At 64.8% G+C, this 55,560-nt stretch carries 55 protein-coding genes and 2 pseudogenes (2 of these 57 running past the window's edge); 33 read left to right on the top strand and 24 right to left on the bottom strand.

Annotation, left to right across the window (positions count from 1 at the left end; all coding sequences use genetic code 11):
• Positions 1-795 (bottom strand): annotated as a pseudogene (locus HQN78_RS08490) (L-serine ammonia-lyase) (it extends 605 nt beyond the left edge of the window).
• Positions 796-1,259: 464 nt separating this feature from the next.
• A complete protein-coding gene (locus HQN78_RS08485) occupies positions 1,260-1,904 on the bottom strand; it encodes an NAD(P)-dependent oxidoreductase (RefSeq protein WP_235088974.1) in 645 nt (214 codons plus the stop codon).
• Positions 1,905-2,018: 114 nt separating this feature from the next.
• Here HQN78_RS08485 and HQN78_RS08480 point away from each other — a divergent pair, with 114 nt between their 5' ends.
• A complete protein-coding gene (locus HQN78_RS08480; RefSeq protein ID WP_048412147.1) occupies positions 2,019-2,903 on the top strand; it encodes a LysR family transcriptional regulator in 885 nt (294 codons plus the stop codon).
• A 52-nt stretch (positions 2,904-2,955) separates the two neighbouring features.
• Here the strand turns inward: HQN78_RS08480 and HQN78_RS08475 are convergent, their stop codons facing one another.
• The 3 genes and pseudogenes from HQN78_RS08475 to dinG all read right to left on the bottom strand — a co-directional run bounded on the left by HQN78_RS08475 (position 2,956) and on the right by dinG (position 6,882).
• Positions 2,956-4,134 carry a porin gene (locus tag HQN78_RS08475; protein WP_235088973.1) on the bottom strand — a complete coding sequence of 393 codons (1,179 nt, stop codon included), beginning with the start codon at positions 4,132-4,134 and terminating at the stop codon, positions 2,956-2,958.
• Positions 4,135-4,344: 210 nt separating this feature from the next.
• Positions 4,345-4,629: pseudogene (locus HQN78_RS08470) on the bottom strand (DUF3579 domain-containing protein); the annotation flags it as partial.
• A gap of 126 nt (positions 4,630-4,755) precedes the next feature.
• On the bottom strand, positions 4,756-6,882 hold the full coding sequence (gene dinG, locus HQN78_RS08465) for an ATP-dependent DNA helicase DinG (protein WP_235088972.1): 2,127 nt from the start codon (positions 6,880-6,882) through the stop codon (positions 4,756-4,758).
• Positions 6,883-7,097: 215 nt separating this feature from the next.
• On the opposite strand from dinG, the gene HQN78_RS08460 reads away from it, so the two are divergent.
• From HQN78_RS08460 to HQN78_RS08440, 5 genes are all read left to right on the top strand, one after another.
• Complete coding sequence (locus tag HQN78_RS08460; protein WP_235088971.1) at positions 7,098-9,056, top strand: aminotransferase class I/II-fold pyridoxal phosphate-dependent enzyme; 1,959 nt, start codon at positions 7,098-7,100, stop codon at positions 9,054-9,056.
• A gap of 192 nt (positions 9,057-9,248) precedes the next feature.
• On the top strand, positions 9,249-10,172 hold the full coding sequence (gene argF / locus HQN78_RS08455) for an ornithine carbamoyltransferase (protein WP_107799423.1): 924 nt from the start codon (positions 9,249-9,251) through the stop codon (positions 10,170-10,172).
• 97 nt (positions 10,173-10,269) lie between these two features.
• The gene (locus tag HQN78_RS08450; RefSeq protein WP_107801798.1) at positions 10,270-11,496 is read left to right on the top strand and encodes an argininosuccinate synthase; all 1,227 of its coding nucleotides are present in this window, start codon (positions 10,270-10,272) and stop codon (positions 11,494-11,496) included.
• A 57-nt stretch (positions 11,497-11,553) separates the two neighbouring features.
• On the top strand, positions 11,554-12,438 hold the full coding sequence (locus HQN78_RS08445; protein WP_235088970.1) for a DMT family transporter: 885 nt from the start codon (positions 11,554-11,556) through the stop codon (positions 12,436-12,438).
• A 114-nt stretch (positions 12,439-12,552) separates the two neighbouring features.
• On the top strand, positions 12,553-12,756 hold the full coding sequence (locus tag HQN78_RS08440; RefSeq protein WP_019099892.1) for a DUF2788 domain-containing protein: 204 nt from the start codon (positions 12,553-12,555) through the stop codon (positions 12,754-12,756).
• A gap of 75 nt (positions 12,757-12,831) precedes the next feature.
• On the opposite strand, the gene HQN78_RS08435 is transcribed toward HQN78_RS08440, so the two are convergent.
• From HQN78_RS08435 to HQN78_RS08410, 6 genes are all read right to left on the bottom strand, one after another.
• Positions 12,832-13,470, bottom strand: coding sequence for a LysE family translocator (locus HQN78_RS08435; RefSeq protein ID WP_227107952.1), 639 nt, complete (start codon positions 13,468-13,470; stop codon positions 12,832-12,834).
• Between the two features lie 100 nt (positions 13,471-13,570).
• Complete coding sequence (locus HQN78_RS08430) at positions 13,571-15,109, bottom strand: amino acid permease (RefSeq protein WP_235088968.1); 1,539 nt, start codon at positions 15,107-15,109, stop codon at positions 13,571-13,573.
• A gap of 145 nt (positions 15,110-15,254) precedes the next feature.
• Positions 15,255-15,965 (bottom strand): gamma-glutamyl-gamma-aminobutyrate hydrolase family protein, encoded by a 711-nt coding sequence (locus HQN78_RS08425; RefSeq protein WP_107799420.1) that lies wholly within the window; start codon positions 15,963-15,965, stop codon positions 15,255-15,257.
• Entirely contained in the window at positions 15,965-17,125 is a 1,161-nt protein-coding gene (locus HQN78_RS08420; protein ID WP_235088965.1) for an iron-containing alcohol dehydrogenase, read from the bottom strand. Before HQN78_RS08420 ends, HQN78_RS08425 begins: the two co-directional genes overlap by 1 nt.
• 4 nt (positions 17,126-17,129) lie before the next feature.
• On the bottom strand, positions 17,130-18,515 hold the full coding sequence (locus tag HQN78_RS08415; RefSeq protein WP_235088964.1) for an aldehyde dehydrogenase family protein: 1,386 nt from the start codon (positions 18,513-18,515) through the stop codon (positions 17,130-17,132).
• Positions 18,516-19,853: a glutamine synthetase family protein gene (locus HQN78_RS08410; RefSeq protein WP_235088963.1), complete on the bottom strand. Its 1,338-nt coding sequence runs from the start codon at positions 19,851-19,853 to the stop codon at positions 18,516-18,518. It abuts the gene before it with no gap.
• Positions 19,854-20,185: 332 nt separating this feature from the next.
• Here HQN78_RS08410 and HQN78_RS08405 point away from each other — a divergent pair, with 332 nt between their 5' ends.
• Positions 20,186-21,067 carry a MurR/RpiR family transcriptional regulator gene (locus tag HQN78_RS08405; protein WP_235088962.1) on the top strand — a complete coding sequence of 294 codons (882 nt, stop codon included), beginning with the start codon at positions 20,186-20,188 and terminating at the stop codon, positions 21,065-21,067.
• 55 nt (positions 21,068-21,122) lie between these two features.
• Positions 21,123-21,623, top strand: coding sequence for a YajQ family cyclic di-GMP-binding protein (locus HQN78_RS08400; protein ID WP_019099884.1), 501 nt, complete (start codon positions 21,123-21,125; stop codon positions 21,621-21,623).
• A gap of 76 nt (positions 21,624-21,699) precedes the next feature.
• Here the strand turns inward: HQN78_RS08400 and dapA are convergent, their stop codons facing one another.
• Both dapA and HQN78_RS08390 read right to left on the bottom strand, forming a co-directional pair.
• Positions 21,700-22,602 carry a 4-hydroxy-tetrahydrodipicolinate synthase gene (gene dapA / locus HQN78_RS08395; RefSeq protein WP_235088961.1) on the bottom strand — a complete coding sequence of 301 codons (903 nt, stop codon included), beginning with the start codon at positions 22,600-22,602 and terminating at the stop codon, positions 21,700-21,702.
• A gap of 82 nt (positions 22,603-22,684) precedes the next feature.
• Positions 22,685-23,329, bottom strand: coding sequence for a TetR family transcriptional regulator (locus HQN78_RS08390; RefSeq protein ID WP_235088960.1), 645 nt, complete (start codon positions 23,327-23,329; stop codon positions 22,685-22,687).
• A 57-nt stretch (positions 23,330-23,386) separates the two neighbouring features.
• Between HQN78_RS08390 and HQN78_RS08385 the strand changes: the two genes are divergently transcribed.
• On the top strand, positions 23,387-25,033 hold the full coding sequence (locus HQN78_RS08385) for an acyl-CoA dehydrogenase family protein (protein ID WP_235088959.1): 1,647 nt from the start codon (positions 23,387-23,389) through the stop codon (positions 25,031-25,033).
• 7 nt (positions 25,034-25,040) lie between these two features.
• On the opposite strand, the gene prpF is transcribed toward HQN78_RS08385, so the two are convergent.
• From prpF to prpB, 6 genes are all read right to left on the bottom strand, one after another.
• Positions 25,041-26,231 carry a 2-methylaconitate cis-trans isomerase PrpF gene (prpF, locus tag HQN78_RS08380; protein ID WP_235088958.1) on the bottom strand — a complete coding sequence of 397 codons (1,191 nt, stop codon included), beginning with the start codon at positions 26,229-26,231 and terminating at the stop codon, positions 25,041-25,043.
• A 53-nt stretch (positions 26,232-26,284) separates the two neighbouring features.
• Positions 26,285-26,623 carry an endonuclease domain-containing protein gene (locus HQN78_RS08375; protein WP_235088957.1) on the bottom strand — a complete coding sequence of 113 codons (339 nt, stop codon included), beginning with the start codon at positions 26,621-26,623 and terminating at the stop codon, positions 26,285-26,287.
• 262 nt (positions 26,624-26,885) lie between these two features.
• A complete protein-coding gene (gene acnD, locus HQN78_RS08370; RefSeq protein WP_235089773.1) occupies positions 26,886-29,492 on the bottom strand; it encodes a Fe/S-dependent 2-methylisocitrate dehydratase AcnD in 2,607 nt (868 codons plus the stop codon).
• Between the two features lie 55 nt (positions 29,493-29,547).
• A complete protein-coding gene (gene prpC, locus HQN78_RS08365) occupies positions 29,548-30,696 on the bottom strand; it encodes a 2-methylcitrate synthase (RefSeq protein ID WP_235088955.1) in 1,149 nt (382 codons plus the stop codon).
• A 32-nt stretch (positions 30,697-30,728) separates the two neighbouring features.
• Positions 30,729-31,058, bottom strand: coding sequence for a cupin domain-containing protein (locus HQN78_RS08360; RefSeq protein WP_107799409.1), 330 nt, complete (start codon positions 31,056-31,058; stop codon positions 30,729-30,731).
• Positions 31,045-31,932, bottom strand: a complete 888-nt coding sequence (gene prpB / locus HQN78_RS08355) for a methylisocitrate lyase (protein WP_235088954.1) — start codon at positions 31,930-31,932, stop codon at positions 31,045-31,047. The genes HQN78_RS08360 and prpB overlap by 14 nt, the downstream gene beginning before the upstream one ends.
• 293 nt (positions 31,933-32,225) lie before the next feature.
• Between prpB and rpoE the strand changes: the two genes are divergently transcribed.
• From rpoE to nagZ, 17 genes are all read left to right on the top strand, one after another.
• Positions 32,226-32,825 carry an RNA polymerase sigma factor RpoE gene (rpoE, locus tag HQN78_RS08350; RefSeq protein ID WP_043641588.1) on the top strand — a complete coding sequence of 200 codons (600 nt, stop codon included), beginning with the start codon at positions 32,226-32,228 and terminating at the stop codon, positions 32,823-32,825.
• 2 nt (positions 32,826-32,827) lie between these two features.
• Positions 32,828-33,352 carry a sigma-E factor negative regulatory protein gene (locus tag HQN78_RS08345; protein ID WP_235088953.1) on the top strand — a complete coding sequence of 175 codons (525 nt, stop codon included), beginning with the start codon at positions 32,828-32,830 and terminating at the stop codon, positions 33,350-33,352.
• Entirely contained in the window at positions 33,353-34,312 is a 960-nt protein-coding gene (locus HQN78_RS08340) for a MucB/RseB C-terminal domain-containing protein (protein ID WP_107799406.1), read from the top strand.
• A complete protein-coding gene (locus HQN78_RS08335; protein WP_235088952.1) occupies positions 34,309-34,560 on the top strand; it encodes a hypothetical protein in 252 nt (83 codons plus the stop codon). Before HQN78_RS08340 ends, HQN78_RS08335 begins: the two co-directional genes overlap by 4 nt.
• Positions 34,542-35,960, top strand: a complete 1,419-nt coding sequence (locus HQN78_RS08330; protein WP_107799405.1) for a DegQ family serine endoprotease — start codon at positions 34,542-34,544, stop codon at positions 35,958-35,960. The genes HQN78_RS08335 and HQN78_RS08330 overlap by 19 nt, the downstream gene beginning before the upstream one ends.
• Complete coding sequence (locus tag HQN78_RS08325) at positions 35,957-36,196, top strand: glutaredoxin family protein (RefSeq protein WP_107799404.1); 240 nt, start codon at positions 35,957-35,959, stop codon at positions 36,194-36,196. Before HQN78_RS08330 ends, HQN78_RS08325 begins: the two co-directional genes overlap by 4 nt.
• A 173-nt stretch (positions 36,197-36,369) precedes the next feature.
• Positions 36,370-38,163 (top strand): translation elongation factor 4, encoded by a 1,794-nt coding sequence (lepA, locus tag HQN78_RS08320; RefSeq protein WP_107799403.1) that lies wholly within the window; start codon positions 36,370-36,372, stop codon positions 38,161-38,163.
• A complete protein-coding gene (gene lepB, locus HQN78_RS08315) occupies positions 38,164-39,132 on the top strand; it encodes a signal peptidase I (protein WP_199225869.1) in 969 nt (322 codons plus the stop codon).
• Between the two features lie 31 nt (positions 39,133-39,163).
• Entirely contained in the window at positions 39,164-39,526 is a 363-nt protein-coding gene (locus HQN78_RS08310; RefSeq protein ID WP_235088951.1) for a DUF4845 domain-containing protein, read from the top strand.
• A complete protein-coding gene (gene rnc, locus HQN78_RS08305; protein ID WP_370445214.1) occupies positions 39,523-40,242 on the top strand; it encodes a ribonuclease III in 720 nt (239 codons plus the stop codon). Before HQN78_RS08310 ends, rnc begins: the two co-directional genes overlap by 4 nt.
• Complete coding sequence (gene era / locus HQN78_RS08300; protein WP_048410780.1) at positions 40,239-41,129, top strand: GTPase Era; 891 nt, start codon at positions 40,239-40,241, stop codon at positions 41,127-41,129. Before rnc ends, era begins: the two co-directional genes overlap by 4 nt.
• A 7-nt stretch (positions 41,130-41,136) precedes the next feature.
• Positions 41,137-41,460, top strand: coding sequence for an antibiotic biosynthesis monooxygenase (locus HQN78_RS08295; RefSeq protein WP_235088950.1), 324 nt, complete (start codon positions 41,137-41,139; stop codon positions 41,458-41,460).
• On the top strand, positions 41,457-42,185 hold the full coding sequence (gene recO, locus HQN78_RS08290) for a DNA repair protein RecO (RefSeq protein ID WP_107801790.1): 729 nt from the start codon (positions 41,457-41,459) through the stop codon (positions 42,183-42,185). Before HQN78_RS08295 ends, recO begins: the two co-directional genes overlap by 4 nt.
• Positions 42,186-42,207: 22 nt before the next feature.
• Positions 42,208-42,933 carry a pyridoxine 5'-phosphate synthase gene (gene pdxJ, locus HQN78_RS08285; protein WP_235088949.1) on the top strand — a complete coding sequence of 242 codons (726 nt, stop codon included), beginning with the start codon at positions 42,208-42,210 and terminating at the stop codon, positions 42,931-42,933.
• Between the two features lie 5 nt (positions 42,934-42,938).
• Positions 42,939-43,502, top strand: a complete 564-nt coding sequence (locus tag HQN78_RS08280; RefSeq protein ID WP_235088947.1) for a metal-dependent hydrolase — start codon at positions 42,939-42,941, stop codon at positions 43,500-43,502.
• Positions 43,499-43,888: a holo-ACP synthase gene (gene acpS / locus HQN78_RS08275; RefSeq protein WP_227107983.1), complete on the top strand. Its 390-nt coding sequence runs from the start codon at positions 43,499-43,501 to the stop codon at positions 43,886-43,888. The genes HQN78_RS08280 and acpS overlap by 4 nt, the downstream gene beginning before the upstream one ends.
• A 15-nt stretch (positions 43,889-43,903) precedes the next feature.
• Positions 43,904-44,992, top strand: coding sequence for a beta-N-acetylhexosaminidase (gene nagZ, locus HQN78_RS08270; protein WP_235088945.1), 1,089 nt, complete (start codon positions 43,904-43,906; stop codon positions 44,990-44,992).
• 315 nt (positions 44,993-45,307) lie between these two features.
• Here nagZ and HQN78_RS08265 read toward each other — a convergent pair whose 3' ends face one another.
• The 5 genes from HQN78_RS08265 to HQN78_RS08245 form a co-directional block, all read right to left on the bottom strand.
• Complete coding sequence (locus HQN78_RS08265) at positions 45,308-45,463, bottom strand: hypothetical protein (RefSeq protein WP_167604380.1); 156 nt, start codon at positions 45,461-45,463, stop codon at positions 45,308-45,310.
• A 17-nt stretch (positions 45,464-45,480) separates the two neighbouring features.
• Positions 45,481-46,059 carry a LexA family transcriptional regulator gene (locus tag HQN78_RS08260; protein WP_107799396.1) on the bottom strand — a complete coding sequence of 193 codons (579 nt, stop codon included), beginning with the start codon at positions 46,057-46,059 and terminating at the stop codon, positions 45,481-45,483.
• A 137-nt stretch (positions 46,060-46,196) separates the two neighbouring features.
• On the bottom strand, positions 46,197-46,751 hold the full coding sequence (locus tag HQN78_RS08255; protein WP_227107985.1) for a thymidine kinase: 555 nt from the start codon (positions 46,749-46,751) through the stop codon (positions 46,197-46,199).
• A gap of 20 nt (positions 46,752-46,771) precedes the next feature.
• On the bottom strand, positions 46,772-47,620 hold the full coding sequence (locus HQN78_RS08250; RefSeq protein ID WP_235088942.1) for a 23S rRNA (adenine(2030)-N(6))-methyltransferase RlmJ: 849 nt from the start codon (positions 47,618-47,620) through the stop codon (positions 46,772-46,774).
• Between the two features lie 21 nt (positions 47,621-47,641).
• Complete coding sequence (locus HQN78_RS08245) at positions 47,642-48,409, bottom strand: tRNA pseudouridine(65) synthase TruC (RefSeq protein WP_235088940.1); 768 nt, start codon at positions 48,407-48,409, stop codon at positions 47,642-47,644.
• Positions 48,410-48,880: 471 nt separating this feature from the next.
• On the opposite strand from HQN78_RS08245, the gene HQN78_RS08240 reads away from it, so the two are divergent.
• From HQN78_RS08240 to HQN78_RS08210, 7 genes are all read left to right on the top strand, one after another.
• Positions 48,881-49,885 carry a BMP family protein gene (locus HQN78_RS08240; RefSeq protein WP_235088937.1) on the top strand — a complete coding sequence of 335 codons (1,005 nt, stop codon included), beginning with the start codon at positions 48,881-48,883 and terminating at the stop codon, positions 49,883-49,885.
• A 118-nt stretch (positions 49,886-50,003) separates the two neighbouring features.
• Complete coding sequence (locus HQN78_RS08235) at positions 50,004-51,533, top strand: ABC transporter ATP-binding protein (RefSeq protein WP_227107988.1); 1,530 nt, start codon at positions 50,004-50,006, stop codon at positions 51,531-51,533.
• Complete coding sequence (locus HQN78_RS08230) at positions 51,530-52,636, top strand: ABC transporter permease (RefSeq protein WP_235088934.1); 1,107 nt, start codon at positions 51,530-51,532, stop codon at positions 52,634-52,636. The genes HQN78_RS08235 and HQN78_RS08230 overlap by 4 nt, the downstream gene beginning before the upstream one ends.
• Positions 52,636-53,601: an ABC transporter permease gene (locus HQN78_RS08225; protein WP_235088932.1), complete on the top strand. Its 966-nt coding sequence runs from the start codon at positions 52,636-52,638 to the stop codon at positions 53,599-53,601. The genes HQN78_RS08230 and HQN78_RS08225 overlap by 1 nt, the downstream gene beginning before the upstream one ends.
• Positions 53,602-53,861: 260 nt before the next feature.
• Positions 53,862-54,425: a cytochrome b gene (locus HQN78_RS08220; RefSeq protein ID WP_107799389.1), complete on the top strand. Its 564-nt coding sequence runs from the start codon at positions 53,862-53,864 to the stop codon at positions 54,423-54,425.
• Positions 54,422-54,979: a YceI family protein gene (locus tag HQN78_RS08215; RefSeq protein ID WP_227107992.1), complete on the top strand. Its 558-nt coding sequence runs from the start codon at positions 54,422-54,424 to the stop codon at positions 54,977-54,979. The genes HQN78_RS08220 and HQN78_RS08215 overlap by 4 nt, the downstream gene beginning before the upstream one ends.
• Positions 54,980-55,023: 44 nt before the next feature.
• Positions 55,024-55,560 carry the 5' portion of a YceI family protein gene (locus HQN78_RS08210; RefSeq protein ID WP_107801784.1) on the top strand. The gene runs 33 nt beyond the window's last position, so the window shows 537 of its 570 coding nt (coding positions 1-537); it begins with the start codon at positions 55,024-55,026; its stop codon lies off the right edge, out of view.

The following is a 55,560-nucleotide window of genomic DNA, read 5'->3' as shown; positions in this document are numbered from 1 at the left end:
CACTGTCAGCGGGTCGCGCAGCGCCGCCTCGGGCGAGGCCAGCAGCTTGCGGTGCATGTCGGCGGCGCGGCGCTTCACCTTCATGCCGCCGGGCAGGATGCCTTCGCGCTCGCAGCCGCGCTTGACGCAGTCCTGCATCACTTGCCAGATCTTCAGCAGCTCGGCGCGCACTTGTTCCTCGCTGCGCCAGGCCAGCTCGTTCTCCAGCATGATCTGGCTGATGGATTTGCCGTGGCGCTGACACAAGGCCAGCAATTCCGCCGCGCTCTTGAACGGGTGCTTGAGCTCGGTGACGCCCGGCGGCACGAAGCCGGCGTCGATGGCGGCTTCGTCAACCACAAAGCCGCCGCCCACCGAGTAATAAGCGCGCTTGGACAGGCTGGCGCCGGCGGCGTCGAAGGCTTCGAAAATCATGCCGTTGGGGTGGTAGGGCAGGGTTTTTTTCTTGTGCAGAATCAGGTGTTCGCCTTCGACGAAGGGCACGGTCTGCTTGCCCAGCAGGGCGACGGACTTGTCGGCGCGGATGGCGGCCAGCATGCCGTCCACCGCGTCGGTGTCCACCAGGTCGGGCTGTTCGCCCTGCAGGCCCAGCAAGACCGCGACGTCGGTGCCGTGGCCCTTGCCGGTGGCGCCCAGCGAGCCGAACATTTCGGCGCGCACGCTGGCGGTTTGCGCCAGCAGCCCGTCTTTTTCCAAGCGGGCGATGAATTGGCGCGCGGCGCGCATCGGTCCAACCGTGTGGGAGCTGGACGGGCCGATGCCTATCTTGAACAAATCAAAAACACTGATGGCCATAATGCTTCTCTTTAAGGGCTGTGTCCCGCTAAGCGGGTTGTTGTCCGGACGGCCTGGACCGTCCTTATTATTGTCGTTGTCATGGTTTCGCACGGCTTTGGCGCGAGGGCCGGCCTGCGCCTCGCCATCTTGCGGCAGCCGGGCAATCTAGACAAGCCGGCGACGGCTGTCAATTTAGAATTATAGAGTCAGGACTAAGTTGCGTCGGGGATTCGACGAGTTGAAACCGCTTCGCATTCGGACGGCATGAACCGGGCGGGCGGAAGGCCCTTGGGGCAGGCCGGGGAGGGGAATGGGGCGTGAAAAAGCCCGGGCGAGCCGGGCTTGGAGCTTAGAACCTGTTTACGATCTGCTGCGCGTCGTGAGACGTGACACGGTGAGTACCCCTTCGAATGCTCATGTACCACGCGTACACTCCGCTTTCGCCTTGCCTCGCCCTAGCTCGCGAGATCGTAAACACGTTCTTAGACTGCGGCGGCGGTGAAGCGGCGGCGCAGATGCTGCGGTTTTTCCAGTTCGTCGACGATGGCCACGGCCAGGTCTTCCACGCTGATATCGGCCGGCTTGTCGCCGTTGAACAGCAGCTGATCGCCGCCCAGCCGGTATTTGCCGCTGCGCTCGCCCGGGTGGAGGAAGGCCGGCGGGGAGACGAAGGTCCAGTCCAGCGTGCTTTCCTCGCGCAGGCGGCGCAGCGCTTCGCGCACGCCCAGCGCGCCTTCCTTCCATTCCGCCGGGAATTCAGGCGTGTCGACCAGTTGCACACCGGGCGCCACTTCCAGGCTGCCGGCGCCGCCCACTTCCAGGAAGCGCTTGACGCCCGCCTGCTTGACGCCGGCGACGATGGCGTCGTGGCCCTTGACGGCCAGCGCCTGGATGTCGGCCTTGTCCCAGCCGGGATTGAAGGCGCTGACCACGGCGTCGTGGCCGGCCACGGCGGCGGCGATCTGGCCGGCCTGGTAGGCGTCGGCGGCCACGCCGCTCAGCTGCGGGTGTTGCGGCAGCTTGGACAGCGTGGTGACGATGGCGCTGACTTGATGATTGCGGGCCAGCAGTTCTTGCAAGATGGCCGAGCCGACAAAGCCGCTGGCGCCGATCAGAGCGATTTTCATGGGGATTCCTTTTCGCGATAAACGTGATGAAGTTTGATGGCGTTCAGAATAGCAGCTTGATTATAGGGCGATAATCCGGCAAAAATAAGATTGATAGTTTAGATGGACTTAATAATGGATGCATTGAGACGGATGGCGGTCTTCGCCATGGTGGTGGACAAGGGCTCGATGAACGGCGCGGCGCGCGAACTGGGCATGACGCCGTCGGCGGTCAGCCAGCACATCAGCAAGCTGGAGCAGCAGCACGGCGTCAGCCTGTTGCACCGGACTACCCGCAAGCTGACGCTGACCGAGGCCGGCAGCCTGTTCTATCAGGGCTGCGCCGATATGCTGGCCGCGGCGCAGCTGGCCGAGCAGCGTTTGCTGGAGCTGCGCGACGCGCCGGTGGGCGAGCTGCGCATCGCCGCGCCCACCGGTTTTGCCGGCGCCTTGTTGAGCGAGGCGCTGACGCCGCTGCTGAGCGCGCACTCGGGCCTGAAGCTGCGTTTGTTCTTCCATGATGAAATGATAGATCTGGTGGACAACCGCATCGATCTGGCTTTGCGCGCCGGCGTGCTCAAGGACTCCAGCCTGGTGGCGCGCCACCTAGCGGATTGGCCCAATGTGCTGTGCGCGTCGCCGGCTTATCTCGCGCGTCAGCCGGCGATCACGCGGCCGGAGCAATTGTCCGCGCTGCAGTGGGTGGCTTTGTCTGACCGCAAGCTGGGTTGGCTGGCCTTCGAGCACGCTGACGGCAGCCGCTTCACCGCCGAACCGGACGCACGCCTGGTCAGCAACAATATCGTTGCCGCGCGCCAGTTCGTGCTGGCCGGCATGGGGGTGGCGGTGCAGCCGGAGCCGGAGATACGCCAGGAACTGGCCGACGGCCGCTTATTGCGAGTATTGCCGGAGTGGAGCTTGCCGCCGCTGGCGATTTACGCGGTGACGCCGCGCCGCGACATTCAGCCGGCCAAAGTGCGTTACGCGATCGAGGCCTTGCGCGCCAGCCTGAGCAAATGAAAAACGCCGCCGGCAGGGCCGGCGGCGTGATTGGAACGGCAGTCGTTCAGGATCAGAAGGCGATCTTGAAGCCTACGCCGAAGGCTTGCGGGTCGTTGCCGGCGGTCAACGAAGCGTTGCTGGCGCCCAGATTGCTATCGTATACCGGGTTGTTGGCGAAGTTGGCCTTGGCCTTGGCGTTGTTGCTGATCTTGGTGTAGTAAGCCAGCACTTGAGTGGTTTTGGACAGGTTGTAAGTGCCGCCCAGAGTCCATTGCTTGGCCTTGAAGTCGTCGCCGTTAACGCCGGCGGAGGTGTTCTTCAGCGTGCCCAGCTGGCCGTAGGACAGCTTGACCGAAGCCGCGCCGAAGTCCTGACCCAGAGCGATCAGCCAGTCGTCTTGCTTAACTTGGCCGCCGCCTACCTGGTCGTAGGTGCCCCACTCGTAGTTGCCGCCGACGAAGGTGCCGGTGTCGAACTTATAGCTGGCGGCCAGACCGTAGAAGGTGACGTTCTTGCCGGAGTTCAGCGACAGTACCGCCGGGCTGTTGCTGCTGGAGGTGTTGTAGCTGTTGCTGTTGGCCGTAACCGCCGTATCGTACTGGCGATCCCAGGCGGCGGCCAGGTTCAGGCCTTGCCAGGTGTAGCCCAGGCCCAGGGAGATGCGTTTGGAGTCGTTGCCGGATACGCGGTTTTCATCCACGCCCCAGGACGCGCCGAGCTTGAAGCCGGCCCAGCTCGGGGAGAAGTAGTGAACCGAGTTGGCCATACGCGCTTCGCCGCGGCTGTTGACCGAGCTGCTGCCGAAGTTGTCGGCGGTGGTGTTGACCATCAGGTCGGTGCCCAGCGCGCTGTTGCTGCTGCCGGTGAACATCTTGTAGGCGGAGTCGTGTTGGCCCAGCAGCACGCGGCCGAAGTCGCCGTTGTCGAGGCCGATGAAGGTGTTGCGGGTGGCGAAGGTCGCGGTTTGACCTTTGTCGTTGGTGCCGCCTTGTTCGAAGTTGCGCAGGCTGTTTTCCACCTGCCAGATCGCCTTGGTGCCGCCGCCGATGTCTTCAAAGCCCTTGAAGCCGATGCGGGAGTTGTGGTCGACGATGCGGGTGCGGCTGCTGTATTCGCTGCCGCCGGAACCGGTGGCTTTGCTCGATTCGATGCCGCCGCTGAGGAAACCGTAGATGGTTACGTCAGCGTGGGCGACAACGGGCAAGGCGAACATTGCGGCAAGCAGGGCTGCCAGATTTTTCTTTTGCATCTTGAATGCTCCAAGTCAGTTTTTGCTTTACTAAAGTCAGGTGCCGAAGCTGGCGGACCTGCAATATCTATAGTAGATAAGTGCGGTATCGCCACAACACATGTCTTAGTTTAGCCACAAAATATGACGTGAGTGTTGCAATGTTGTTGCATCAAGACAATTCGGACAGGGGTAGTGTTGCAATTACGCCAAGAATTGATTGGGGTAGACCTCGTCCAGCAGGGTGCGGCAATCGACGATGCGCAGATCGTTGTCCTTGGCGAAGTCCATCAGAAAGCAAAACACCTGCGGGCTGATTTTCTCCAGTTTCTTGTCCACCGCCACGCAGCGCACGCCGTCCAGCATCATCGGGCGGACATGGGCGTGGTAGTGCAGTTTCTGATCGTCGAAGGAGGCTAGGATGCCGGCCAGGCGTTCGGCCCAGTCGCTGGGGCGGAAGGTGCGCCCCTCGGAAGTGATGCCCTGGATGACTATTTCGTATGGATTGCAGATCATGGCGGTGGACCGGAGTGTTTGCTTTTGGTTTAGCCTGTTTTTTATCGTCTGCTAAGCGATTTGCGCTTGGCGTTTTATGTTCAGGCGTTTTGTTTGTTGCTGAATATTTAGCATTTTACCCGAAAATCAGATGCGCTTGAATGGCGGCAGCGAGGCGAGCAGCCGCTTGCCGTAGCTTTGTTTTTGCAAGCGGTTGTCCAGAATGGTGACGCGGCCGTAGTCGCGTTCGGTGCGGATCAGCCGGCCCACGGCCTGCACCAGCTTGATCGAAGCTTCCGGCACCGTGATCTCGATGAAGGGATTGCCGCCGCGTTTCTCTATCCAGCGCGACAGGGTTTTGCCTACCGGATCGTCCGGCATTGCGAACGGCAGTTTGGCAATAATCACGTGCACGCAGCTTTCGCCGGGCAGGTCCAGGCCTTCGGAGAAGGAATCCAGGCCGAAGATCACGCTGGGTTCGCTCTGTTTCAGCCGCTGATGGTGCTGTTCTATCAGCAGGCTCTTGGGGATTTCGCCCTGAATCAGCAGCCGCTCGCGCAGCGCGGCCGGCAGGCCGGCGGCGACCTCCTGCATTTGTTTGCGGGAGGAGAACAGCACCAGGGTGCCGACCGGTTCTTGCACATCGATCAGCTTGGGCAGCCATTCCACGATTTCGCGGGTATGGCCGCCGGCGTCCTTGGGGCTGGCCAGCATCGGCGGCAGATACAGCTCGCCCTGCTCGTCGAAATTGAAAGGGGAGTCCAGCGCCACGCAGCTGACTTCCGGCATCCATTTCAGGCCGGTCTGCGACAGTAGCAGGTCGAATTCGCCCAGCGAGCGCAGCGTGGCCGAGGTCAGGATGGCGCCGGCGGCGCGGCGCCACAGCGTGGCGGCCAGGCTGGCGGCGGCGCTGACCGGCGAGGCGGAGAACAGGTAATCGCCCTTGCCTTCGGCGCGGCGGGTGATCCATTTGGCGATGGGCGGGCTGGCGGGCTCGGTTTCTTTTTCAAACAACTCCCACACTGCCAGCAGTTGTTCGGCGCGCGCGGTCAGAAAGCCCAGGTCGGAAGCGGTCTTGTCGACTTGCGCCGCTTCGCCGCCCTTGTCCTTGCGCGCCTCGCCCAGCGCGTCGGTCAGCAGGCTCAGCTGTTTGAACAGCGAGCGGGCCGAGGTGGCCATATTGGCGGTGGGGCCCTGGAAGCGTTCCGGCAGCACGCCGTCCTCTATCAGCCAGGTGGGCTCCAGATTGTCGCTGGAGGCGGCCAGCGCGTCTTCGCCTTCCAGCAGCCACAGCCACTCGGTCAGCGTTTCGGAGCAGGCGCTGGCGGCTTCTATCGCCTGGCTGACGATGTCCACCTTGTCGGTCAGCGCCTCCACGCGGATGGCGGCGGCGGCCACTTTGTCCAGCCAGGACATGGCCTGAGCCAGCGAATGTTCGGCGGAAAACTGGTTAACCGCCTTTTTGGCCAGGTGGTGCGCCTCGTCGATACAGTAGTAACTTTCTTCCGGCGCCGGCAGGATGACGCCGCCGCCCATGGACACGTCGGCCAGCATCAGGTCGTGGTTGGCCACCACCACGTCCACGTTTTCCAGCACGTCGCGCGCCAGATAGAACGGGCATTCCGGCCGGTTGGGGCAGGCGGCTTTCAAACAGCCGTGACGGTCGTTGGTGACGCGCGACCACAGGCCGTCCTCTATCACGCTTTCCCAGGCGTCGCGGTCGCCGTTCCAGCGGCGGTAATAGAAGGCGTCGGCCAGCTGGCGCAGGGTTTCGATTTCGCCGGCTTCCGGCTTGCGGTCCCATAGCGCCAGCGTCGGGTCCAGGTCCAGCAGCTGGCCTTGGGCGTTCTCGGCGGTCAGCGCGTAAATGCGCTGCGGACACAGATAGCGGCCGCGGCCCTTGGCCAGGGCGAAGGTCAGCGGCAGGCCGCTGTTTTCGACGACGAAGGGCAGGTCGCGGTTGACCAGTTGCTCTTGCAGGGCGACGGTGGCGCTGGTGACCACCAGTTTCTTGGCGCGGGATTTGGCCATCACGCCGCCGGCCAGCAGGTAGGCCAGGCTTTTGCCGACCCCGGTGGGGCCTTCGATCACGGCGATGCTTTCGCCGGCGCGCTCCGGCCAGTCGTCGCCTTCCTTGTCCTTGCTGCGCGACAGCGCGTTGGCGATCTCCGCCAGCATGCGGCGTTGCGCGGCGCGCGGGCGGAAGCCCGGCAAGTTGTCGGCTATGGTCCGGTAATGGTCGCGAATCGCGTCTTTTTCAGCAGGGGTCAGCATGGCGGCGATTGTACCGCAAGGGGGCGGCCTTGTCTGGCCGCGCCAAGCCGGGCGTCGAATATGGGGAAATCCTGATGTGCGACTGCAAAATGACGGCGATGCGCGGATGTGGATAGGATAGGCAAATATAAAAACAAGCGAAATTGCGCGAGCGACTTAGGCAGACAAATCCATCAATAACAGCGCAAAGCAATATCAACAGGAGAAACCCGATCATGACACCCGTTAGCCGAGTGCTGGTGGTCAGCGACGACGCCAAATGGCAGGCCGATGTGCTGGCCGGACTGGGCGCCGCCGCGGTCCGGCTGGAAAACCCCTACGGCCTGACTTTCGTCGGCGTCGCGCGCAGTCAGGACGCGCTGGATCAGATCGCCCGAGACGGCGACGTCCAGGTGGTGCTGGTGGACAAGCAGTTGCAGGAGAAGGGCGTCAGTCAGGCGGCGGCGCAGCTGGCCAACCGCATCAGCGCCTTCCGTCCGGAAATTTCGCTGTATGTCTTATTGTTCGACGACGACGAGCGCGCGCTGGTGGAAGACCTGGCCAGCCACGCGGTGGACGGCTATTTCTACCGCGACGAGCTGGATTTCCACGGCTGGTTCCGCATTTTGTCGGCGGAGCTGGCGGAAAAGTCCGCGACGCCGTTCTACGACAAGCTCAAGCAGTACGTGCGCATGGCCAAGGATTCCTGGCACACGCCGGGCCATTCCGGCGGCGATTCCTTGAAAGGCAGCCCCTGGGTCGGCGATTTCCATGATTTCGTCGGCGAGAGCATGCTGCGCGCCGACCTGTCGGTGTCGGTGCCGATGCTGGATTCGCTGCTGCACCCCACCGGGGTGATCGAGGAGGCGCAGATGCTGGCGGCCAAGGCCTTCGGCGCCAAGCGCACCTACTTCGCCACCAATGGCACCTCCACCTCCAACAAAGTGATTTTCCAGACCTTGCTGGCGCCCGGCGACAAGCTGCTGCTGGACCGCAATTGTCACAAATCGGTGCATCACGGCGTGATCCTGTCCGGCGCGCTGCCGGTGTATCTGGATTCCTCGATCAACAAGCAGTTCGGCATTTTCGGACCGGTGCCCAAGGAAACCATCTTCGCCGCGATCGACGCCAACCCCGACGCGCGGGTGCTGATCCTGACCTCCTGCACCTACGACGGGCTGCGTTACGATCTGAAGCCCATCATCGAGGCCGCGCACGAGCAGGGCATCAAGGTCATCGTCGACGAGGCCTGGTACGGCTTCGCCCGTTTCCACCCGGCGTTCCGGCCGACGGCGCTGGAGTCCGGCGCCGACTACGTGACCCAGAGCACGCACAAGGTGCTGTCGGCGTTCTCCCAGGCCAGCATGATCCACGTCAACGACCCCGGCTTCGACGCGCACCTGTTCCGCGAGAACTTCAATATGCACGCGTCGACCAGCCCGCAGTACAACCTGATCGCCAGCCTGGACGTGGCGCGCAAACAGGCGGTGATGGAGGGCTACCGGCTGCTGGACCGCACGCTGAAGCTGGCGCAGGAGTTGCGCGACAAGATCAACTCCACCGGCGCTTTCCGGGTGTTGGAACTGTCGGACCTATTGCCGGAGGAGGTGAGGGAGGACGGCATCCAGCTGGACCCGACCAAGCTGACCGTGGACATCACCCAGTCCGGCTTCACCGCGGACGAATTGCAGCAGGCGCTGTTCGAGCGCTACAACATCCAGGTGGAGAAATCCACGTTCAGCACCATCACCCTGCTGCTGACCCTGGGCACTACCCGCAGCAAGGTGTCGCGGCTTTATGACGCCATGCTGCGTTTGGCCAAGGAAAAGCGTCCGCCGCGACCGCTGGGAAGGATGCCGGAGATTCCGCGTTTCTCCAGTCTGGCCAGCTTGCCGCGCGACGCTTTTTACGAGGCCGGCGAGCGCTTGCCGCTGCTGGACGACGACGGCCGCCCCAACGCGGCCCTGGTCGGACGGGTCTGCTGCGACCAGATCGTGCCGTATCCGCCCGGCATTCCGGTGCTGGTGCCCGGCCAGGTGATAGACGACACCATTCTCGCGTATTTGGCGCGGCTGCAAAAAACCCAGAAATCCATAGAAATGCACGGCTTGGCCGAGGATGGCGGCGAGTTTTTGCTGCGAGTGCTCAAAGAAGGGGAGCTGGCGCAACTGCCTGGACGCGCCTTGTTCAAATGAATGCTTGTCAGACAGGCTGATTTCCGATAAATATAAGTCTTGTCGCAATTATGTAAATCATGCGCTTTGCGTAGGCATGCTTGCGACGCCTGTGAATGACTTGAGACCAGCGTGTAGTAATGTGCCATCGCGCATGAAGGACACTGAAACGGTGTCGAACGCGCGGTGGCTTTTTTTTTGAAATGGAGCACCATGACGTCCCCTAGGCATTACTTGCAATTCAGCGACCTGACCCACGAGGAATACCGCCATCTCTTCGAGCGCAGCAAGGTCCTGAAACGACGACGTAGCGACGGCCAGCTGTACCAGCCGCTCGTCGGCAAGGTGATGTCCATGGTGTTCGAGAAGAACTCCACCCGCACCCGCGTTTCTTTCGAAGCGGGCATGGCGCAACTGGGCGGCCACGCGATGTTCCTGGACTCGCAAAGCTCGCAGATGGGCCGCGGCGAGCCCATCGAGGACACCGCCCGCGTGCTGTCCCGGATGAGCGACATCATCATGATCCGCACCTATGAGCAGGCGCTGGTGCAGCGGCTGGCCGCGCATTCCAAGGTGCCGGTGATCAACGGCCTGACCAACGAATACCACCCGTGCCAGATTCTGGCGGACATCTTCACCTATATCGAGCAGCGCGGCTCGATCAAGGGCAAGACCGTGGCCTGGATAGGCGACGGCAACAATGTCTGCCGCACCTGGCTGCAGGCGGCTCGCATCCTGGGCTTCAAGCTCAAGGTGGCGACGCCGGTGGGCTTCGAGCTCAAGGCTTTGGACGGCCAGCATTACGGCCCCGAGCACTTCGAACCCAGCCACAGCGCCAGCCATGCGGCGACCGGCGCGGACCTGGTGACCACCGATGTGTTCACCAGCATGGGTTTCGAGGCGGAGAAGGAAGCGCGGCTGGAAGCTTTCCGCGACTACCAGGTGACGCCGGAGCTGATGAAGCTGGCCAAGCCGGACGCCTTGTTCATGCACTGTTTGCCGGCGCACCGGGGCGAGGAAGTGGCCGCCGCGGTGATAGACGGGCCGCAGAGCGTGGTCTGGGACGAGGCGGAAAACCGCATGCACGTACAGAAGGCGCTGATCGAGTTCCTGCTGCTGGGCCAGCGCTACGACTGAACTGACGACGCGGGCGAGCCCGCCGTTTACGCGATTCGGCAAGGCCGCGCCAGGCGCGGGCCGGATCCGGCAATCAATGGATTTGAAAGAATACAAAATGTCTGACATCAAGAAAGTGGTACTGGCTTATTCCGGCGGTCTGGATACTTCGGTAATTCTCAAGTGGCTGCAGGATACCTATCAATGCGAGGTGGTGACCTTCACCGCCGACATCGGCCAGGGCGAAGAAGTGGAACCGGCGCGCAAGAAGGCGGTGTCGCTGGGCATCAAGCCGGAAAACATCTTCATTGACGATCTGCGCGAGGAGTTTGTCCGCGACTTCGTGTTTCCGATGTTCCGCGCCAACGCCGTTTACGAAGGCGAGTACCTGCTGGGCACCTCGATCGCGCGGCCGTTGATCGCCAAGCGCCAGATCGAGATCGCCAACCAGGTGGGCGCCGACGCGGTGTCTCACGGCGCCACTGGCAAGGGCAACGATCAGGTGCGCTTCGAGCTGGGCTATTACGCGCTGAAGCCGGACGTCAAGGTGATCGCGCCGTGGCGCGAATGGGATCTGCTGTCGCGGGAAAAACTGCTGAACTACGCGGAAACCCACGGCATCGACATCAGCAAGAAGAAGAACGGCGGCAGCCCGTATTCGATGGACGCCAATCTGCTGCACATCTCCTATGAAGGCACGGTGCTGGAAGACCCGGCGGCGGAGCCGGAAGAAGATATGTGGTTGTGGACGGTGAGCCCGGAGAACGCGCCGGACCAGGCCGAATACATTGAGCTGAGCTATGAGAAGGGCGACATCACCGCGATCAACGGCGTGGCGATGAGCCCGGCCCAGGTGCTGACCGAGCTGAACCGCCTGGGCGGCAAGCACGGCATCGGCCGGCTGGACATCGTGGAAAACCGCTATGTGGGCATGAAGTCCCGCGGCTGCTACGAAACCCCGGGCGGCTCCATCATGTTGAAGGCGCACCGCGCGATCGAATCCATCACCCTGGACCGCGAAGTGGCCCACCTGAAGGACGAACTGATGCCCAAGTACGCCAAGCTGGTCTACACCGGCTACTGGTGGAGCCCGGAGCGTCTGATGCTGCAAGGCATGATCGACGCCTCCCAGGCCACGGTCAACGGCTGGGTGCGGCTGAAACTGTACAAGGGCAATGTGATCGTGGTGGGCCGCGAATCCAAGACCGACTCGCTGTTCGACCCCGCCATCGCCACCTTCGACGAAGACGGCGGCGCCTACAATCACGCCGACGCGGCCGGTTTCATCCGCCTGAACGCGTTGCGGATGCGGATTGCCGGCAACGCCAAACAGAAACGCGGCTAAAGCGCCGCGTTGGACCCCAAAAGCCCCCGCAGGGGGCTTTTTTTAATGACGCAAAATATGGAAACCAATCATCGATCCAATGCCTGGATCCCCTGGGCCTTCGTGTTGCTGTGGAGCACCGGCTTCATCGGCGCCAAGCTGGGCCTGCCTTTCATCGGCCCGTTCACCTTTTTGGCGATACGGATGGGTCTGACCCTGTTGTGCTTCGGCGCGCTGATCGCCTGCTTCCGGCCCGCCTGGCCGGGCCTGGCGGCGGCCAAGCACCAATGGGCTTGCGGCGCCATGCTGCACGGCCTTTATCTGGGCGCCAGCTTCGCCGGCATCAAGCTGGCGGTGCCGGCCGGCATCACCGCGCTGATCGTCGGCCTGCAGCCGATACTGACCGCGATACTGAGCTGGCTGATGGGCGAGCAGCGGCTGAGCCGCATGCAATGGCTGGGCCTGGCGACAGGCTTTGGCGGCGCGCTGCTGGTGGTGCTGGGCGGCAAGGGCTTGCAGTTAGGCGCCAATCCCGGCCTGTGGCTGACCGCGCTGGCCTTGTGTGCGATCACCGCCGGCACCTTGTACCAGAAACGCTTCGGCCAGGGCGTGCATCCGTTGACCGGCGCCTTCCATCAATACCTGGCCGCCTTCCTGATTACCGGCGCGCTGGCCCTGGGGCTGGAGCGCGGCGAGGCCATCCACTGGAACGCGCAACTGGCGCTGGCCCTGGGCTGGAGCGTGCTGGCGCTGTCGGTGCTCGCCATCCTGCTGCTGATGCGCATGTTGAAGGACGGCGAGGTCAGCAAGGTGGCCAGCTATTTCTATCTGACGCCGGGCCTGGCCGCGGTGCAGGCCTGGTGGCTGTTCGACGAGCAATTGAGTCTGCTGGCGGTGGGCGGCATGCTGTTGGCCGCGCTGGGCGTCGCCCTAGTGCTGCAGAGGTTGCGCTGGCGCCGATAGCCGCGCGCGGGCATTGAGCCGGAGGGCGATGGCGAGTATCTTATTACGGCCAGGCGGGGCGCATCGCTAAGACCCCGCCGGTCCGTGATCTGCTGTGGACGCAAAGGATAACAAGTGTCGGAAGAACAATTCACCAATATTTCCATGATCGTGTGCCTGGGTGGCCTGATCATTTTCATGGGCTTCATCATCTGGGACCTGGGCAAGAAGGCTCAGGCCGGCAAGATGGGCATGTTCATCCTGTTCCTGGTGCTGGGCTTCGGCGTGTCCGGCTTCCTGTTCAAGAACGTGCTGGTGGAGTTCCTGATCCAGAAGTGAAGACCCGCGATACCGCGAACAGCCGGCAAGCTTGCTTGCCGGCTTTTTTACGGCCCCTGGAAAACTCGCTAGCCGCTAGTGACCGCGGTCCAGTATCAGCTTCAAGCCCAGCGCGATGAACACGCTGCCGGCGATGCGGTCCAGCCACTGGCTGGCGCGGCGGCTCTTGGACAGCCATTGGCCGATGGTGCCGGAGAAATAGCCGAGGCAGCCGAAAATCAGCGCGCCTTGCAGCGTGAAGACCAGGCCGAGCGCGGCGATCTGCAGCCCGGCCGGACCCTGGGCCGGGTTGACGAATTGCGGCAGGAAGGCGAGGAAGAACAGCACCACCTTGGGGTTGATCGCATTGGCGATCAGGCCTTTGCGGAAGGTGGCGGCCAGCGGCGCGGCGTCCCGCCCGGCGGCGCCGGCCTGGAAGCTGGCGCCGGGGCTGCGCAGCGCCTGCCAGCCCAGATAGATCAGATAGCCGCCGCCGGCGAACTTCAGCAGCGTGAAGGCCAGCGGGGAGGCGGCGATCAGCGCGCTGACGCCGAGCGCGGCCAGCACCGTGTGGTTCAGGCAGCCCAAGGCGCAGCCCAGGCCGAAGGCCATGCCCTGGCGGCGGCCGCGGGCGATGCCCTGGCTCAGCACCATCAGATTGTCCGGGCCGGGCGACAGGGTGATCAGCATCGCGGCGGCGGTGAAGGCGAGCAATTGTTCCGGGGTGACGAGCATGGGCTTCTCTGGCGGTGGTTCGTGTCCGGATGATTCCGCATTTGCCGCCGGGAGACAAGCGCTTTGTCCGGCCGCGCCGGTCTCCCTTTGGACTGCGCGTTCAGCCTGCCTCGTCCAGCGCGCTTTCGATTTCGCGGATATGCGCTTGATGGCCTTGGATGCGCTGACCGGTGGGCGGTCCCTTGAATTGCTTGCGCACGCCCAGCGCGAACCAGAACAAGGCCAGCACCAGCAGCAGCGCGACGGTCAGGTACAAGACCTTCTCATTCGGCGGCTGGATGCCGACGAAGACCAGCACCGCGCCGCCCAGGGTGGCCAGCGCGGCGATGGGCTTGGACGCCCGGCCCAGATCGAACGGCCCCTTGTGGGTCCAGCTGCGGCCCTCGGCGAACAGGCCGGCGGCGGACGGCAGGATGTAGGAAATGTACAGGAACACCGCGGCGCCGGTGGACAGCACCAGGAAGGCGTCGCCGTACAAGGTGGCGGCGATGGCGAGCGCGGCGCTGACCCAGATCGCCGGGCCCGGAGTGCGGTGTTGCGGATGCACCTGGCGCAGCCAGCGCGAGGCCGGCAGGCCGCCGTCGCGGGCGAAGGCGTACATCATGCGCGAGGTGGAGGTCAGGCAGGCCAGGCCGCACAGATAGTTGACCAGAAAGATGCCTATGCCCAGCGCCGCCTTCAAGGCCGGCGGCAGCGCGCTCAGCAGCAGATCGAAAAAGCCCATGCCGGCCTTGACCCCGGCGCCCAGGTCCGGCAGCACCAGCACGAAGGCGCAGATCATCAGATAGCCGAACACGCCGGACCACAGCACCGAGCGCAAGATGCCCTTGGGCACATTGCGCGCCGCTTCGCGGGTCTCCTCCGAGGTGTGGGCGGAGGCGTCGTAGCCGGTCAGGGTATAGACGGTGAGCAGCAGGCCGGCCAGGAACACCATCACAGTATTGTCCATCCGCGGCCAGGCGCCGCCGTCGGCGCCGCTGTAATTGTGGAAGGTCCACAGGCGGGAGAAGTCCAGCGGTCCAGGCGCGTAGATCAGCAGCGACACCACCAGGGCCAGGGTGACGACGAAGATCAGATAGCCGGACAGATCGGTCAGCCGGGTGGTGAGCTTGATGCCCAGATGGTTGAGCCAGGCCTGGCTCAGCGCCACCACGGCGAGGAACAAGGTCTGATGGCCCCAGCCCAGCTGTTCCGGATTCAGGCCCAGCAGCGGCGCGACCAGGGTTTTGAAGAAGGGGTCGTAAACGCCGAAATTGACCGCGGCGGTGACGAAGATCAGTCCCAGCAGATTGATCCAGGCGGTGGTCCAACCCAGGCCCTTGCCGCCCAGAATGGACGCCCAGTGGTAAAGCCCGCCGGCGGTGGGGTAGGCGGAGGCGATCTGGGCCATGGCCGCGGCGACGATGGCGGCGAACAGCGCGCCCAGCGGCCAGCCTATGCCGATGGCCGCGCCGCCGCCGGCGCTGAGTCCGGCCGGGAAGGCGGTGATGCCGCCGGCCAGCACGCAGATGATGGAAAAGGAGATGGCGAAGTTGGAAAAGCCGCTCATGCGTCGGGACAACTCCTGAGCGTAACCCATGCTGTGCAACAGTTTCTCGTCCTCGCCGACGGGCGCGGACTCATGCCGAACTGGTTCCATGATGTTCCTCTCTCATTGTGCATGTCTGTGGTTTTCCGCCTAGGCGCGCGTACGCGCCGGCGCCCGAACGGCGGCGGAGGCCGGCCGGGCCCTGGCCCGGTGATCCGGGCTTCGTGTCTATTTCAGAAGCGAGGCGCGGCGGCGCTCAGCCGGGCGGCGGCGTTCCGCTCATGGTGACCAGCGCGTCGAACAGCCTTTGCTGGCCGCTGTCGCGCTCGGCGGAGAGCTCGGGGTGCCATTGCACCGCGATCAACTGGGGAAAATCGGCGATTTCTATCGCCTCGATCACGCCGTCCGGCGCCCAAGCCACCGGCACCACGCCGTGGCCGGGGCGGTCTATCGCCTGGTGGTGCCAGGACTGGGTGAGGACTTCGGTGCCGATCAGGCCCGCCAGGCAGGAATCGGCGGCGACGCGCACCGGGTGCGGCGTCGGCACGCGCGGCGGCGCGCGATGGGGCACGGCCTCGCCCACCACGTCCGGCAGGTGCAGGTGCAGGCTGCCGCCCAGCACGGTGTTGAGGATTTGCAGGCCGCGGCAGATCGCCAGCGTCGGCAGCTTGCGTTGCAGCAGCGCGCGCGCCAGCGCGATTTCGGTGGCGTCGCGCTCCGGGCTGAGGTTGTAAATGGTCGGGTGGCCGTCGCGGTCGAAGCGGGCCGGGTCGATGTCGCCGCCGCCGATCAGCACCACGCCGTCCAGCTTGTCCAGCCAGCCGTCCACCATCTCCGGGCCCAGCGCCGGCAATTGCACCGGCGCGCCGCCGGCGCGCACCACCGCCGCCACGTATTCCAGCGGCGTGTGGTAGCCGTGCTCGGGCGTGGCCGGGTAGGTGGTCAGGCCGATCAGCGGGCGCCTCATCACAGCCTGCCTTGCTGCGCGGCGAGGAAGATCGCGCGGTAGTCGTCGGCGGACAGGGGCAAGGGGTTGCCGCCGTCGCTGGGGTCGGCCTTGGCCATGCGGCCGATGTCGGCGGCGGCGTCCGCGCCGATGCCGATCTCCGCCAGGGTGTGCGGAATGCCCAGGCCGGCGCGCAATTGCAGCACCCAGGCCAGGAAACCGTCGAAGCCGGCGTCGGCCAGGCCCAGGTAGCGGGCGGCGGCGCTCAGTCGTTCGGCTATCGCCGGCCGGTTGCGCACCAGCACATAGGGCAGCAGCACGGCGTTGGCCAGGCCGTGGTGGGTGTCGAACACCGCGCCGATGGGATGCGCCAGCGCGTGCACGCCGCCCAGGCCTTTCTGGAAGGCGGTGGCGCCCATGATGGAACAGGACAGCATCTGGGCGCGGGCTTCCAGATTGCCGCCGTCGGCGTGGGCCGCCGGCAGCCAGTCGTGCGCCAGCCGCATGCCTTCCAGCGCCACGCCTTGGGCGATGGGGTGGTAGAACGGGGAGCAGAAGGCTTCCAGATTGTGCACCAGCGCGTCGACGCCGGTGGCGGCGGTCAGCGCCGGCGGCAGGCCGACGGTCAGTTCCGGATCCGCCAGCACCAGCTTGGGCAGCATGGCCGGATGGAAGATGATGACCTTGCGGTGCGCGGCCTCGTCGATGATCAGGGACGCGCGCCCCACCTCGGAGCCGGTGCCGGCGGTGGTGGGCACCGCCAGCGTGGGCGCGACGCCGGCGGGATCCACGCGCAGCCAGTTGTCGCCCACATCCTCGAAGTCCCACAGCGGGCGTTTTTGTCCGGACATCAAAGCGATGGCCTTGCCCACGTCCAGCGCGCTGCCGCCGCCGACGGCGACCACCCCGTCGTGGCGGCCGTCGCGGAAGGCGGCGACGCCGGCGTCGACGTCGCGGCCCACCGGATTGGGGCGCATATCGCTGAACAAGGCCGTCTCCAGGCCGGCGTCGCTCAGCAAGCTCCGCAGCCGGGCCAGCATCGGCAGCCGGGCCAGGCCGGGGTCGGTGACCAGCAGCGGGCGGCGCATGCCCAGTTCGCGGCACAGCGCCGGCAGTTCGGCGGCGCGGCCGGCGCCGAAGCGGATGCTGGTCGGATAGTTCCAGTTGCCTTGCAGTTGCATCGCCTTACCCCTTGAGATGAAAGGATTTGACCCGGGTCAGCTGCTGATAGCCCAGCGTGGACAAGGACACGCCGCGGCCGGTGTCCTTGACCCCGGTCCAGGCCAGCGCCGGGTCCAGGTAGTCGCAGCGGTTCATGAACACGGTGCCGGTCTCCAGTTGCTGGCCCAGGCGGACGGCGGCGTCGCGGTCCGCGGTCCAGATCGAGGCGGTCAGGCCGTAGGCGCTGTCGTTCATTAGCCGCAGCGCCTCCTCGTCGGAGTCCACCGCCATGATGCCGATCACCGGGCCGAAGCTCTCATCGCGCATCACGCTCATGGCGTGGTCCACGTCCACCAGCACCTGCGGCGCCAGATAGGCGCTGCCCGGCGCGTCGGCGGCGAAATGGCCGGCCGGAATCAGCGCGCGTGCGCCGGCGGCCAGCGCCGCCTGGATCTGGCCGCGCACGAAGTCGGCGGCGCCGGCGCGCACCATGGGCCCCAGATTGGTGTCCGGGTCCAGCGGATGGCCGAAGCGATAGGTCCGGGTCAGCTCGACGAAGCCGTCGACGAAGTCGCGGTAGCGCTGGCGTTGCACATAGATGCGTTCGATGCCGCAGCAGGACTGGCCGGAATTGAAGAAAGCGCCGTCCACCAGGTTTTCTATCGCCGCCGGCAGGTCGGCGTCGGCGCGCACATAGGCCGGGTCCTTGCCGCCCAGTTCCAGGCCGACGCCGATGAAGCGCTCGGCGGCCGCCCTTTGCACCGCGCGGCCGCCGCTGACCGAACCGGTGAAGGCGACGAAGTCGATCTCCGGCGCGGCAGTCAGTTTCAAGGTGGCGGCATGGTCCAGTTCCAGGGTCTGGAACACGCCGATGGGCAGGCCGGCGGCGGCGCAGGCCTGGCGGAACAGATCGGCGATCAGCGGGGTTTGCGAGGAATGCTTGAGCAGCACGCAGTTGCCGGCGGCCAGCGCCGGCGCGATGGTGTTGATGGCGGTGAGGAAGGGGTAGTTCCACGGCGCCAGCACCAGCACCGTACCCAGCGGTTCGCGGCGCAGCCAGCGCTCGAAGCCGGGCTTGGGCGCGGGGTGGAGGTCGGCCAGCGCCTCCTCGGCGATGTCCAGCATATGGCGCGCGCGCTCGGCCAGGCCGCCGATCTCGCCGGGGGATTGACGGATGGGCCGGCCTATCTGGCGGGTGACGGCGTCGGCGCAGTCGCTCTTGTGGGCGATCAGCCAGTCCACCGCCCGGCCGATCAAGGCCTTGCGTTCGGCCAGCGGCGTGGCGCGCCAGCCGGCCTGGGCGGCGCGGGCGGCGTCCAGCGCGGCCTGGGTCTGGACCGGGCTGGTGTAGCCGCGTTGCAGCAGGGTGGAACCGTCCAGCGGGGTGATGACGGAGTAGTTTTCGCTCATTTAGATGATCTCGAAGTAGCGTTTCAATTCCCAGTCGGTGACATGGCGCTGGAACTCGCGTTCCTCCCATTCGCGGGTGGCGGCGAAGTGATCGACGAAGTCGTCGCCGAACCAGTCGCGGGCGGCGGCGGAGCCGCGCAGCGCCTGAGCGGCCTCCCACAAGGTGCGGTGAAGTTTCAAATGGGGCGGGGCGTCCAGCAGGTAGCCGTTGGCGCTGACCGGTTCTTCCGGCTCGATCCGGTGTTCGATGCCGTAGAGGCCGGCGGCCAGGCCGCTGGCCAGCGCCAGATAGGGATTGCTGTCGGCACCGGGCAGGCGGTATTCGACGCGTTGCGATTTGGCGCTGCCGGGAATCGCGCGGATGGCCACGGTGCGGTTGTCCACGCCCCATAGCGAGCTGGTGGGCGCCCAATAGCCGGGCACCAGCCGGCGGAAGCTGTTGACCGTGGGTGCGGCCAGGCTCATGAATTCCGGCATCAGCCGCTGGATGCCGCCGATGAAGTGGCGCATCGCGTCGCTGATCGCGTGTTCGCGGCCCGGCTGGTGGAAGGCGCTGTCGCCGCTGTCGCGGCGGCGCAGCGAGATATGGATGTGGCCGCCCTGGCCGGATTGCTCCTGGTGCCACTTGGCCATATAGCAGAGCATGCGGCCCTGTTTCTCCGCCAGCACCTTGGAGAAGGTCTTGAAACAGACGGCGTTGTCGGCGGCGCGCAAGGCGTTGTCCACGCACAGCGCGGCTTCCAGCGCGCCGGGTCCGGTTTCCTCGTGCAGGCCTTCGATCGGCATCTGCATCTGTTCGCACAGGTCCAGCAGCGCGCGGTAGAAGTCGGTGTTCACCGAGCTGCGCAGAATGGAGTAGCCGAAGGCACCGCTGCCCAGCGGCTTGGGGTGTTGGTACAGCCGCTGCTGCAGCGCGTCGTTGTCTTCGTCCACCGCCAGAAACTCGTATTCGAAGCCGGCCAGCACGTCGAAGCCCATGTTGCGCGCGCGCTCCAGCACTCGGCGCAGCAGGCCGCGCGGACAGAGGCTTTCCAGCCGGCCCACCACTTCGCCCTGGACGAAGATCATATCGCCTTCCAGCGGCAGGTCGCGGCAGGATTCGGGAATCAGCCTCACCTCGGCGTCGCCGTAGCCGCGGCCCCAACCGGTGAGCAGGGTGTTGTCGTACAACTTGTCGCCCACGTCCCAGCCGAACACCACGTCGCAGAAGCCGAAGCCGCCTTCCAGGGCGCACAGGAATTTGTCGCGCGACATGTATTTGCCGCACATCACCCCGTCCATGTCCACCAGGCCCACCTTGATCTGACTCAGGCGGCGTTCTTCGATCAAAACCTTCAAATCCGCGATTGTCTTTACGTCGCGTGCTTCCATCGCTGTCTCTCCCTGATTGCCGCGGTCTAACTTCCCCGATACCGGCCGAGCGTTCATCGTCTGGCTTGCAACTGTCTGTTTTGGCGGTGATTTGTCGCTTCCTCGTGGGCTGCTTTTTTGTCGCCGCCATGTTGTTTGGGTAGTATTATTCGTTAAAAAAAAATGAATCAAGCCAAATTTGTAATAAATATTAGAATCTGGGCGGCAGTGTGGGCGCAATGACACAATGCCGTTTTTACGCTGGCGCTGTTATGCTGCGCGGCACGAGGGCAGTCGTGCATCGCCAAAGGGGCAACAGAATGAGCCAAAGCCGCTCGATCGCGGAGCAAGTCCGCGCGCTGTTCGAAGCGCTGACCCCCACCGAACGCAAGGTGGGGCGGGCGCTGCTGGCCAACTATCCGGTGGCCGGCCTGGAAACCATCGCGCAATGGGCGCAGCGCGCCGACGTCAGCGGCCCGACGGTGCTGCGCTTGATCGGCAAGCTGGGTTTCGACAATTACGCCGCCTTCCAGTCCGCGCTGCGCGCAGAACTGGAATTGCGTTTGCAATCGCCGCTGATGCGCCATGATCCGGGACAGTTGCAGGGAGACCATGATTTTCTGGCCAGCCACGCCGAGCGCATCGCCGAGCTGATGCGCCAGACCGCGGCCCAGGTGCCGCGCGCCGAGTTCGACGGCGCGGTGGACCTGCTGGGCGAGCGCAAGCACCGGATCTGGCTGCTGGGCGGGCGGTTGACCGATCCGCTGGCGGCCTATCTTTGCCACCATCTGAAAGTGGTGCGGCCGGACGTGGTGCATTTGCGCGGGGTGCCGGCAAGCTGGGCGGATTCGCTGGTGGACATGGGCCGGCCGGACGTGCTGGTGATCTTCGACATCCGCCGCTACTGGGACGACGCGCTGCGCATCGCGGAAATGGCGGCGCAGCGCAAGGCCAGCGTGCTGCTGTTCACGGATCAGTGGCTGTCGCCGGTGGCGCGCGTGGCGCGCTACACCTTGGCGGCGCACACCGCCGGACCGGCCGGCTGGGACAGCAACACACCGCTGATGATGCTGGTGGACGCGGTGATCGCCGCCTTGAACGCGCGGCATTGGGACCGCATCAGCGGCCGGCTCAAGGAGGTGGAAGCGATGCGGGCGCGTTTGGGCGAAGGCGGCGAGGGCAACGAACGGGCGGCCGAGTGACAAGGGCGGAGCCAGCCTCTAAAATGTCGGCATCAAGCATTATTAGGAATATTTCATGCCGTCTTTCGATATCGTGTCCGAAGTGAACAAGGTGGAAGTGCGCAACGCCGTGGAGCAAGCCAATAAAGAGGTGTCCACCCGTTACGACTTCAAGGGCAGCGACGCCCGCATCGAAACCGGAGACAAGGAACTGACCTTGTACGCCGACGCCGAGTTTCAACTGGACCAGGTCAACGACATTCTGGTGAACAAGCTGTCCAAGCGCGGCGTGGACGTGCGCTGCATGGAGTACGGCAAGCTGGAAAAAGTCAGCGGCAACAAGGTGAAGAAAGTGCTGACGGTGAAGGAAGGGCTGGAATCCGATCTGGCCAAGAAAATCGTCAAGCTGATCAAGGACGCCAAGCTCAAGGTGCAGGCCAGCATCCAGGGCGAAGCGGTGCGCGTGTCCGGCGCCAAGCGCGACGTGCTGCAGGAATGCATCGCGCTGATGCGTAAGGAAATCGCCGACGACAAGGAAAACGGCTTCCCGCTGCAGTTCAACAACTTCCGCGATTGAACGCCGCCGCGCGACATGAACACGCGCGAAATGAAAAAAGGAGCCGACAGGCTCCTTTTTTCATTGCCGTTCCGCTTTAACAGGCGGCGGCGCGGCGCAGCTGCAGCCGCTCCCATACCAGCCGCGCCTGTTCCTCCTCGGCGGCGCCGGTGGGCGGCAGCGGCAGCCGGCATTGACCCACCGGAAGACCCTGCACCCGCAGCATGGCTTTCACCGACATCGAAAACACCGAAGCGTCGGTGTTGGAGAAGGCGAAGGATTCCTGCAAGCCGGCATTGACGCGCCGCGCCTGCGCCGTGTCGCCCTGTTCGAAGGCGGCGATCATGCGGGCGAACTCCGGCCCGGTCCAGTGCGTGGAGGTGCCGACCACGCCCACCGCGCCCACCGCCAGCAAGGGCAGGGTCAGCGCGTCGTCGCCGGAGTAGAGCGAGAAGTGCTCGCCGGCGGCGGCCAGCAGCGCGGCCGCCGCGGCCGGGTCGCCGGTGGCGTCCTTGAAGGCGACGATATTGTCCACCTCGCGGAACAGCCGCAGCAGCACGTCGGCGGCGATGCGGCGGCCGGTGCGGCCCGGCACGTCGTAGACCATCAGCGGCAGCCGGGTGGCCGCGGCCACCGCGCGGAAATGGACTTCGATGCCGGCTTGCGGCGGGCGGTTGTAATAGGGGCCGACCACGAAGACGCCGGCGGCGCCCAGGCCGGCGGCCTCGCGCGTCAGCGCGATCGCGTGTTCGGTGTGGCTGCTGCCGGTGCCGGCCAGCACTGGGATGGTCACCGCCTCGCTGACCGCGCGCACCAGATCGCGGCGTTCCTCGTCGCTCAGCGTCGGCGCCTCGCCGGTGGTGGCCGCCACCACCAGGCCGTCGCTGCCGTTGGCCGCCAGATGTCTGGCCAGTTGCCGCGCCGCGTCCAGATTCAGCCGGCCGGCTTCGTCGAAGGGCGTGACCATGGCGGTCAGCACCTTGCCCCAATGTTCTGTCATTTTGCTTCCTTTGTTCTTCTTGGCCGCCTTGGCGGCGGCTGGGGCCGATTCTACTCCTTATTGCGACGCCTTTCCCGCGGTTTCAGCCCAGGCAGGCCTTGAGCGCCGCTTCCAATTCCGGGCGCAGGGCCGCGAGATCCGCGGTCGGTCCTTGGGTCAGCAAGGTCTGCGAAATGCTTCCGTAGCAAAGACAGTGAGCCATGCGCGCGGCGGCGTCCAGCCGCGGCGGCGGCTCGGCGGCGGAGGCCAATGCGGCGCGCCAGATGTCCACGTATTGCTGGTAGTGGCGGCGGTAGGCGTCCATCGGGGAGACCCGACGCTCCAGCAGGAACATCGCGTTCCAGGCCGGCGCCTGGCGTTGGATCGTGTCCAGTTGCAAGGCCAGCAGCGCGGCGGCGATATCGCGACGATCCGCGCCTCGGCGGGCGGCGGCGCATTGGCGCAGCGCGCCGGCCAGCGCGTGCACATGCTGATGGATGCACAGCGCGGCCAGGCCGTCCATATTGCGCACGTACTGATAAAAGGTGCCGACCGCCACGCCGGCGACGGCGGCCACCTCGCGCACCGTGGTTTTGGCGTAGCCGCGCGTGAGCAAAACCTGAACAAAGGCCTGTTGCAGCGCGATCAGGCTGGCGCGCGAACGCGACTGGCGCGGACGCCGGCGCGTGGCCGGCGCGGCCTGTTCGGCTTGCTGCGCCGCGGTGGGGGAAACCCGAACATGTCGCATCGCCGCTTTCCTTATACTTTCGTCATGGCCGCGAACGCGGCGCGAGGAGACGGAACGATGATCTGGCAAACCCATGAAGTGAGCAACCAGTACGAAGAACTGGCGGATTACTCGTTGTACGACAGCGACCCGGCCTTGCGCGAGGCGCTGCGGCGCGCTGACGCGGGCTGGGCCGAGGCCGGGCTCAGCGCCTACGGCGAGCGCCTGGGGCGGGCGGACAGCTTCGAACTGGCCGAGCAAGCCAACCGCCATGCGCCGGAGTTGCGGGCTTTCGACCGCCGCGGCCGTCGCGTCGACCAGGTGGATTCCCACCCGGCCTGGCACCAGTTCTTGGCGCTGTATCGTGAGCAAGGCCTGGTGAGCCTGCCTTTCGACAGCCAACGGCCGGGCCGCTGGACCGCGGCGATGGCCGGCCTCTATCTGCATGGCCAGGTGGAAGCCGGTAGCTTGTGCCCGGCGACGATGACCCAGGCCGCCATTCCCTTGTTGCAGCGCGAGCCGGCGCTGTGGGCGCTGCTGGGAGACAAGCTGTTCAGCCGCGTTCACGACAGCCGCGACCTGCCGCTGGAACGCAAGACGTCGGCCTGGATCGGCATGGGCATGACCGAGAAGCAGGGCGGCTCCGACGTGCGCGCCAACACCACCCAGGCGACGCCCTTGGGCGCCGGGGGCCGCGGCGGAGAATACCTGCTGCGCGGCCATAAGTGGTTCTGGTCGGCGCCGATGTGCGACGCCCATCTGGTGGTGGCCAAGACCGCCGACGGCGCGCCGTGCTGCTTCTATCTGCCGCGCTGGCGGCCGGACGGCGAGCGCAACGCGGTGCGGATCCAGCGCCTGAAGGACAAGGTGGGCAATCGCAGCAACGCCGGTTGCGAGGTGGAGTTCCAGGACGCCTGGGGCGTGCTGATCGGCGAGGAGGGCCGCGGCATTCCCACCATCATCGAAATGGCCGGCTACACCCGGCTCAACTGCGTGATCGGCAGCGCCGCGCTGCTGCGCCAGGGCGCGGTGCAGGCGCTGGCCTACGCGCGGCGGCGCATGGCCTTCGGCAAGCGGCTGGCCGAGCAGCCGCTGATGCGCGCGGTGTTGGCGGACCTGGCGCTGGAAAGCGAGGCGGCGCTGCAATTGGCGGCGCGGCTGTCCGAGGCCTTTGAACGAGAGGACGAGCCGGCGCAGCGGGGTTGGAAGCGCATCGTCACGCCGGCGGCCAAGTTCTGGGTGTGCAAGCGCGCGGTGGAGCTCAGCGGCGAGGCGATGGAAGTGTTCGGCGGCAACGGCTATGTCGACGGACCGATGGCGCGCCTGTATCGCGAAGCGCCGTTGAATTCGATCTGGGAGGGCTCCGGCAATGTGATGTGCCTGGATCTGATCCGCGCGCTGCAGCGCGAGCCCGAAGCCTGGCAGGCGCTGCTGGAGGATTTGGCCGGCCTGTCCGGCGGCGAGCCGGCGCTGGCGGCGGCGCTGGCACAATTGCGCCAGATGGCCGCCAGGCCGGCCGAGCTTGAGCCTTTGGGGCGGCGTTTCGCCCAATTGCTGGCGCTGACGGCGCAGGCCTGCCTGTTGGCGCGCCATGCGCCGTCGGCTTCGGCCCAGGGTTTTATCGCCAGCCGTTTGGACGACGGGCAATGGGGGCGAGTGGCCGGCGCGCTGAACGGAAGCCGGCTGGATATCGAGGCTATCCTGCAGCGCGCCTTGCCGGCCTGAGTCGGACTCAGAGCGCGTCGCCCGGCACCCGCACCCAACCCTCCATCAACACCCGCGCGCTGCGGCTCATCACCGCCTTGGTCACGGTCCAGGCGCCGTTTTCCTGACGGGCTTCGGCGCCGACGCGCAAGGTGCCGGACGGATGGCCGAAGCGCACCATCCGGCGCTTGCCGCCGCCGGCGGCCAGGTTGACCAGGGTGCCGGGAATAGCCGCGGCGGTGCCTATGGCCACCGCGGCGGTGCCCATCATCGCGTGATGCAGTTTGCCCATGGACATGGCCCGCGCCAGGAGGTCGATGTCGGCGGCGCGCACCGGCTTGCCGCTGGAGGCGGTGTAGTCGGCCGGCGGCGCGACGAAGGCGATTTTGGGCGTGTGCTGGCGGCTGGCGATTTCTCCCAGCGTTTCAATCAAACCCATTTTCAGCGCGCCGTGGGCCCGGATGGCCTCGAGGCGCGCCAGCGCCGCCGGGTCGGCGTTGATCGCGTCTTGCGGCTCGGCGCCGCTGTAGCCGATGTCGGCGGCCTTGACGAAGATGGTGGGGATGCCGGCGTTGATCAGCGTGGCCGGGAAGACGCCGACGCCGGGGACTTCCAGCGTGTCCACCAACTGGCCGGTGGGGAACATCGCGCCGCCGTCGCCATCGCCTTCATCGGCCGGGTCCAGGAACTCCAGCGCGATCTCGGCGGCGGGGAAGGTGACGCCGTCCAGCTCGAAATCACCGGTTTCCTGCACCTGGCCTGCGGTGATGGGCACATGGGCGATGATGGTCTTGCCGATATTGGCCTGCCAGATGCGCACGCTGCACACGCCGTTGGCGGGAATGCGCGCCGGATCGATCAGGCCGCCGGCGATGGCGAAGGGGCCGACCGCGGCGGACAGATTGCCGCAGTTGCCGCTCCAGTCGACGAAGGCTTTGTCTATGCCGACCTGGCCGAACAGATAATCGACGTCGTGACCCGGGCGCGAGGAGGGGGACACGATCACGGTCTTGCTGGTGCTGGAGCTGGCCCCGCCCATGCCGTCTATCTGCTTGCCGTAAGGGTCCGGGCTGCCGATTACGCGCAGCAGCAGCGCGTCGCGCGCCGCGCCCGGCCGGCGCGCGGCCTCCGGCAAGTCCTGCAAACGGAAGAACACGCCCTTGCTGGTGCCGCCGCGCATATAGGTGGCGGGGATGCGGATCTGGGCAGACTGAGTCATATGCTGTTTTCCCTGTGCTTGCGGCGGTTCCATGGTCGGGACGCCGCTGTGTTCTATTGTGTCCGGGCGTTTAGCGCTTGCCAGATTGCTTCTAGGACCGCGTCCTGATTGTGCAGAATATCGTTGTTCCAGAAGCGCATGACTCTGAAGCCCTGCGCCTGCAGCCAAGCGTCGCGAGCGGCGTCGCCGCGGCTTTCATGATGCTGGCCGCCGTCCGCCTCTATGATTAGCCGCGAGTCGAAGTGGACGAAATCGACGATGTAGGGGCCGATCGGCTGTTGGCGGCGGAATTTCTCGCCGTTCAGCCGATGGGCGCGGAGCTGCTTCCAGAGTCGCTGTTCGGCGTCGGTCATATTGCGCCGTAAGGACTTGGCGAAATCGAGCTGGCGCATACCCCTCTCCCCAACCCCTCTCCCGCAGGGGAGAGGGGCTTGCTGAGTCGTTAATACTCTGCCGCTATTTCTGCCGCAACTAAGCTGTCATCTCAGCTGCAGGCGGCAAAGCGATTTCGTGGCGTTTTTTCTCTCCTGCAAGAGAGGATTGAAGTGTTTGCGCCTTACATTAAACGGCGACATCCCTACAAATACCGATAGTAAAACCGTCTTGTGGTATCTCCCCTCTCCCCTTGAGGGAGAGGGGCCGGGGGAGAGGGGTTCAGCCTCCCGCCCCCTCCAAAAAGTCCTGCGCGAAACGCTGCAGCACGCCGCCGGCCTCGTAGATAGACACTTCTTCCGCGGTGTCCAGCCTACAGGTCACCGGCGCTTGCTCCGTGCTGCCGTCCTTGCGGTGGATCAGCAGCGTCAGCTCGGCGCGCGGCTGGCGCTGGCCGATCACGTCGTAAGTCTCGCTGCCGTCCAGCGCCAGCGTCTTGCGATTGACGCCGGGTTTGAACTCCAGCGGCAGCACGCCCATGCCGATCAGATTGGTGCGGTGGATGCGTTCGAAGCCTTCGGCGACGATGGCCTCGACGCCGGCCAGGCGCACGCCCTTGGCCGCCCAGTCGCGCGAGCTGCCCTGGCCGTAGTCGGCGCCGGCGACAATGATCAGCGGCTGCTTGCGCCGCATATAGGTTTCGATCGCCTCCCACATCCGCATCGTCTCGCCTTCCGGCTCCACGCGCGCCAGCGAGCCCTGGCGTACCGAGCCATCCTCGTTCAACACCATTTCATTGAACAACTTGGGGTTGGCGAAGGTGGCGCGCTGTGCGGTCAGGTGGTCGCCGCGATGGGTGGCGTAGGAATTGAAGTCCTCCTCCGGCAGGCCCATTTTCGCCAGGTATTCGCCGGCCGCCGAGTCCAGCAGAATGGCGTTGGAAGGCGACAGGTGGTCGGTGGTGATATTGTCCGGCAGCAGGGCCAGCGGACGCATGCCGCGCAGCGTGCGCTCGCCGGCCAGCGCGCCCTCCCAGTACGGCGGGCGGCGGATATAGGTGGACTGCGGCCGCCAGGCGTACAGCGGGCTGGCCTTGGCGGCGCCGTCGCGCCGGATGGCGAACATCGGCTCGTAGACCTGGCGGAAATGTTCGGGCTTGACTGCCCGGCGCAGCACCGCGTCTATTTCCGCGTCGTCCGGCCAGATGTCCTTGAGCCGGATCTCCTTGCCGTCGGCGACGCCGAGCACGTCTTTTTCGATGTCGAAGCGCATGGTGCCGGCGATGGCGTAGGCGATCACCAGCGGCGGCGAGGCCAGGAAGGCCTGTTTGGCGTAGGGGTGGATGCGGCCGTCGAAGTTGCGGTTGCCGGACAGCACCGCCGTCGCGTACAGATCGCGCTCCACGATCTCCTGCTGGATCTTGGGCTCCAGCGCGCCGGACATGCCGTTGCAGGTGGTGCAGGCGAAGGCGACGATGCCGAAACCCAGCTGTTCCAGCTCGGACAGCAGGCCGGCCTCCTTCAAATAAAGCTCAACCGCCTTGGAGCCTGGCGCCAGCGAGGACTTCACCCAGGGTTTGCGGGCGAGGCCCAGCCGGTTGGCGTTGCGCGCCAGCAGGCCGGCGGCGATCACATTGCGCGGGTTGGAGGTATTGGTGCAGCTGGTGATGGCGGCGATGATTACCGCGCCGTCCGGCATCAGGCCTTGGGCCTCCTCCGCGCGCGCCTGCGCCAGATTGACGGCGATGCCGCGTTCGGCCAGCGCCGACACCGGCAGCCGCTTGTGCGGGTTGGACGGGCCGGCCAGGTTGCGGCCCACGCTGGACAGGTCGAAGCGCAGCACTCGCTCGTACACGACGTTTTGCAGCGTGTCGGCCCACAGGCCGGCGGTTTTGGCGTAGCTTTCCACCAGCCGGACCTGCTCATCGCTGCGGCCGGTCAGCTTCAGATAGGAGAGGGTCTGCTCGTCGATGAAGAACAAGGCCGCGGTGGCGCCGTACTCCGGCGCCATATTGGAGATGGTGGCGCGATCGCCCAGGGTCAGCGCCGCGGCGCCCGGGCCGTAGAACTCCAGATAAGCGCCCACTACTTTCTGCTGGCGCAGGAATTCGGTCAGCGCCAGCACCACGTCGGTGGCGGTGATGCCTGAGCCGGGCTTGCCGGACAGTTCCACGCCGACGATGTCCGGCAGCCGCATCCAGGAGGCGCGGCCCAGCATCACGTTTTCCGCTTCCAGGCCGCCGACGCCGACGGCGATCACGCCCAGCGCGTCCACGTGCGGGGTGTGGCTGTCGGTGCCGACACAGGTGTCCGGGTAGGCCACGCCGTTGTCGGCGTGGATCACCGGCGACATTTTCTCCAGATTGATCTGGTGCATGATGCCGTTGCCGGCGGGGATCACGTCGACATTGTCGAAGGCGCTCTTGGTCCACTCGATGAAATGGAAGCGGTCTTCGTTGCGCCGGTCTTCGATCGCGCGGTTCTTTTCGAAAGCCTGCGGGTCGAAGCCGCCGCATTCCACCGCCAGCGAATGGTCGACGATCAACTGCACCGGCACCACCGGATTGACCTGGGCCGGGTCGCCGCCCTGATCGGCGATGGCGTCGCGCAGGCCGGCCAGGTCCACCAGGGCGGTCTGGCCCAGGATGTCGTGACAGACCACGCGCGCCGGAAACCAGGGGAAATCGCGCTCGCGCTTGCGATGGGCGATCTGCTCCAGGCAGTCGCCCAGCAGCGCCGGTTCGCAGCGGCGCACCAGGTTTTCGGCGTGGATGCGGCCGGTGTAGGGCAGTTGCTCCCAGGCGCCGGGGCGGATGGCGTCGACGGCGGCGCGGGCGTCGAAATAGTCGAGCCCGGTGCCGGGCAGGGGAATGCGGTAAGCGGAATTCATCATGTCTTGGCCAATTTGAAAATCAGGGGCGGGGGCGCGGCGGCCCCCGGTCCGGTCAGCGCTGTTCCAGCGGCACGAAGACCTGGTCTTCCGGGCCGACGTAATTGGCGCTGGGGCGGATGATCTTGCCGTCCTGGCGCTGTTCGATCACGTGCGCGCTCCAGCCGCTGGTGCGGGCGATGACGAACAGCGGGGTGAACATGGCGGTGGGCACGCCCATCATGTGGTAACTGACCGCGGAAAACCAGTCCAGATTGGGGAACATCTTCTTGATGTCCCACATCACGGTTTCCAGCCGTTCGGCGATGTCGAACATCTTGCTGTTGCCGGCGGACTTGGACAGTTCGCGCGCCACGTCCTTGATCACCTTGTTGCGCGGATCGGAGATGGTGTAGACCGGGTGGCCGAAGCCGATCACCACTTCCTTGCGCTCCACGCGCTCGCGGATGTCGGCCTCGGCGTCGGCCGGGCTTTCATAGCGCTGCTGGATGTCGAAGGCCACCTCGTTGGCGCCGCCGTGCTTGGGGCCGCGCAAGGCGCCGATGGCGCCGGTGACGGCGCTGTACAAGTCCGAGCCGGTGCCGGCGATGACGCGGGCGGCGAAGGTGGAGGCGTTGAATTCATGCTCGGCGTATAGATTGAGCGAGGTGTGCATCGCGCGCACCCATTCCTGAGACGGTTTTTCGCCGTGCAGCAGGTGCAGGAAGTGGCCGCCTATGCTGTCGTCGTCGGTTTCCACCTCGATGCGCTTGCCGTTGTGGCTGAAATGATGCCAGTACAGCAGCATCGAGCCCAGGCTGGCCATCAGCCGGTCGGCGATGTCGCGCGCGCCGGCCTGGTTGTGATCGTCCTTCTCCGGCAGCGCGCAGCCCAGCGCGGACACGCCGCTGCGCATCACGTCCATGGGATGGGCGCTGGCCGGCAGCGCCTCCAGCACCGCCTTCACCGCCGCCGGCAGGCCGCGCAGCGATTTCAGCTTTTTCTTGTAGCCGACCAGCTCGGCCTTGTTCGGCAGCTTGCCGTGAACCAGCAGATAGGCCACTTCCTCGAATTCGCAACGGCCGGCGAGGTCGAGGATGTCGTAGCCGCGGTAGTGCAGATCGTTGCCGCTGCGGCCCACGGTGCACAGCGCGGTATTGCCGGCGGCGACGCCGGACAGGGCTACAGATTTCTTGGGTTTGATGCCAACAACGGTTTCGCTCATGCTTTTCTCCTGATCGCAGACCTGCGGAATGATTATTTTTCGTAGAAAACGGCCAGCCAGACGCTGTCCCGCTCCGGCTCGGTCCAGGCCACCCGGTGCCGGCGACGCGCGGGGATGGCCACGCAATCGCCCGGTTTCAGCCTGAGACGCCGGGGCGGGTCCTGGTATTCCAGTTCCGCCGCGCCGGACAGCAGCAGAACCCATTCATCTTCGTCCTGTTCGTACCAGAATCCCTCCGGCGAAGCATGGCCGCGCGAGACGATGCGCTCGACGCGGAAGCCTTTCGCGCCGCTGAATAAAGTCTGCAGCAACTCTTCCGGCAACTGCGCCGGGATGTCGCCAAACAGATTATTCGGCACCATGGCCTTCCCGGCGGAACAGCGCGTCCAGTTTTTGTTCGTAGGCGTGGTAGTCCAAGTGCGCATAAAGATCGGCGCGAGTCTGCATGGTGTCCAGCACCGCCTGTTGGCCGCCGTCGCGGCGGATCGCGCCGTAGACGTCGAGCGCGGCCTGGCTCATCGCGCGGAAGGCGGACAAGGGATAGAGCACCAGGCCGACGCCGTGTTCGCCCAGTTCGCGGGTATTGAACAGCGGGGTGGCGCCGAACTCGGTGATATTGGCCAGCACCGGCACTTTCACCGCCTCGGCGAAGCGGCGGTACATGGCCAGATCGGTCATCGCCTCCGGGAAGATCATGTCTGCGCCGGCCTCGACGCAGGCGACGGCGCGCGCGATGGCGGCGTCCAGCCCCTCCACCGCCAGCGCGTCGGTGCGCGCCATGATCACGAAGCCGTCGTCGCGGCGCGCGTCCACCGCCGCCTTGACGCGGTCCACCATTTCCTCCTGGCTGACGATGGCCTTGTTGGGGCGATGGCCGCAGCGTTTTTGCTGCACCTGGTCCTCGATATGCACCGCGGCGGCGCCGGCCTTCTCCAGGCTGCGGACTGCGCGGGCGATATTGAAGGCGCCGCCCCAGCCGGTGTCGATGTCCACCAGGAGCGGCAGTTCGGTGACGTCGGTGATGCGGCGCACGTCGATCAGCACGTCTTCCAGCGTGGTGATGCCCAAGTCCGGGATGCCGCAGGAGCAGGCGGCCACGCCGCCGCCGGACAGATACAGCGCCTTGAAGCCGGAGTGCTCGGCCAGCCGGGCGGCGTAGGCGTTGACCGCGCCCACCACCTGCAAGGGCTGTTCTTGTGCTACCGCCAGACGGAAGCGTTGGCCGGGAGTGCTCATCGCGTTGGATTCCTAAAAGTTGCGGAGAAACGGCAAAGCCGTGAAGTCGGAAACTATTTGGCTTTGCATTGTTATCTTTATGTCATTCAAGCAAGTGCTTGGTAGGAGTGTAAGGGCTGGTTTGAGCGCTGGCAATACGGTTAAAACAAATGTTCAAGTTTTGTTCGAGGTCTGTTATGTTTCGCTGCTGAATCGCGTGGGGGAACTCATCGCAAGCGCGGTGGTCTAGTCACAGTCCACATACAACGACCACAAACACGACTAGTGGGCAAATCAGGGAGCATAACAACGACATGAGTGATCGGGATCTCGATCAACAGTTGGTGGAGCGTGCCCAGCGAGGTGAAAAAAGAGCTTTCGATCTGCTTGTTGCCAAGTATCAGCGACGTCTCGCCAGGTTGTTGTCGCGGTTTATCCGCGACGGCGCAGACATCGAGGATGTGACGCAAGAGGCGTTTGTCAAAGCGTATCGTGCCTTGCCGTCGTTTCGTGGCGAGAGCGCGTTTTACACATGGCTGTACAGAATCGGCATCAATACTGCCAAGAATTTCCTTAGCGCCTCCGGACGTCGTCCGGTGGTCAACAGCGAGATAGAGGACGAGGACGGCGAGAGCTTCGACATGGCGTCGCAGCTGCCCGACCTGAACACGCCCGAAACCGAGCTGATGAATAAGGAGATTCTGGCAACGGTCAATGCCGCCGTGGAGGCTTTGCCGGAGGAACTAAGAACCGCAATTTCGCTCAGGGAAATGGACGGTCTATCCTACGATGAAATCGCCAAGGTGATGGATTGCCCGATAGGCACCGTGCGCTCGCGGATTTTCCGGGCGCGCGAGGCGATTGCTGCCGAGCTCAGGCCTTTGCTGGATACGGCCAAGAACAGAAGGTGGTAGGTATGAAAGAAACGATATCCGCGATGATGGATGGCGAACTGGACGACTCTGACATAGGCAGAGCCATCGCCTCCATTTCATCTGACAAGCAACTGGATGCCGCCTGGGGCGAGTATCACTTGATTGGCGACGCGATGCGCGCCAACCGCATGGTTGCGCTCAATGTGCGAGAGCAGGTCGCCAGCCGGCTGGCGGACGAGCCCACGGTGCTTGCGCCGCGGCGCTGGTTGCGCCCGGCGCGCGGCCGCGCCGCAGGCGGGGTGGCCTTGGTCGCCAGCGTCCGCACCGCAGGCGCGGTGGCGCTGGCCGCCAGCGTGAGCTTCGCCGCCGTGGTGGGCTGGCAGCAGCTCTCGTACCGCGGCGAGCCGGCCTCGCTGGTGGCGGACAAGGGCGTGCCGGTGCAAGTGGCCCAGCCGGCGCAAGCCAGCCAGCCCGAGCGCGACGACCCCTATCTGCTGGCTCATCAGGAAGTGACCTCCGAACAAGGCAATATGAAAGTATCCTACGGAAACGGAGCTCGCCGTTAAATGCGTGTAATTCCTCTGATCAGTTTGATGGTTGTGGCGGCCGCGCCTGCCGCCCATGCAGAGGATGACTGGCAGCTGCTGCGCAATGTGGCGGCTGCCGGACGCCAGCAGGCGCTGAACGGCACCTATCTGCACCAGATGAACGGCACGCTGGAAACCTTCCACATCGTCAGGGAAGGCCAAGGCGAAGCCATGCGGGAAAAGCGGACGTCCTTGGACGGGCCTTCCCGCGAAATTGTCCGCAAAGGCAATGAGCTGGCCTGTTTCGCGCCGGACAAGAAAGCCTTGAACGCGGCCAAGATCAGCGCGATGCGCCTGTTTCCGGCCTTGCTGCCGGAGGACATGAGCGAGATCAACCAGTCGTATGCGCTCAAGCACGTGGGCAGCGACCGGGTGGCTCAGCGCGATTGCAATCTGCTGGAGCTGCGGCCCAAGGACAGGCAGCGCTACAGCCTGCGCATGTGCGTGGAGCCGCTGACCTCGCTGCCTTTGAAGATGGTGACCTTGTCGCCCAAGGGCGAGGCGGTGGAGCAGTTCACCTTCACCGACATCGACCTGAACGGCCCCAAGGACAAGCGAGCCTATCGGCCCAAGTTCGCGCAGAAGTTCCTGCTGCGCTCCGGCGGCGCGTCGACGCCGCAGGCCGGCGCGCAAGTGGACAACGATGTGTCCGGGCTGCCCAACGGCTTCCATCTGCTGCGCTCGGTGCAGCGCAGTCTGCCGGGCCAGGCGGGCAAGTCGGTGCGCCACATGGTGTATTCCGACGGCTTGGTGATGCTGTCGCTGTTCGTCGAGACGCAGCCGGAAGGCGCGCGGCTGGAACGTAGCAGCAATCTGCACGGCGCCATCAATATGGCCACCGGTCCGCAAGGCAGCTATCAGCTGACCGCGGTGGGCGATATGCCCGAGCCGGCGATGATGGGGCTGCTGAAAGGGTTGAAAGTCAGCCTCAAGCCATGACGGCCAAGCTCGTGGACGTTCCTGCAAGCCCGTCCGGAGGCCTGGCCTCCGGCGGCGCGCTTGCGCGGAACGGACCGGGCGGCGCCGGCGCCTTGACGCCGGCTTTCCTGTTTTTCTCGGCGGCGAACGCCGCGGCCGGGCGCCTGGCGCGCGGCCGGTTCGACGCTGAAATTCCCCAGCCGGCTTCCGCCGGCGCGTCTCAAACACAACATATCAAGATGGAGCGCTCATGCCGGTTAAAAAACTGATTGTTTCCGCCATGCTGGCGGCCTCTATTATGGCGGGCGCGGTGCCCGCTGCAATGGCCGCGGAACTGCCGGACTTCAGCCAGATTGTCTCTAACGAGGGCAAGGCCGTCGTCAACATCAGCACCAAGTCCACGGTGCGCGAGGTCAGCAACGATCTGCCCGAGGGCATGAGCGGCGACCCCTTCTTTGAATTCTTCCGTCGTTTCGCGCCGCCGCGCGCCCAGGAGCGGCAGGAGTCGTCGCTGGGTTCCGGTTTCATCATTTCCGCCGACGGCTATGTGCTGACCAATGCGCACGTGGTGGCCCGCGCCGATGAAATCACCGTCAAGCTGACGGACAAGCGCGAGTACAAGGCCAAGGTGATAGGCTCCGACGCCCGTACCGACGTGGCGCTGCTGAAGATTGAAGCCGACAAGCTGCCGGTGGTGCGCCGCGGCGACGCCAACGCCTTGAAAGTGGGCGAAGGCGTGTTGGCCATCGGCTCGCCGTTCGGCTTCGAGAACACCGCCACTTCCGGCATCGTCTCCGGCAAGAACCGCATGCTGCCGGATGAAACCTTCGTGCCCTTCATTCAGACCGACGCCGCGATCAACCCCGGCAATTCCGGCGGCCCGCTGTTCAACGCCAGGGGCGAAGTGGTGGGCGTCAATTCCCAGATCTTCAGCCGTTCCGGCGGTTTCATGGGCATTTCCTTCGCCATCCCCATTGACGTGGCGATGGACGTGGTGGCTCAGCTGAAGGCCAAGGGCCATGTCAGCCGCGGCAAGATCGGCGTGGTGATCCAGGAGTTGAGCCAGGACCTGGCCGCCTCCTTCGGCCTGGCCAAGCCGGCCGGCGCGTTGATCAACGCGGTGGAGCCGGGCGGCCCGGCGGCCAAGGCCGGCGTCAAGCCCGGCGACATCATCCAGCAAGTGGACGGCAAGCCGGTTGAATCCGGCTCCGATCTGCAGCGGCTGATCGGCAGCATTCCGCCCGGCAAGCCGGTGACCTTGGGCCTGTGGCGCGCTCGCGCCGCGGTGTCGGCCAAGGTGGTGCCGGTGGAGCAGCAGGATCAGGACCCGAGGCTGGCGCAGCGCGAATACCGCGGCTCGCAGCAGGAGCGTCCGGCCGAGCAGAGCTTCTCGCAGATCGGTTTGCGGCTGCAGGTGCTGAATCCGGCGCAGTTGCAGCGCGCCGGCATCAAGTACGGCCTGCTGGTGCGCGGCGCCAATAATGTGGCGATGCGCGCGGGCATTCAGCCGGGCGACGTGATCGTGGGCATCGGCAGCGAGCCGCTGGCCAATGTCGAGCAGCTGAAGTCCGCCTTGTCCGCGGCCAAGAAGGGCTCGTCGATCGCGCTGCAAGTGCTGCGTCAGGGGATTACCCAGTTCATCCCGCTGCCGGTGGGCGACGGCAAGTGAGACTGACGCTGTATTTCCGCGAATACTGCAGCTTGTGCCATCAGATGCTGGCCGAGCTGCAGCCCTGGCGCGAGCGCTACGGCTTCGAGCTGGACGTCGTCGATGTCGACGCCGACCCGGAGCTGGAGCGCCGCTTCAACGAACTGGTGCCGGTTCTGATGGCGGATGAGACCGAAATCTGCCATTGGCGCCTGGATCAGGCCGCATTGGCTGCACATTTGGGCGAAATCGGCTAAAATCCGCGCCAGTGTGAGTTTATATCGGGGGCACTTGGGTGCCCCCGCTTGCTGGATGGGCTGTTAACGGCTTTAGAGGTCGCAATCCTGATGATGAGCCGCTTTCATCAGGCCCGCGGCTTCCATCGGCAGTTCCGGGCACGCTAGCGTGCCCTTATCTTTTGCTGGATATCATGAAAAACATTCGAAATTTCTCGATCATTGCCCATATCGACCATGGCAAATCGACCCTGGCCGACCGCTTCATTCAATTCTGTGGCGGCCTGGAAATGCGCGAAATGAGCGCCCAGGTGCTGGACTCGATGGACATCGAGAAAGAGCGCGGCATCACCATCAAGGCGCAGACCGCGGCCTTGAGCTACAAGGCGCGCGACGGTCAGGTCTATAACCTGAACCTGATCGACACCCCCGGACACGTGGACTTTTCCTATGAAGTGTCGCGCTCGCTGTCCGCCTGCGAAGGCGCGCTGCTGGTGGTGGACGCCTCGCAAGGCGTGGAAGCGCAGACCGTGGCCAACTGCTACACCGCTATCGAGCTGGGCGTGGAAGTGGTGCCGGTGCTGAACAAGATCGACCTGCCGGCCGCCGAGCCGGAGCGCGTCAGCCAGGAAATCGAAGACATTATCGGCATCGAGGCGGCGGACGCGGTGCGCGCTTCGGCCAAGTCCGGCATCGGCATCGAGGACATTCTGGAAGAAGTGGTCAGCAAGGTTCCGCCGCCAAAGGGCGATGCGGGCGGTCCTCTGAAGGCTTTGATCGTCGACTCCTGGTTCGACAACTACGTCGGCGTGGTGATGCTGGTGCGCGTGATCGACGGTTCGCTGAAGCCCAAGGACAAGATCAAGTTCATGGCCACCGGCGCCGAGCATCTGTGCGAGCAGGTGGGCGTGTTCACACCCAAGTCCGTCCAGCGTCCGAATCTGAACGCGGGCGAGGTGGGTTTCGTCATCGCCGGCATCAAGGAATTGAAATCGGCCAAGGTCGGCGACACCATCACCCTGGTGTCCAAGCCGGCCACCGAGGCGCTGCCGGGCTTCAAGGAAGTGCAGTCCCAGGTATTCGCCGGCCTGTATCCGGTGGAAAGCCACGACTACGAGGCGCTGCGCGACGCGCTGGAAAAACTGCAGCTGAACGACGCTTCGCTGAAGTACGAGCCGGAAGTGTCGCAGGCGCTGGGCTTCGGCTTCCGCTGCGGCTTCCTCGGCCTCCTGCACCTGGAGATCGTGCAGGAGCGCCTGGAGCGCGAGTTCGACATGGACCTGATCACCACCGCGCCCACGGTGAACTACGAAGTAGTGATGAAGGACGGCGTGGTGGAAGTGGTGTCCAACCCGTCGCGGATGCCGGACGCCGGCAAGTACGACGAGTTGCGCGAACCCATCATCACCTCCACCATCCTGGTGCCGCAAGACTATGTCGGCGCGGTGATGACGCTGTGCAACCAGAAGCGCGGCGTACAGCGCAATATGCAGTACATGGGCCGTCAGGTGATGCTCACCTACGATCTGCCGATGAACGAAGTGGTGATGGACTTCTTCGACAAGCTGAAGTCCACCAGCCGCGGCTACGCCTCGCTGGATTACGAATTCAAGGAATTCCAGAGCGCCGATCTGGTCAAGCTGGATGTGCTGGTCAATGGTGAGAAGGTCGACGCGCTGTCGCTGATCGTGCACCGCGCCTCCAGCGTCTACCGCGGCCGCGAACTGGTGTCCAAGATGCGCGAACTGATTCCGCGTCAGATGTTCGACATCGCGGTGCAGGCGGCCATCGGCGGCCACATCATCGCGCGCGAGACGGTCAAGGCCTTGCGCAAGAACGTGTTGGCCAAGTGCTACGGCGGCGACATCACCCGTAAGAAAAAACTGCTGGAGAAGCAGAAGGCGGGCAAGAAGCGCATGAAGCAGGTGGGCAATGTGGAAATTCCGCAGGAAGCATTCCTGGCAATCCTTCAAGTAGGGGACAAATAAGTGGGCGGAAATCTGTTCTGGGTGTTTGTCGTGGCGGTGGCGATCGGCGGCATGCTGATCGCTTTTGGCGGCAAGAAGCAAGAGGGCGCCAAGGATTGGCCGCAGGCGGTGCAGTGGGGCTACCTGGCGGTGCTGATCGGCGGCTTCGGCCTGCTGTCCAACTATATGAGCTTCACCGCGGTGATGCTGGTCTTCGTGCTGATCACCGGCGCGGTATGGCTGGCGGACAAGCTGGTGCTGGCCAAGCGCCGCGCGGCGGAGACCCCGGCGGGCCATTTCGTCGACTATTCTCGCGGCTTCTTCCCGGTGATCCTGGTGGTGTTCCTGCTGCGCTCCTTCATCGCCGAGCCGTTCCAGATTCCCAGTAGCTCGATGCGTCCGGGCCTGGTGGTGGGCGATTTCATCCTGGTGAACAAATTCACCTACGGCCTGCGCGTGCCGGTGCTGAACACCGTGTTCGCGCCAGTGGACAAGGTGGAGCGCGGCGACGTGGTGGTGTTCAACTTCCCGCCCAACCCCAAGGTCAACTACATCAAGCGCGCCATCGGCCTGCCGGGCGACGTGGTCGAGTACCGCGACAAGCGCCTGAGCGTCAACGGCAAGCCGCTGCCGGACGCCGACGACGGCAACTACGAATACCTGGAGCAGGGCTTGATGATGATCAACGCCAAGCGCTACAAGGAAACCATGGGGTCGCGCACGTACTCGGTGCTGAACAACGACGGTTCGCCCACTGTGGCTTTGAGCCAGGTGCAGGACTTCCCGTTCCGCGACAACTGCCGCTATGATGACAATGGTTTTGTCTGCAAGGTGCCGGCCGGCCATTACTTCATGCTGGGCGACAACCGCGACAACAGCCTGGACGGCCGCTACTGGGGCTTCGTCAACGACAAGCTGATGGTGGGCAAGGCCTTCATGATCTGGATGAACTTTGGCGACCTGTCCCGCATCGGCAAAACCATTCACTGATAAACGCAAGATCGCAAGCTCGGAGCGCATTATGCATTTCAGTCGTCAGAAGGGCCTGTCGCTGTTTTCCGTACTGCTGGTGATGATCGTGCTGGGCGCGGTCCTCGTGCTGGGCATGAAGGTGATGCCGGTGTACTCGGAGTACGCCGAGGTGCGCCAGGCGATCACCGCCTTGTCCGCTCAAAGCAATGTCGGCGAGCTATCCGTTCGCCGGGATTTCAACCAGCGGGCCGCCGTGGCCGGCATCGCCTCGATCAAGGGTGAAAACCTGGTGGTGGTGACCGGCGGCAATTACGTGTACATCCGCGCCGCTTATCAGCGCGAAGTGCCCTTGTTCTCCAATGTCAGTCTGCTGTTCAAATTCGATACCCAAGCGGGCCAGCCCCCGCAATAAGCCAAGTGATACCAACCGACAATAGATTCCGGCGCCTGAGTCAGGCGCTGGATTACGCATTTCAGAAGCCGGAGTTGCTGCGTCAAGCCTTGACGCATCGCAGTTACGGCGCCGGCAACAACGAGCGTTTCGAATTCGTGGGCGACAGCATCCTCAACTACACCGTCGCCCGCATGCTGTTCGATCAATTTCCCAAGCTGACCGAGGGCGAGCTGTCGCGGCTGCGCGCCAATCTGGTCAACCAGAACACCCTGGCCGAGATCGCCCACGAGCTGAAGCTGGGCGATTACCTGTACCTGGGCGAGGGCGAGCTGAAAAGCGGCGGTTTCAACCGTCCGTCCATCCTCGCCGACGCGCTGGAAGCCACTTTCGCCGCGGTCAGCTTCGACTCCGATTTTCTGCGCGCCGAGCAAGTGGTGCGCAGGCTCTACGCCGAACGCGTGTCCTCCATCGACACCAGCCGCCAGGCCAAGGACGCCAAGACCCGTTTGCAAGAAGCGCTGCAGGCGCGCAAGCTGGCCTTGCCCAAATACCGGATACTGTCGCAAAGCGGCGAAGCCCATGAGCAATGGTTCCGCGTGGAATGCGACCTGGGCGAGCTGGCGATAGGCTCCACCGGCGAAGGCGGTAGCCGCCGCGCCGCCGAACAGCAGGCCGCCGAAGCGGCGCTGATCCTGCTGGAACAAAAACTCGCTGCGAGCAAGAAACGTATATGACTGACATCCAATATCACTGCGGCTTTGTCGCCATCGTCGGCCGTCCCAACGTCGGCAAGTCCACGCTGATGAACCATCTGATCGGCCAGAAGATCAGCATCACGTCCAAGAAGGCGCAAACCACGCGTCACCGCGTCACCGGCATCCACACCGAGAACAACGCCCAGTTCGTCTTCGTCGACACCCCGGGTTTCCAGACCTTTCACAAGGGCGCGCTCAACGAAACCCTGAACAAGAGCGTCAAGGACTCGCTGGGCAGCGTCGATTGCGTGCTGTTCGTGCTGGAGGCGATGCGCTTCACCGGCGCGGACCGCGAAGTGATGGCCTTGCTGCCCAAGCGCACCCCGGTGATTCTGGTGGTGAACAAACTGGACAAGGCCAAGGACCGCGACGCGCTGCAGGCCTTCATCGCCGAAGTGCAGGCGGAATTCGCCTTCGCCGGCGTGGAAGTGGTCAGCGCCAAGCACGGCCAGCGCCTGAGCGAGCTGCTGGAGCAAGTGCGTCCGCATCTGCCGGAATCGATGCCGCTGTATCCGGAAGACATGGTCACCGACAAGAGCGAACGCTTCCTGGCCGCCGAGATCGTGCGCGAGAAGCTGTTCCGCTACCTGGGCGAAGAGCTGCCGTACGAAATGAACGTGGAAGTGGAAATGTTCGAAATGGACGGCGAGCTGCGCCGCATCCATATCGGCGTGCTGGTGGACAAGGAAAACCAGAAGCCCATCGTCATCGGCCGCGGCGGGGAGAAGCTGAAGAAAATCTCCACCGAGGCGCGGATGGACATGGAAAAATTGTTCGACGGCAAGGTCTTCCTGCAGGTCTGGGTCAAGGTCAAATCCGGCTGGGCCGACGACGTCCGCTTCCTGCGGGAATTCGGCCTGGACTGAAGCCCTCATGCACTATCATTTGGCGCCGTCCTGTTGGACGGTGATTTTTTCTCTGCAGCAAGGGCAGGACTTGCCCGGCAGCCGCGACTTGCTGGAGCGCATCGCCCGGCTGGCGGCCTGTCAGGCCGGCTTCCTGGGCCTGGAGCGCGGAGAGCCGGGACGGGACACGGTGTCCTACTGGGACAGCGTCGAGGCCATCGCCGCCTGGCGTCAGTGCGCCGAGCGCCTGATCGCCCAGCGCTACGGACCGGAAGCCTGGTATCGGGTATTCGCTTTCAATGTGAGCGCGGCCGCGGTGTGCCCGCAGCCGGCGGCCGGGGGCGCCGGATGAGCCAGCCGGGCAGGGTGGATCGCCAGCCGGCCTATGTGCTGCACGCGCAGCCCTACCGGGAAACCAGTTTGCTGGTGGAGGTGCTCAGCCGCGACCACGGCCGTTTTTCGGTGGTGGCGCGCGGCGCGCGGCGGCCGCGGGCCGATCTGCGCGGCCTGCTGCTGCCTTTCCAGCCCTTGACCCTGTCCTGGTTCGGCAAGGCCGAACTGCGCACCCTGCACAGCGCGGACTGGGACGGCGGCGTGCCGCAGCTGTCCGGCCTGCCGCTGATCTGCGGCTTTTATCTGAACGAACTGATGATGAAGCTGACCGCGCGCGACGACCCCGAACCGCGCGCCTTCGCCGTTTACGACGCGGCGGTGCGCGGCCTGGCGCGGCAAGGCGGTCTGGCCGCGGTGCTGCGCCGCTACGAATTGCGGCTGATCCAGGTGTTGGGCTATGCGCCCAGCCTGCTGCGCGACGGCGACGGCGCGGACGTGGACGCCGGACTTGATTATTGGTGCCAGGGCAACGCCGCGCCGGAGCGCGACGCCGGCCAGAGCCTGGAGCGCGGGCTGCGGCTCAGCGGCGCCAGCCTGCTGGCGATAGAGGCCGACGATTACGCGGCTGCGGCCACCCGGCTTGAAGCGCGGGCGCTGATGCGAGTATGGTTGACCGCTTTATTGGGCGAGGAGCCGCTGGCTTCGCGCGAACTGTTACAGGCCGTCAATTCGCTGTCGGATTGAGGCCAAGCTATCGGGAGTGAATATGATTCTGTTGGGTGTAAACATCGATCACGTCGCCACCTTGCGCCAGGCGCGCGGCACCCGTTATCCCAGCCCGGTGGAGGCCGCGCTGGTGGCGGAAACCGCCGGCGCCGACCTGATCACCCTGCATCTGCGCGAGGATCGCCGTCACATTCAGGACGCCGACGTGGTGGCGATGCGCCAAGTGGTCAAGACCCGGGTCAACCTGGAAATGGCGATGACAGAGGAAATGCTGGCCAATGCGCTGGCGGTGAAGCCGGAAGACGTGTGCCTGGTGCCGGAAAAGCGCGAGGAAGTCACCACCGAGGGCGGCCTGGACGCCATCGGCCATTTCGCCGATGTCAGCCGCTACACCCGCAGCCTGCTGAACGCCGGCATCCGCGTGTCCATCTTCATTGATCCGGACCGCGCGCAGATCCAGCGCGCCTGGGACGCCGGCGCGCGCGTGGTGGAATTGCACACCGGCGCTTACGCCGACGCCCATGACGCCGCGGCGCGCGACGCCGAGCTGGCGCGCATCCGCGACGCCGCCGCCTTCGCCGCCGAGCTGGGCATGGTGGTCAACGCCGGCCACGGTCTCAACTACCACAATGTGCAGCCGATCGCCGCCATTCCGCAGATCGCGGAACTGAATATCGGTCACGCCATCGTCGCCCAGGCGCTGTTCGTCGGCTTCGCCGAGGCGGTGAAGGAAATGAAGGCGCTGATGGCGGCCGCGCGCGGCTGATTCCGGTGCCCACCGTCGTCACCCACGCCCTGGCCGGCGCGACGCTGGCCGGCCTGTGCGCGCCGCGTCCGCTGCGCGCCCCCGGCATGGCCGGTTGGCTGCTGCTGTGCGGCGCGGCGGCGATGCTGCCGGATCTGGACGTGATCACTTTCAAGTTGGGCATTCCCTATGCCAGTCCCTGGGGGCATCGCGGCGTCTCTCATTCGCTGACGCTGGCCTTGATCGCCGGCGGCGTGCTGGCCGCGCTCGGGCGCCGCTGGTGGTCGCGGCTGGGTCTGGGGCCGCTACGCGCCTTTGTCGTGCTGAGCCTGGCGGTGGCCTCCCACGCCTTGCTGGACATGTGGACCGACGCCACCCATGGCCCGGCTTTGGCGATGCCCTGGCATCCGGGGCGCTTCTTGTTTGATTGGCGGCCTATCGAAGGCTCGCCGCTGACGCCCGGCCGCTGGCTGGGTCCCAAGGGGCTGCGGGTGCTGAGTTCGGAGCTGCTTTACGTCTGGCTGCCCTGTCTGCTGCTGTGGCTGTCCCGCGCTTTTTGGCTGCGCGGACGCGGAGAGGGCGGACGATGATTTACGGCATCGGCACCGATCTGGTGGACATCGAGCGCATGCGGGGGATGTTCCAGCGCTGGGGCTTCAAGCTGGGGCGGCACATGCTGGCCCCGGCCGAGCGGCGGGCTTTCGCCGACAGCGCCGATCCGGCGCGCTTTCTGGCCAAGCGCTTCGCGGTCAAGGAGGCCCTGGCCAAGGCGCTGGGCACCGGGGTGCGCGCGCCGGTGTTGCTGACGGCGATCTGGGTCGAGCATGATGAATGGGGTAAGCCGCTATTGGCGCTAAGCCCTGAATTGGAAGAATTTTTAAGCCGGCGCGGCGTGGGCGCGCGTCATCTGTCCATCAGCGACGAACGCGGCCACGCGCTGGCTTTTGTGGTGCTGGAGCGCTCCGCGCCCGGCTAGATAGAAAGCAAACCGATGCAGCAGACTCAACAGGGCGCGGCCTTGCCGCGCGGGCCGGTAATGGCGGGCGTGGCCGGCCTGCGGCTGACGGACGAAGAGAAACAGCGCTTGGCGCATCCGCTGGTGGGCGGGGTGATCCTGTTTCGCCGCAATTTCCAGGACATCGAACAGCTGAAGGCGCTGACCGCGGAAATCCGCGCCTTGCGCAGCCCGCATTTGCTGATCGCGGTGGATCACGAGGGCGGCCGGGTGCAGCGCTTCCTCGACGGCTTCACCCGTCTGCCGCCGATGCAGGTGCTGGGCAGGATGTGGGAGCAGGACCGCGCGGCGGCCTTGGAGCAGGCGGAGAACGTGGGCTATGTGTTGGCCGCCGAGCTGTCCGCCTGCGGCGTCGACCTGTCCTTCACCCCGGTGCTGGACCTGGATTGGGGGCGCTGCGCGGTGATAGGCAACCGCAGCTTCCACCGCGATCCGGCCATTGTGGCCGAGTTGGCCGAGGCGCTGCAGCGCGGCCTGGCGCGCGGCGGCATGTCCACTTGCGGCAAGCACTTCCCCGGCCATGGCTTCGTTGAGGGCGACAGCCATCATCTGATGCCGGAGGACGGCCGCAGCCTGGCCGAGCTGGAGGCGGACGATCTGGTGCCCTTCGGCCGCCTGGCGGCCGCCGGCATGGGCTCGGTGATGCCGGCGCATGTTCTGTACCCGGCGGTGGACGCGCAGCCGGCCGGTTTCTCGCCGGTGTGGCTGCAGCAGGTGCTGCGCGGCCGGCTGGGTTTTGACGGCGTGATCTTCTCCGACGCCTTGGACATGGAGGGCGCGGCCGGCGCCGGCGACTTCGTGCAGCGCGCCGACGTGGCCTTGGCCGCTGGTTGCGATATGGTGCTGGTCTGCAACGATCCCCGGCAGACCGATCTGATTCTGGCCCATCTGCGGCCGCCGGCACAGCCGGAACTGGCGCGGCGGCTGGAGCGCATGGCCGCCAAGGCGGCGGATTGGGCGGCGGAGCTGGCCGGCCCGGCCTTCGCCGCGGCGCGCGCCCAGGTGGAGCGTTTGAACATGCCTGCGGACGCGATGCGCGGGCCGGATGTGGGCGAGGCCAATTAAGCGTGACGCTTGCTTAGAGCGGCTAACAAACCCCTGATGCTGCGTTGCGCCGACTTGTCGTACTCAAGTACTGCCTGCGTCGGCGCGCCTTGCCTCAGCCGTGAAACTGACAATGTTAGCCGCTCTTAAAGGGGGAGCGGAAAACGTCTTTTGCCACGGAAGGCCACGGGAGCAGTCAAGGTCTGTGGTTTCTTTTGCCACGGAAACACACGGAAAAACACGGACCAAAGACGGTAGAAGGTTTCGTGGGTTTCCTGGCCGAAGGAGTTGTCTTTTGCCGTGTCTTCCGTGTGTTTCCGTGGCTAATAAAAGTGGCTAAACAAACTGCACCGGCACGTAGAAGTCTCGCCCCGGGCGGCTGACCAGCACTTGCGGCTGGCCCTGGATCACCGCGCGGAAGGCGCGCGGCAGCCGGCGCCAGTCCATGAACTTCATCTTGATGCTGTCGTACTGCGCTTGAGTGTGTTCCATGGTGTTCTCCCGAAGGTTCAGTCCACTTTGTGGATGACGTTGGTGACGACGCCCCAGATATGGAAGGCGGCGTCTTCCGGCACCGGAATCGGCTGAAATTCCGGGTTTTCCGGCAGCAGGCGGATGCCCTTGGCGGTTTTTTCCAGCCGCTTCACCGTCAGCTCGCCATTGAGCGCCGCCACCACAACCTTGCCGTTGCGCGCCTCCGTCGCGCGGTCCACCACCAGCAGGTCGCCGTCGTGGATGCCGGCGCCCAACATGGATTCGCCCTTGACCGTGACGAGGAAGGTGCTGCCCGGCCGCGGCGCCAGCCTGGCGTTGAGGTCCACGTCGTCTTCCTTGAGATCGTCCGCCGCCACCGGCGAGCCGGCCGGCACGCTGTTGGCGAACAGCGGCAGCGAAAGTTCGCTGAGGTGGCGCGCCAGGGTGCGCACGTCGTCGGCCTGGGCGTTGTGGGCGGTGCGCCAGCTGCGGTAATCGCGCAGCCAGTCTTCCAGCACCGGTTTCAACGGCTCCGGCACGCGGAGGGCGACGGTCTTGTCGCCGCCGTAGCTGGATTTGCGGCCGGCGCCGCTGCGTTTGCCCCCATGGCTCATTGGCTAATCCTCTGTAATGCAAGCAGATTTGATTGTGTACATTATCAAAGCCCAGGGCAAGTTTTTTTTGAGCGCGCCGGCGGCGGGCGCAAAAAAGCCCGCTGAGGCGGGCGGGTTTCGGCGGGCGGGCGGCGGCTTCAGAGCCGGTAGAAGCAGCGGGCGCAAACCGCGCGGTAGCGGGCGTTGCCGCCGATTTCCACCTGCGGGCCTTCCTTGACGCGGCGGCCGTCGGCGTCGATGCGAATGTGCATGGTGGCTTTTTTGCCACATTCGCAAATGGTCTTGATCTCTTCGATTTCGTCGGCCAGCGCCAGCAGCATGCCGGAGCCGATGAAGGGCTCGCCGCGGAAATCGGTGCGCAGGCCGAAGCAGATCACCGGGATGTTGCGGGTATGGGCCAGCTCATGCAACTGGTGTACCTGTTCCGGGGTGATGAACTGGGCTTCGTCGATCAGGATGCAGGCGGTCTGGCCGAAATCCTCGGCCAGGAAGTTCAGCTCCGGCGAGAAGGTGCGGGCGTCGCGCTGCAGATTGAGACGGGAGGTGATCTTGCCGAAGCCGTAGCGGTCGTCCATCGCGCTGGTGAACAGCGCCACGGTCTTGCCCATGGATTCGTAGTTGTTGGCGATTTGCAGCAGCTGGGTGCTCTTGCCGCTGTTCATCGCGGCGTAGCGGAAAAAGAGTTTTGCCATCGATGGGTTCTCGCTGGGGCTTAGAGATCGCCGCCGGTTTCCAGCACATAGCTGGCGCCGGCGTCCTGCGCCAGGTGCTGGGCGAGGTAGGGCAGCACTTCGCGCAGCGTCTGCGGCAGCGTCCACGGCGCGTTGAGGATGAACATGCCGCTGCCGTGCATGCCGAAGCCGTCGCTGGACGGCTTTTGCACATGCAATTCGGCGCGCAGCCAGTTCTTGGCGCCCAGCTTCTTCATTTCCTTGGGCAGCTCCTTCATCTCCGCGCGTTGCAGGCAGGGATACCAGACCGCGTAGACGCCGGTGGCGAAGCGCTTCAGGCTTTCCTTCAGCGCGGTGATCACGTGCTGGTAATCGCGCTTGTCCTCGTAGGGCGGGTCGATCAGCACCAGCGCGCGGCGCGGCGGCGGCGGCAGAATCGCCTTGATCGCCTCGAAGCCGTTGGCTTGCTGGATTTGCACGCGGCGGCCGGCGTCGGCGAAGGTGTCGGCCAGCAGCTGGTGGTCGGTGGGATGCAGCTCGAACAGGCGCAGCTTGTCGCTGGCCGGCATCACTTCCGCCGCGCACCAGGGCGAGCCGGGGTAGAGCTTGAGTTCGCCGTCGGCGTTCAGGCTGCGCACTACCTCGGCGTAGTTGGCGACGGCTTCCGGCAGGTCCTCGCGCCGCCATAGGCGGGCGATGCCGGATTCGAATTCGGCGTTCTTGGTGGCGTAACCTTCCACCAGCGAGTAGGCGCCGGCGCCGGCATGGGTGTCGATATACCAGTAGGGCTTGGCTTTCTGGCCCAGGTAGTTCAGGAGTTCGATCTGGATCAGATGCTTGAGCACGTCGGCGTGGTTGCCGGCGTGGAAGGCGTGGCGGTAACTGAGCATGGCTGCGGGATATGGCGTTCGTCAGCCGCGAATTGTACCGGATTCGGCGTGGCCGCGCAGCGCGTCCTCCAGCGCGGCGCGCCAGCCCAGTTGTTCCGCAAGCAGCATGAAATCGTCGGCCGGCGGCGCTTGCAGCCAGAGCGGCTGCCCGCTGTCAGGGTGGCTCAGCCGCATCGCGACGCAGGCCAGCAGCAGGCGCCGGCTGCCGAAATGCTCGGCGAACATGCGATTGTGGCGGCCCTTGCCGTGGGTGGCGTCGCCGATGATGGGGTGGGCGATGTGCTTCAGATGACGGCGCAGCTGGTGGCGGCGGCCGGTGTGAGGCGTCAGCTCCAGCAGGCTGTAGCGGCTGCTGGGGTAGCGTTCCACCTCGATCGGCAGTTCGATGCGCGCCAGCGTGCGGTAGTCGGTGACGGCGGTCTGCGGCGCGGTGTCCACGGTTTCGCCTATCCATTCCAGATCGTCCGGGCGGCGGCTCAAGGGGTAGTCGATGCGGCCGGCGTCGTCGCTGTAGCCGCGGACCACGGCGACATAGCGCTTGTCCACCTGCTGGCGTTCGAACTGCCAGCTCATTTCGCGGCACATGTCCTTGTCCAGCGCGAACAGCAGCACGCCGGAAGTGCCCTTGTCCAGCCGGTGCACCGGGTAGACCCGCTGGCCGATCTGGTCGCGCAGCAGCTGCACGGCGAAGCGGGTTTCGTTGCGGTCCAGCGCGGTGCGGTGCACCAGCAGGCCGGAGGGCTTGTGAATGGCGATCAGCCGGTCGTCGCGGTAAAGAATGGGCAGCATGGGGCGGCTTGAAGCGGGTGGGGAAGGCCGGCATTGTAGGCGTTGCCGGCCGGCTTTGGAAGGCGCGCGGGCGACGGGCGATGCCCTTGTGCTGTAGTTTTATGTCTTACGCTTCCATTACGCGAAAACAACAGCGTTTTGTCATGCTATTGGCGTTTTTGTGCGCGGGCTCGGGCTTTGCCGGCTTTCGTTGCGACATGATATTTCAAAGTAGAGAGGAAGTTGTTTACAGGCCATGGGTGCGTCATTACAATTCGCCGCGCTCAAACAAGAATGACAGGGCGGCGTCTGTGCCGATTGCGATCCCGTTTGCCACGGGATGGCGGCAGGACCGCATCCGCGCAACCAGGCGTGTAGTTGCGACGCTACATGACAAAGGGTTGGCGGGCGCTTTGCTTCGCTGCACGACACGGGAACCACAGGGGGTGATCGACGTGCGGGTTGACCAACAAACTCCATAGAGTCATAGAGATGAAAATCCAGCTGAAACGAATGAGCTTTGCCGTAGCGGCCGCGGTGTTGTCCACTTCCGCCTTCGCCAAAGAATTCTCGCCCGCCGTGGTCTACGACATGGCCGGCAAGTTTGACAAGAGCTTCAACGAGTCCGCGTACAACGGCGCCGAGCGTTTCAAGAAGGAATTCAAGATCAACTACCGCGACGGCCAGATCGCGTCCGAAGCCCAGAAAGAACAGCTGCTGCGCAATATGGCGCGCCGCGACGCCGACATCGTGGTGGCCATCGGCTTCTCTTTCACCCAGGCGGTGGAAACCGTGGCCAAGGAGTTCCCCAAGGTCAAGTTCACTCTGATCGACGCCGTGGCAAAAGGTTCCAACGTTCAGAGCATTGTGTTCAAGGAACAAGAAGGCGCCTTCCTGACCGGCGTGGCCGCGGCGATGGCCTCCAAGAGCGGCAAGGTGGGCTTTGTCGGCGGCATGGACGTGCCGCTGATCCGCGCCTTCGGCTGTGGCTATGTGCAGGGCGTGAAGTTCACCAACAAGAACGCCAGCGTGATCCAGAACATGACCGGCACCACTCCGCAGGCCTTCAACGACCCGGCGCGAGGCACTGAGCTGGCCAAGAGCCAGTTCGACCGCGGCGTGGACGTGGTGTTCGCCGCCGCCGGCGGCACCGGCCTGGGCGTGCTGCAAGCCGCCAAGGCCGCCGGCAAGTACTCCATCGGCGTGGACAGCAACCAGAACCATCTGTACCCGGGTTCGGTGCTGACCTCCATGGTCAAGCGCGTGGACGTGGCGGTGTTCAACACCTTCAAGAACGCCAAGAACGGTTCCTGGAAGCCGGAAGTCAAGGTGCTGGGCCTGAAGGAGGCCGGCGTGGATTGGGCGCTGGACGTCAACAACCGCAAAGTGATCACTCCGGCGATGGAGAAGAAGATCAACGCGGCCAAGGCGGACATCATCGGCGGCAAGATCAAGGTGGTGGATTACCGCGCCAACAACAGTTGCCCGATGCAATAAGCTGAGCTGAGTTTTCCCTGATCCGTTTCGGGGACGCAGGCACGATGCATTCCATCGTGCCTGTTTGTTCATGCCGGAGCGGAATCAGGTTGACCCTAACCAGGGAATATGAATAAGCATGACCGAGTTTGCCATTGAGCTGGCGGGCATCAACAAGAGTTTTGGTGCCGTCAAAGCCAACCGCGACGTCTCGATGAAAATCGCCAAGGGCACCGTCCATGGCGTCATCGGCGAAAACGGGGCCGGTAAATCCACGTTGATGAGCATTCTGTACGGCTATTACCAGGCCGACAGCGGCGCCATCCGGGTGAACGGCAAGGAAGCGCCGATCCGCAACAGCCAGGAAGCCATCGCGCTGGGGATAGGCATGGTGCATCAGCATTTCATGCTGGTGGACACCTTTACCGTGCTGGAAAACATCGTGCTGGGCGCCGAAGGCGGCCTGGTGCTGAAGAAGGGGCTGGACGAGGCCCGCGAGCATCTGAAAGAGCTCAACCGCAATTACTCGCTGGAGGTGGATCCGGACGCGCTGGTGGGCGATCTGGGCGTGGGCCTGCAGCAAAGGGTGGAAATCCTCAAGGCGCTGTACCGCGGCGCCGACGTGCTGATTCTGGACGAGCCCACCGCGGTGCTGACGCCGCAGGAAGCCGACCACCTGTTCCACATCCTGCGTTCGCTGAAAGCGCAGGGCAAGACCGTGATCCTGATCACCCACAAGCTGCGCGAGGTGATGGACATCACCGACGGCGTCAGCGTGATGCGCGCCGGCACCGTGGTGGCCAATGTCGCCACCTGCGACGTGGACAAGGAAAAGCTGGCGGACTTGATGGTGGGCCGCAAGGTCAGCCTGAAAGTGGACAAGGCCGAGCGCGAGCCGGGCGCGGCGGTGCTCAGCGTCAAGAATCTGTGCCTGACCGACGCGCGCGCGGTCAAGCTGCTGGACCAGCTGAATTTCGAAGTGCGCGCCGGCGAGATCGTCGGCATCGCCGGCGTGTCCGGCAATGGCCAGTCCGAACTGTTGGAAGTGCTGGCCGGCATGCTGGAGCCTAGCGCCGGCGAGATGGTCTACAAGGGCGAGGACCTGCTGCGCCGCCGTTGCGGCGGCGAGCCGCGCGCCGCGCTCTACCGCAAGCTGGGCATCGCCCACGTGCCGGAAGACCGCTCGCGAGAGGGCCTGGTCAAGGCCTTCTCCAGCTATGAAAACGCCATTCTCGGCTATCACGGCGAAACCGGCCTGGGCCGCGGCCCCTGGTATTCGCGCAAGCGGCTGCTGGCGCGCACCCGCGACTTCATTCAGCAATTCGACATCCGCCCGGGCAATCCGCTGCTGCGCGTGGGCCTGCTCTCCGGCGGCAATCAGCAGAAAGTGGTGCTGGCGCGTGAAATCCACGCCAATCCGGACCTGTTGCTGATCGGCCAGCCGACGCGCGGCGTCGACATCGGCGCGATTGAATTCATTCACAAGCGGCTGGTGGAACTGCGCGACGAGGGCAAGGCCATTTTGCTGGTCTCGGTTGAATTAGAAGAAATCCTGGCGCTGGCCGACCGCATCCTGGTCATGGCCGGCGGACAGATCTCCGGCGAAGTGGCGGCCAAGGACGCCGACACCATTTCGCTGGGCCTGCTGATGGGGGGGCACAAGCATTGAAATTCGGACAACCTTCCACCTTGCCGCGCTGGGCGCAGCTGACGGTGCTGCCGGCGCTTAATCTGATGGCGGCGCTGCTGGTGACCGGCCTGGTCACCTGGATGATAGGCGAAGACCCTTGGGAATGCCTGAAGCTGCTGATCAACGGCGCCTTCGGCTACGGCGAGGGCATAGGCTACACCCTGTTCTACACCACCGGCTTCATCTTCACCGGTCTCGCGGTGGCCACCGCCTTCCACGCCGGCCTGTTCAATATCGGCGGCGAAGGCCAGACCTATCTGGCCGGCCTGGGCGTCACCCTGGTGGTGCTGGGCTTCGACCACAGCCTGCCGCCGGCGGTGCTGGTGCCGCTGGCCATCCTGGCGGCGATGGGCTTCGGCGCGGCCTGGGCCTTCGTGCCGGGCTGGTTACAGGCCAAGCGGGGCAGCCACATCGTGGTGACCACCATCATGTTCAACTTCATCGCTTACTCCTTGATGTTGTACCTGATCAGCCATCACTTGATCGAGGCCGGCTCGCAGAACCCGACCACGCGCGAATTCGGCCAGGCGGCCTGGATTCCCGCCATCCATGAAGTGGCGGCGCGCTTTGGCGTGGAGATTCCCACCTCGCCGCTGAACCTGAGCTTCGTGATGTCCTTGCTGGCCGCCGCGCTGTTCTACCTGGTGGTGTGGCATAGCCGCTGGGGCTTCGAACTGCGCACCGTGGGCACCAGCGAACCGGCCGCCCGCTACGCCGGCATGAGCGTCAGCCGCGTCATCATCCTCGCCATGTGCGTGTCCGGCGCGCTGTCCGGCCTGGCCGCGGTCAATGAGCTGATGGGCTCCGCCCACCGCATGAACGTGATGTTCACCAACGGCGTGGGCTTTGTCGGCATCGCCGTGGCGCTGATGGGGCGCAACCACCCGGTGGGCATCATCCTGTCCGCGCTGTTGTTCGGCGCGCTGACCCAGGGCGGTTCCGATCTGTCCTTCGAGAAGCCGATGATCACCCGCGAGATGATCATCTTCATCCAGGGTCTGATCATCCTGTTCTGCGGCGCGCTGGAAAACCTGTTCGAGCCGTTCATCGCCGGCCTGTTCAAGCGCAAGGACGACAAATAATGGAAATCTTCTTCAGTCTGCTCGATTCCACGCTGCGCGTGGCCACGCCGCTGATCCTGGCCGCGATGGCCGGCATGTTCTCCGAACGCTCCGGCGTGGTGGACATCAGCCTGGAAGGCAAGATGCTGGTGGCGGCCTTTGCCGCGGCCGCCGCGGCCTTCGCCACTCAGAACCCGTGGATAGGCATGGCCTGCGGCATCGCCGCCTCGGTGGCGATGGCGATGATCCATGCCTTCGTGTCCGTCACCTACAACGGCAATCAGCTGATTTCCGGCATGGCGCTCAATACCGTCGCCTCCGGCATCACCCCGGTACTGGGCCTGGCCTGGTTCCAGCAGGGCGGCAACACCCCGCAGTTGCCGGACGAGGGCCGTTTCCACGAGATCGCGCTGCCGTTCGCCCATGAGCTGCGCGAGGTGCCGCTGCTGGGCCAGCTGTACAGCAAGCTGCTGTCCGGCCACAGCATCCTGGTGTATCTGACTCTGTTCCTGATCGTGCCGCTGGTGGCCTGGGTGTTGTACAAGAGCCGCTTCGGCCTGCGTCTGCGCGCCGTGGGCGAGAACCCGCACGCGGCGGACACCGCCGGCATCTCGGTGGCCAAGGTGCGCTACACCGCCTTGTTCTGGGGCGGCGTGTTGTGCGGCATCGCCGGCACCTATCTGTCCGTGTACCAGACCGGCAGCTTCATCAAGGAAATGACGGCGGGCAAGGGCTTCCTGGCGCTGGCCGCGTTGATTTTCGGCAAATGGAAGCCGCTGCCGGCGGTGCTGGGCTGCCTGGTGTTCGCTTTCGCCGACGCCATCCAGATCCGTCTGGAAGGCGTGGCGCTGCCGGGCATCGGCCAGATCCCGTCCCAGGCCATCGCGGTGATTCCCTATGTGCTGACCGTCTTGCTGCTGGCGGGCTTCGTTGGCCGCGCGGTGGCGCCCAAAGCGATAGGCATTCCCTTCGTCAAGAGCCGTTGACCGGCTTTTGAGCCAGGTCGGAAACCGCCAGCGGGCTTTGCCCCTGGCGGTTTTTTGTTTTATATCGCATACGGGAACCTTGCCGTCGTTTGTTATTCATAGTGATTCCCAATCTCAACCACCATTGCGTCGCCTGGCGGTTGTTCAGAAAATTTGAATCTTTTGCGCTAATAATTTCGCTATGACGGCAATGGGCGCGCTTTTATGATTAACGGGCATGATAAGTTTTAATCTGCCGCTCATTTGTAATAAGGAATTCGATGCAACGCTACAGTCCGACACAGATAGCCCTGCACTGGCTGATTGCGCTGTTGATCATTGCAGCCCTGATCATGGGCTGGTATTTCAACAGCATGCAAATCACTTCGCCGGCCAGTTTCAAACTGAAAGCCTCTTTGATCGCCTGGCACAAATGGGTGGGCATCAGCGTGCTGGCGCTGGCCGTGCTGCGCCTGGTCTGGCGCGCGCGCCGCGGCGCGCCGGCGCCTTTGCCCGGGCAGCCGGCCTGGCAGCTCAAGGCCGCCGGTCTGATCCACGTGCTGCTGTACGCGCTGATGTTGGCCATGCCCTTGGTGGGCTGGCTGATGAGCTCGGCCAAGGGCTACCCGGTGGTATGGTTCAACCTGGTGCAATTGCCGGACCTGGTGGACAAGAACGAAGCGCTGGGCCATGTGCTGGGCTGGAGCCACGCGCTGATGGCTTACGCCATCGTCGCCATCGTCGGCCTGCACGCGCTGGCGGCATTGAAACATCACTTTATCGATCGCGACGCCACACTGGCGCGGATGTTGCCGTCCTGTCGCAAAGGAGATCCTCAAGCATGAAATTTCTGACTTCCCTCGCCCTGAGCGCCGCCGTGGCGCTGGCCATGGCGCCGGCCCAGGCCGCGCAAACGCTGAACGCGGCCAAGAGCACGCTGGGCTTTACCTTCAAGCAGATGAACGTGCCCACCGAAGGCCGCTTCAAGAGCTTCGCCGCCAACGTCAGCTTCGACGCCGCCAAGCCGGAGGCCACCAAGGCGGTGTTCACCGTGGACCTGGGCAGCGTGGACGTGGGCAGCGCCGACGGCAACACCACGGTGCGCGGCGCGTCCTTCTTCAATATCGCCAGCCTGCCCAAGGCCACCTTCACCGCCAAATCGGTGAAGGCCCTGGGCGGCGGCAAGTTCGAAACCCGCGGCACCCTGAGCCTGAAGGGCGTCAGCCGCGAGGTGGTGTCCACCTTCACCGCCGCCAGCGCGGGCAATGAAACCACGCTGCAAGGCAGCTTCCCGCTGCAACGCCTGCAGTTCAAGGTGGGCGACGGCGCTTGGGACGACACCGAGGCGATCGCCGATCTGGTGACCGTCAAATACAAATTCGTTCTGACCGGCAAGTGATCTTGCCTTTCTTTACCCTGGAGAAAACCGACGTGACGACCAAAATGAAAACTCTGTTTGCCGCCGTGATGACGCTGGGCGTGCTGGGCAGCGCGCAAGCCGCCCCGGTCACTTACGAAGTGGACAGCTCGCACACCCATGCCGGCTACTCGCTGAGCCACCTGGGCTTTTCCACGCTGAGCGGCCGTTTCAACGACACCAAGGGCACCGTGGTGCTGGACCAGGCCAAGAAAACCGGCTCGGTGGACATCGTGATCAAGACCGCCAGCCACGACAGCGGCTGGGCGGCGCGCGACAAGCACATCGCCAGCCCGGACTTCCTGGACGTTGAGAAGTACCCGACCATCACGTTCAAATCCGACAAATTCACCTTCAACGGCGACAAGCTGGCGGCGGTGGACGGTCAACTGAGCCTGCACGGCGTGACCAAGCCGGTGACGCTGACGGTGACCAACTTCAAGTGCGTGGATTCCCATCCGATGGCCAAGAAGCCGTGGTGCGGCGCCGACGCCACCGCCACCATCAAGCGCAGCGAGTTCGGCGTGGGCGCTTACGCGCCGGCGGTGGGCGACGATCTGCAG

This window comes from Chromobacterium sp. Beijing (genome assembly GCF_021496765.1).
Taxonomy (GTDB): Bacteria; Pseudomonadota; Gammaproteobacteria; order Burkholderiales; family Chromobacteriaceae; genus Chromobacterium.
This window is presented reverse-complemented; position numbering and strand designations above follow the sequence as displayed.

Excerpts from the sequence above, each read along its gene's own strand:
- argF (WP_107799423.1), top strand. The coding sequence starts at position 9,249 with ATGACGTCCCCTAGGCATTACTTGCAATTCAGCGACCTGACCCACGAG.
- lepA (WP_107799403.1), top strand. The coding sequence starts at position 36,370 with ATGAAAAACATTCGAAATTTCTCGATCATTGCCCATATCGACCATGGC.
- HQN78_RS08215 (WP_227107992.1), top strand. The coding sequence starts at position 54,422 with ATGAAATTTCTGACTTCCCTCGCCCTGAGCGCCGCCGTGGCGCTGGCC.
- HQN78_RS08435 (WP_227107952.1), bottom strand. The coding sequence starts at position 13,470 with ATGCTCGTCACCCCGGAACAATTGCTCGCCTTCACCGCCGCCGCGATG.
- prpB (WP_235088954.1), bottom strand. The coding sequence starts at position 31,932 with ATGAGCACTCCCGGCCAACGCTTCCGTCTGGCGGTAGCACAAGAACAG.
- HQN78_RS08485 (WP_235088974.1), bottom strand. The coding sequence starts at position 1,904 with ATGAAAATCGCTCTGATCGGCGCCAGCGGCTTTGTCGGCTCGGCCATC.
- HQN78_RS08310 (WP_235088951.1), top strand. The coding sequence starts at position 39,164 with ATGCATTTCAGTCGTCAGAAGGGCCTGTCGCTGTTTTCCGTACTGCTG.
- HQN78_RS08425 (WP_107799420.1), bottom strand. The coding sequence starts at position 15,965 with ATGAGGCGCCCGCTGATCGGCCTGACCACCTACCCGGCCACGCCCGAG.
- HQN78_RS08330 (WP_107799405.1), top strand. The coding sequence starts at position 34,542 with ATGCCGGTTAAAAAACTGATTGTTTCCGCCATGCTGGCGGCCTCTATT.
- prpC (WP_235088955.1), bottom strand. The coding sequence starts at position 30,696 with ATGAGCGAAACCGTTGTTGGCATCAAACCCAAGAAATCTGTAGCCCTG.
- HQN78_RS08220 (WP_107799389.1), top strand. The coding sequence starts at position 53,862 with ATGCAACGCTACAGTCCGACACAGATAGCCCTGCACTGGCTGATTGCG.
- HQN78_RS08265 (WP_167604380.1), bottom strand. The coding sequence starts at position 45,463 with ATGGAACACACTCAAGCGCAGTACGACAGCATCAAGATGAAGTTCATG.
- prpF (WP_235088958.1), bottom strand. The coding sequence starts at position 26,231 with ATGACTCAGTCTGCCCAGATCCGCATCCCCGCCACCTATATGCGCGGC.
- HQN78_RS08450 (WP_107801798.1), top strand. The coding sequence starts at position 10,270 with ATGTCTGACATCAAGAAAGTGGTACTGGCTTATTCCGGCGGTCTGGAT.
- pdxJ (WP_235088949.1), top strand. The coding sequence starts at position 42,208 with ATGATTCTGTTGGGTGTAAACATCGATCACGTCGCCACCTTGCGCCAG.
- HQN78_RS08340 (WP_107799406.1), top strand. The coding sequence starts at position 33,353 with ATGCGTGTAATTCCTCTGATCAGTTTGATGGTTGTGGCGGCCGCGCCT.
- HQN78_RS08225 (WP_235088932.1), top strand. The coding sequence starts at position 52,636 with ATGGAAATCTTCTTCAGTCTGCTCGATTCCACGCTGCGCGTGGCCACG.
- HQN78_RS08460 (WP_235088971.1), top strand. The coding sequence starts at position 7,098 with ATGACACCCGTTAGCCGAGTGCTGGTGGTCAGCGACGACGCCAAATGG.
- HQN78_RS08475 (WP_235088973.1), bottom strand. The coding sequence starts at position 4,134 with ATGCAAAAGAAAAATCTGGCAGCCCTGCTTGCCGCAATGTTCGCCTTG.
- HQN78_RS08240 (WP_235088937.1), top strand. The coding sequence starts at position 48,881 with ATGAAAATCCAGCTGAAACGAATGAGCTTTGCCGTAGCGGCCGCGGTG.
- acnD (WP_235089773.1), bottom strand. The coding sequence starts at position 29,492 with ATGAATTCCGCTTACCGCATTCCCCTGCCCGGCACCGGGCTCGACTAT.
- HQN78_RS08250 (WP_235088942.1), bottom strand. The coding sequence starts at position 47,620 with ATGCTCAGTTACCGCCACGCCTTCCACGCCGGCAACCACGCCGACGTG.
- era (WP_048410780.1), top strand. The coding sequence starts at position 40,239 with ATGACTGACATCCAATATCACTGCGGCTTTGTCGCCATCGTCGGCCGT.
- HQN78_RS08235 (WP_227107988.1), top strand. The coding sequence starts at position 50,004 with ATGACCGAGTTTGCCATTGAGCTGGCGGGCATCAACAAGAGTTTTGGT.
- HQN78_RS08400 (WP_019099884.1), top strand. The coding sequence starts at position 21,123 with ATGCCGTCTTTCGATATCGTGTCCGAAGTGAACAAGGTGGAAGTGCGC.
- HQN78_RS08260 (WP_107799396.1), bottom strand. The coding sequence starts at position 46,059 with ATGAGCCATGGGGGCAAACGCAGCGGCGCCGGCCGCAAATCCAGCTAC.
- nagZ (WP_235088945.1), top strand. The coding sequence starts at position 43,904 with ATGCAGCAGACTCAACAGGGCGCGGCCTTGCCGCGCGGGCCGGTAATG.
- HQN78_RS08335 (WP_235088952.1), top strand. The coding sequence starts at position 34,309 with ATGACGGCCAAGCTCGTGGACGTTCCTGCAAGCCCGTCCGGAGGCCTG.
- recO (WP_107801790.1), top strand. The coding sequence starts at position 41,457 with ATGAGCCAGCCGGGCAGGGTGGATCGCCAGCCGGCCTATGTGCTGCAC.
- HQN78_RS08360 (WP_107799409.1), bottom strand. The coding sequence starts at position 31,058 with ATGGTGCCGAATAATCTGTTTGGCGACATCCCGGCGCAGTTGCCGGAA.
- HQN78_RS08385 (WP_235088959.1), top strand. The coding sequence starts at position 23,387 with ATGATCTGGCAAACCCATGAAGTGAGCAACCAGTACGAAGAACTGGCG.
- HQN78_RS08295 (WP_235088950.1), top strand. The coding sequence starts at position 41,137 with ATGCACTATCATTTGGCGCCGTCCTGTTGGACGGTGATTTTTTCTCTG.
- acpS (WP_227107983.1), top strand. The coding sequence starts at position 43,499 with ATGATTTACGGCATCGGCACCGATCTGGTGGACATCGAGCGCATGCGG.
- HQN78_RS08445 (WP_235088970.1), top strand. The coding sequence starts at position 11,554 with ATGGAAACCAATCATCGATCCAATGCCTGGATCCCCTGGGCCTTCGTG.
- HQN78_RS08390 (WP_235088960.1), bottom strand. The coding sequence starts at position 23,329 with ATGCGACATGTTCGGGTTTCCCCCACCGCGGCGCAGCAAGCCGAACAG.
- HQN78_RS08480 (WP_048412147.1), top strand. The coding sequence starts at position 2,019 with ATGGATGCATTGAGACGGATGGCGGTCTTCGCCATGGTGGTGGACAAG.
- HQN78_RS08430 (WP_235088968.1), bottom strand. The coding sequence starts at position 15,109 with ATGGAACCAGTTCGGCATGAGTCCGCGCCCGTCGGCGAGGACGAGAAA.
- dapA (WP_235088961.1), bottom strand. The coding sequence starts at position 22,602 with ATGACAGAACATTGGGGCAAGGTGCTGACCGCCATGGTCACGCCCTTC.
- HQN78_RS08415 (WP_235088964.1), bottom strand. The coding sequence starts at position 18,515 with ATGAGCGAAAACTACTCCGTCATCACCCCGCTGGACGGTTCCACCCTG.
- rpoE (WP_043641588.1), top strand. The coding sequence starts at position 32,226 with ATGAGTGATCGGGATCTCGATCAACAGTTGGTGGAGCGTGCCCAGCGA.
- HQN78_RS08375 (WP_235088957.1), bottom strand. The coding sequence starts at position 26,623 with ATGCGCCAGCTCGATTTCGCCAAGTCCTTACGGCGCAATATGACCGAC.
- dinG (WP_235088972.1), bottom strand. The coding sequence starts at position 6,882 with ATGCTGACCCCTGCTGAAAAAGACGCGATTCGCGACCATTACCGGACC.
- HQN78_RS08420 (WP_235088965.1), bottom strand. The coding sequence starts at position 17,125 with ATGCAACTGCAAGGCAACTGGAACTATCCGACCAGCATCCGCTTCGGC.
- HQN78_RS08345 (WP_235088953.1), top strand. The coding sequence starts at position 32,828 with ATGAAAGAAACGATATCCGCGATGATGGATGGCGAACTGGACGACTCT.
- HQN78_RS08245 (WP_235088940.1), bottom strand. The coding sequence starts at position 48,409 with ATGCTGCCCATTCTTTACCGCGACGACCGGCTGATCGCCATTCACAAG.
- HQN78_RS08255 (WP_227107985.1), bottom strand. The coding sequence starts at position 46,751 with ATGGCAAAACTCTTTTTCCGCTACGCCGCGATGAACAGCGGCAAGAGC.
- HQN78_RS08405 (WP_235088962.1), top strand. The coding sequence starts at position 20,186 with ATGAGCCAAAGCCGCTCGATCGCGGAGCAAGTCCGCGCGCTGTTCGAA.